Raw genomic sequence first — 56,011 nt, 5'->3', positions numbered from 1 at the left:
TCGCGATGACCGCGACGCCGACCAGCGTGATCGCGACGCCGATCCCCTGCATCCGGGAGATCGGCGTGCGAAACGCCACGAACGCCCCCATCAGCACGAAGATCGGGGTCGAGCCCTGCAGGATGCCGATATTGATCGCGCTGGTCGAATGGGCCGCGAGATACATCAGCACGGTGAAGCCGGAGAGGCCGCCCATGCCGAGCAGGCAGGCGAGCCGCCACCGGGCCCGCAGAACCGGCCAGTGCCGGCGCAGTTCTCCCCGCACCAGCGGGAGCATGACGGCGCAGGCCCCGGCCCAGCGCAGCGCGGTCAGTGCGATCGGCGAGATCTGGTCCACGGCGAGCCGGCTCGCTACCGCATTGGCACCCCAGACCAGCGTGGTCAGCACCATCAGGAGATAGGCATTCGCCCAGGCGCGCTGCAGCCAGGTCTGGGAAGGGTCCACGTATCCGTCCTGTCGCGTGAAAGGGCTCATGCCATACCCTCGCCGGGACCCGATCTCATATGAGACCGGGCGCAAGCCTGCCCGTCGCCAGGCGCATCTCCCGCGAACGCAGGACGCTCTGCCCACCGGCCTGCGCCTATCCGCATTCCGGCCCAATTCCGCCTTGGGCACGCCGGATTCAGGCGTGCCTATCACGCTTCCGTGATTGCGATTGGAGGGAATGATCTCGATGCGAAGCCATATTGCCGCTGCCCTGATCCTGGCGCCCGGCCTCGCCGCCGCCGCCGAGACGGAGCTGACGAGCCGGATCGACCGCGTCACGGTCTTTCCCGACGGGGCGGTGGTGACGCGGCTCGGCCGGGCCGAGCTGATGCAGGGCATCTCGCAGATCGTGCTGCGCGGCCTACCGGCGACGATCGACCCCGCCTCGATCCGCGTCGAGGGCAAGGGAGAGAGCACGTTCTCGGTCGGCGCCGTCGATGTCCGCGTCACGCCGGGCGAGGCCAGGCCCGTGCTCGACGCGGTGCTGGAGGAGAAACTCAGGACCCTGCGCGACGAGAAGGAGACGCTCGCCGGCCGGATCGCAGCGATCGAGGCCAAGCGCGCCACGATCGAGCGCTTCGCCCAGGTCGGCCCCGACAAGCTCGGTCCCGACGGCAAGGCCCTGCCCGTCGGCGACTGGCCGGCGGTGTTCGAGGCGATCGGCACCGCGCTGGTCAAGGTCCAGGACGAGCTGCGCGGCACCCGCAACCGCCTTACCGACGTCGAGGCCGAGATCGCCGCGCTGGAGCGCGCCCGCCCGCAGGCCGGCAGGCCCGGCGCCCCGAAGCGCGACGTCGCGATCGCGGTCGAGGCGCCGCGCGCCGTGGCGGCCGAGTTCACTGTCAGCTACCGCGTCACCGGCGCGAACTGGACACCGACCTACGAGGCCCGGCTGACCACGACCGGCGAGACGCCCGAGATCGCCCTGACGCGCCGCGCCGAGATCCGCCAGCGCAGCGGCGAGGCGTGGGACGACGTGGCGCTGACGCTCTCGACCACGCGCTCGGCTGCGGGCACGCGCGCGCCCGAGCTCACGCCGATGCAGGTCGCCTTCTTCGAGCCGCAGATCGTGGCCGAAGCTCGCGCGCGGGCGCTCGCCCTGGCGCAGAAGACGGAAGCCGAGCGGGCGGCTCCCGCCCCGGCCCCCGAGCGTCTGTCGAAATTCCGCTTCGGCAGCGGAACGCCGCAGGAGGATTCCGGCGTCGCCGCCAAGACCCAGGTCGCGACGATCGAGGCCGGCGCCTATCAGGCGAATTTCCAGGTCCCCGGCCGCGCCTCGATCCCGCAGGACGGCGGCGCGAAGACGGTGACGCTGACCGAGCGCAAAGCGGAGGCGACGCTTTCCGCCCGCGCCGTGCCGGAGCTGGAGCAGAAGGCCTATCTCGAAGCCGGCTTCGTCCATGACGAGGAGGCGCCGCTGCTGGCGGGCCGCGTCGCGCTGCACCGCGACGGCAGCTATGTCGGCACGGGCCGCTTCGGGCTTGTGGCGCCGGGCGACAAGGTCGAGCTCGGCTTCGGCGCCGACGACCGCATCAAGGTCGTCTTCGCGCCGGTGAGACGCCGCGAGAACGAGCCGGGCTGGCTCGGCCAGAGCCGCACCGACCTGCGCGAGTTCCGCACGGTGGTGAAGAGCCTGCACGTCAGGCCGGTCAAGGTCACGGTTCTGGAGCGCATCCCTTTCTCGGAGAGCTCCGCGATCACGGTCGAGACCATCGCCGCCCAGACCACCCCGCCGACCGAGAAGCAGGCCGGCGACCGGCGCGGCGTCCTGGCCTGGACCTTCGAGCTTCCGCCCGGCGCCGAGAAGGAGGTCAGGCTCGCCTACCGGATCAAATGGCCGGGAGACCGCGAGCTTTCCTACGAGGAGCAGCCGCTGCCGGGGCAGTGAGCGGAGGCGGCTGCCTCAAAGCGCCATCTCGATCTCGCGCTTGCGGCCGAGATCGCTCATCCAGGTGCGGAATCGCGGCTGCACCGCGATCTGGTGGGCGTAATGGCGCCTGAGCGCCTCCGTCAGCCGGCCCTTGCGCCCGAGCTGCTCGTCGGCGAAGCCGATCATCACGGAGTTCGGCCAGGCCTGCGGCCTGATCTCGCGCAGCCGCGCGAACAGGCCGTCCTCGTGCTCGTCCGGATCGGCCTGCGCCATCAGCGCCGTCATCGCCGCCGTCGAGCGCGAGATGCCCATATGGCAGTGCACCAGGAGATGCCCCGCCGCCCGCGCGGCCGCGGTCTCGCGCAGCCCCTCGCCGAAGCGCAGCACCGCCCCGACATGCTCCGGCGCCGGCATGATCTGGCCGGGGCGCGGGTCGATGATGTCGTGGAAGCGCAGCGTCACGCGATGATGCTCGCCATAGCTCCCGAACGCCTCGAGTTCGGCACGGTCGGGATCGAGCACCGAGAGCACATGCGTCACCTCGCGGGCGCTGTTGCCGGGCAATTCGTCGATGCCGCAGATCGTCAGGGTCGAGATGGCGAGCGTCTTCATGGGCGACACCTTCATAAAAAATGGCGCAGGTCATCCCGGGCGACCGGAGGGAGACCCGGGATGACCCGGATTGCTGAACTATGCCGCGGCCCTGGCCGGCCCGAGCTCCTGCTCGACGACGCCGACCCAGTAGCGCACGCCATCCGGGATGATCGCGTCGTTGAAGTCGTAGAGCGGGGTGTGCAGGCCGACGAACGAACCGTCCGGGTTGACGCCGTTGCCGATGCGCATGAAGGCGCCGGGCCTGACCAGCATCATCTCGGCGAAATCCTCCCCGCCGGTGCCGGGCCTGAGCTTGCCGTCGACCTTTCCGGCGCCCACCGCCGCCGTCGCCGCTGCGACCGCGACCCTGACCTGCTCGGCCTCGTTCACCAGCGGGCTGGTGCCGCGCTCGTAGACGGCGTCCGCCTTGCAGCCCCAGGCCTGGGCCGTCGCCGCCGCGAGCTCGCCGATGCGCCGCTCGACCAGGTCGCGCACCTCCTGCGAATAGGTGCGCGCCGTGCCGCCGATGACGAGTTCCGAGGGAATCACGTTCGAGGCGGCGACGTCGCCGCCATGGATGTAGCCGACGCTGATCACGGCGGTATCGAGCGGGGCGACGTTGCGGCCGACGATACCCTGCAGGCCGAGCACGAAATGCGCCTGCGCATAGGTGATGTCGGTCGAGCGGTGCGGCTGCGAGCCGCCATGGCCGCCGACGCCGTGGAAGGTGACCTTCCACGTATCCGCCGCCGCCAGGAACGGGCCGACGGTGGTGCCGAAGCTGCCGGTCGCCATGCCCGGCGTGTTGTGCAGCCCGTAGATCGCGTCGCAGGGGAAGCGCTCGAACAGCCTGTCGGCCAGCATGGCCTCGGCACCGCCGCGGCCTTCCTCGGCCGGCTGGAAGATCAGGTTGACGGTGCCGGCGAAATCACGGTTCTCGGCGAGATAGCGCGCGGCGGCGAGCAGCATGGTGGTATGCCCGTCATGGCCGCAGGCATGCATCCGGCCCGGATGCTTCGAGGAGTAGGGCAGGTTCGTCGTCTCGTCGAGCGCCAGGCAATCCATGTCGGCGCGCAGACCGACCGCGCGGCCGGGCCTGTTGCCGCGAACCACCCCGACGACGCCGGTCCGGCCGACATTCTCGGTGACCTCGATGCCCCATTCGCGCAATTTGTCGGCGACGAGCCTGGCCGTGCGCACCTCTTCCAGGCCGAGCTCGGGATGGGCGTGGATGTCGCGGCGGATCGCGGTGAAGGCGGCGTGATGCTGATCGAGCCAGGCGTCGAGCTTGGTCATGGTCTGTCGGATCCCTCTCCTGCGCCGGCGGGCATGGTCGCCGCCTGCGTCCCTTCTTAAGCCCTTACGCCCGATTGTGGCAGCATCACTGCGCGGATGCCGCAGGGCGGTCATGCTCGGGCGGCCGATGGCAGCCGGGATCGACACGCATCCTTGACCTTCGCCCCGCATTAGCCCATGAGGGGTTGCAAGGATCTGCCCCGAAACCCCGGCCTTGCGCCGGGGTTTTGCGTTTGCGCGGGCGCTTGCGCGTGAAGGCGGACAAGCAGGGAAACCGCTCATGGCGAATGTTGTGGTGGTCGGCGCCCAGTGGGGCGACGAGGGCAAGGGCAAGATCGTCGACTGGCTCTCCAGCCAGGCCGATGTGGTCGTGCGGTTCCAGGGCGGCCACAACGCCGGCCATACGCTCGTCATCGACGGCGTCACCTACAAGCTCTCGCTTTTGCCCTCCGGCATCGTGCGGCCGGGCAAGCTCTCGGTCATCGGCAACGGCGTCGTCGTCGATCCCTGGCACCTCGTCGAGGAGATCGGCAAGCTGCGCGCGCAAGGCGTCGCGATCACGCCCGACAATCTGCGCATCGCCGACAACGCCACGCTGATCCTGCCGCTGCATCGCGAGCTCGATCATTTCCGCGAGACCGCCAATGTCGGCATGAAGATCGGCACGACCAAGCGCGGCATCGGCCCGGCCTATGAGGACAAGGTCGGCCGCCGCGCCATCCGCGTCGTCGACCTGAAGGACGACGCGCTGCTCAAGGCCAAGATCGAGCGGCTGCTCGCCCATCACAACGCCCTGCGCCGCGGCCTCGGCATCGGCGAGGTCGACGGCGGGGAGCTCCTCGCCCAGCTCAAGGCGATCGCGCCCGAGGTCCTGCCGTTCGCCGAAACGGTCTGGGCGCTGCTCGATGCCGAGCGCCGCGCGGGCAGGCGCATCCTGTTCGAGGGCGCGCAGGGCGCGCTGCTCGACGTCGACCACGGCACCTATCCCTTCGTCACCTCCTCGAACATCGTCGCCGGCCAGGCCGCGACCGGCTCCGGCTTGGGCCCCTCCGCGGTCGGCTATGTGCTCGGCATCGCCAAGGCCTACACCACCCGCGTCGGCGAAGGCCCCTTCCCGACCGAGCTCTTCGACGAGACCGGCGAGCTGATCGGCCAGAAGGGCAAGGAGTTCGGTGTCGTCACCGGGCGCAAGCGCCGCTGCGGCTGGTTCGACGCCTGCCTCGTGCGCCAGACGGTGAAGACCTCCGGCATCGACGGCATCGCGCTGACCAAGCTCGACATCCTCGACGGCTTCAAGGAGATCAAGGTCTGCGTCGGCTACCGGCTCGACGGCGAGGTGATCGAGCATCTGCCCGCCGGCCAGAACGACCAGGCCCGCGTCGAGCCGGTCTACGAGACGATCGAAGGCTGGGACGGCTCGACCGCCAATGCCCGCTCCTGGGCCGATCTGCCGGCGCAGGCAATCAAATATGTCCGCCGCATCGAGGAGCTGATCGGCGCCACCGTCGCCGTGCTCTCGACCAGCCCCGAACGCGACGACACCATCCTCGTCCATAATCCTTTCGAGGGTTGACGCAGGCCCTCATCAGCGACAAGTGAGGCCAATGGCCGACTTCTATCCGATCCTGGCGCGTGCCGTCGCCGGGCTGCCCGACCCCTCACCCGAGGCCCGGCGCGCCATCTATGAGCGGGCGCGGACGGCTCTCGTCGCGCAGCTGCGCGGCCTCGACCCGCCGCTGAGCGAGGCCGAGATCATGCGCGAGCGCCTGGCGCTCGACGAGGCCGTCGCCCGGATCGAGGCCGATCACGACGAGGCGCCCGCCCCGGCCCCGGCGGCGGAAGGCCCGGTGATCCGCACCGTCGAAGCCCCGCTGCTGCCGATTCGCCCGCCGGCGCCGAAGAAGCCGCCGGAATTCGCCCCGCTGCCCGCCGCCGCGGGGCAGGAGGAAGGCGAGCCGCTGCCCGAGCCGGCCGAGCCGCAGGCCGCCCGGCCGCGGCTCCAGCCGCCGCGCGAGCCGCGGGTGAAGCCCGGCCATGTCCGCTCGGCGATCGTCGGCGGCGTCGTGGCGGTCGCGGTCGCGGCGATCGCGGCCACCGCGATCTACGTCCACAAGCTCAGGCCGCAGGACACGCCGCGCCCGAACGGCGAAACCGCCTCGCAGCAGCAGCCTCAGGCCCCCCAGCCCGACAATGGCGGCAAGATCGCAGAGCGGGTCGGCGAGCCCGGCGCCCCGCCGCAGAACCGCCCCGCCGGCAACCAGCCCGGCGGCGCCCCCGGCATCCCGGTGCCGCAGCCCGGCGGCGAGATCGCCGTCGCCCAGCGCGCGGTACTGTTCGTCGAGGTCCCCGAGACCCCGCAGCAGCCGCAGACCGCGAACGGCCGGGTATTCTGGCGTCTCGACAGCGAGAGCGCCGGCCAGGGCCGCCCGATCGAGACCATCGTGCGGGCGACGGTGGAGATCCCGGATCTGGGCCTGAGCCTCGATTTCACCATCCGCCGCAACACCGACCCGGCCTTGCCGGCCTCGCACATCATCGGCCTGCGCTTCAGCAGCACGGGCGACCCCGCCACCCAGACGGTCAAGGAAGTCGGCGTTCCCCAGTTCAAGACCGAGGAAGGCGAGCGCGGCGCGCCCCTTTCGGCAATCAATTCGGCCCTGGGCGACAATCTCTTCGTGGCGGCGCTGTCGAATGTGCCGGTCGAGGTCGAGCGCAATGTCGACCTGATCCTCAACCGCAGCTGGATCGACGTGCCGGTGCGCTTCGCCTCCGGCCGGCGCGGCATCATCACCTTCGAGAAGGGCGTCTCCGGCAGCCAGACGCTGGCCGACGCCTTCGGCCGCTGGCAGTAGGGCATCGGACCGAAAAATTTTCGGAAAAAATCCGATGCTAAAACAAAGAGCTTCTCAGCTCTTCCGCTGCGCCGCGAACCGCGCCGCCGCCCTGAGCACATCCGCCGCCGGGCCGAAGCCCGAAAGCGCCGCGACCGCCTCGGCGCTCAGCCTGTCGCGCTCGCGCTTGGCGCCGGCAAGGCCGAGCGCGCCCACCAGCGTCGCCTTGCCCTTGCCCTCGTCCTTGGCCGTCGCCTTGCCCATCTGGCCGGCATCCGATTCGACGTCGAGGATGTCGTCGGCGATCTGGAAGGTCGCGCCGAGCGCCCGGCCGTAGCGGCCGAGCGCGACGAGCGCCGCAGCGTCGGCGCCGCCGAGCCGGGCGCCGATCTCGACCGCCGCCGCCAGCAGCGCCCCGGTCTTCATCGCCTGGAGCCGGCGGATCTCGGCCTCCGGAAGCGCCTCCCGCCGTGCCTCGAATCGGCCTTCGGCGGCAAGGTCGAGCATCTGGCCCCCGACCATGCCGCCACAGCCGGAAGCGCGCGCGAGCGCGCCGACCAGCGCCGCCCTCACCGCCCCGGATTCATGCGTCGCCTGCTCCGCCAGCACCGCGAAGGCGAGCGTCAGGAGCGCGTCGCCGGCGAGGATGGCGGTCGCCTCGTCGAAGGCCTTGTGCACGGTCGGCCGGCCGCGGCGCAGATCGTCGTCGTCCATCGCCGGCAGATCGTCATGCACCAGCGAATAGCAATGCAGGAGCTCGACCGCGGCGCCCGCCCGCCGCGCCTGCGCGGCCGGAACGCTGAAGAGGCCGGCGGTCTCGACCGTCAGGAAGGGCCGCAGCCGCTTGCCGCCGCCGAGCGCGCCGTGGCGCATCGCGGCGACGAGCCGCGCCGGCCGGGTAAGCTCGCCGGCGGCGGGCTCGGCCGAAAGCAGGGTCTCGAGCAGCGCCTCGATCGCTTCGGCGTTCTGCGCCAGCCGGGCATCGAGATCGCCGGGACGGGCCGGAGACGGAGGGGAACTCATGAGCTGGATCTCGCGTTCGCTGCCGAAAGGGGGCCTTGCCGGACGATCGCCGCATCGTCAAGCTCAGCCGCCGGATCGACCGGCGAGGAGGATGAGGCAAGGTGCTGGGTCGGATTCTGCGCCTGTGCTTCCGGATTGCGCTGTGGCTTTCTCTCGCGCTTGCGGCGGCGATCCTGATCTACCGCTTCGTGCCGGTGCCCTCGACGCTGATGCTCGGCCGCTGGCTGACGCTGAGGCCCGTCGAGCGCGAATGGGTGCCTCTCGAACAGATCTCGCCGCATCTGATCCGGGCCGTCATCGCCTCGGAGGATCAGCGCTTCTGCAGCCATCGCGGCGTCGACTGGGTCGAGCTCGGCAAGGTTCTGGCGAACGAGGACGGGCCGGGCCGCGGCGCCTCGACCTTGACCATGCAGACCGCCAAGAACGTCTTCCTCTGGCCCGGCCGCTCCTATCTGCGCAAGGGGCTGGAGCTCCCGCTCGCGATCGTGATCGATCTCGCCTGGGGCAAGCGGCGCGTCATCGAGGTCTATCTCAACCTCGCCGAATGGGGCGATGGCCTGTTCGGCGCGGAAGCCGCGGCGCAACGCTATTTCCGCAAACCGGCGGCAAGGCTTACCCCCGCGGAGGCCGCCCGCCTCGCCGGCGCCCTGCCGAACCCGCTGCTGCGCAACCCGGGCAAGCCGAATCGGGCGCTGCAATCCGCCGCCGGCCGCAGCCTGCGCCGGCTCGGTGGGCTCGGCCCGCTCGGCGACTGCGCCCTGCCCGGCTGATCGCTTCGCGTCCCACGAAGAAATCCGGATTCGGCACTAGCCAGCACCCCCCCGAACGTGTATGGCCAACGCCTCACGAGATTGATCCGTCGCCGTGGCGGAGGCGTGGCCTTGAGCCCGCGTCCGGGCGGTGGCACGATTGGAGAGTACAATGGCCGTTCCGAAGAGAAAGACGTCGCCGTCGAAGCGTGGCATGCGCCGCTCGGCCGACGCCCTGAAGCAGCCCGCCTATGTCGAGGACAAGAACTCCGGCGAGCTGCGCCGTCCGCATCACGTCGACCTGAAGACCGGCATGTATCGCGGCCGCCAGGTGCTGAAGGTCAAGACCGACGCCTGAGGCGGTCGCTCTACGGCCTGCCTGCAAGATCCAAACCGGCCGCGAGGCCGGTTTTTCTTTGGCTTCAGCCCCGCCCCGCCTGCAAACGCCCATGCCCGGCCGCGACCGTAAGCCGCGCCGCCGCCCGGTATGAGCCCGCCGCCGCTTGCGGGCTCGCCCGCCCGCACCGGGCAAAGGAGCCGATCTCGGCCCGCGCCGCTGCCGCCTGCAGGAGCACGAGCAGCGAGGCGTCGGGAGAGCCCGTCGTCCGTTCGGTCCGGCTTGCGGCCTCAGCCATGTCCTGCTCCGGCACAGATGCGTTGCGACGAAGCGGTCGGTGCAAGAGTTCGGCCAGACTTAACGCAGCGTTAAGCAGGCAGGCTGCATCGTTTCGAAGCACTTCCCATCCGATGGACAGGGCGCCGAAGCACCGGAACGGCGCCGCGCATCCGTCCGACCGAGGCTCCGCGATGCCCTCCCCGTCGACCTTCAGCCTCCAGAACGGCAATCCGGTGGATCCCCGCAGCGTCCTGTCCTCGATCGGGGAGGTGGTCTATGGCTGGGATATCCGCGCCGACACGCTGAGCTGGGGGCCGAACGCCGGCGAGGTCCTCGGCCCGCTTCCCGAGCAGGCGATGACGCGCGGCCTCGCCTTCGCCGGGCTGGTCGAGCCCGGCAGCGGGCCGAGCCGCTACGACGCGATCTTCTGCGCGAGCGAGCACGATACCGGTGAAGGCGTGATCTACCGCACCCGCTACGCCATCGATCTCGCCGGCCGCAAGATGTGGGCGGAGGACACCGGCCGCTGGTTCGCCGGCAGCGACGGCTATCCCGCGAGCGCGCGCGGGGTGCTCAGGCTCGAGCGCGCCGCACGGCCCGACGAGCTCGAGCAGTTCGGCAACGAGCTCTGCGACCGCCCGGCCCTGATCGAGCGCATCGGCGCCGCCCTGCAGGAACATCTTCCGGCGGAACGGCCGGTCGTCGTCCTCGTCGCGGCCATCGACGAGCTCGCCCGCCTCAACGACGATTTCGGCCACGAGGCGACCGACGAGATCATCGCCACCGTCCACGAGCGCCTGCGCTCGGTGACGCGCCGGCGCGACCATCTCGTCCGCTATGCCGGCAACAGCTTCGCCATCCTGCTCGTCGGCTGCCCGCCGGACCAGATCGAGCAGGCATCCCGCCGCTTCATCAAGATCGTCGCGCAGGCTGCGATCGAGACCAGCCACGGCATCGCGCTCGTCAGGCTGCGCGTCGGCGCGGCGAGCGCGCCCGAGCTCGGCAGCCATGGCGGCACGCTGCTCGCCGCCGCCGAGAGCGCGCTCGCCAGCGCCCGCACCGGCGCGAGCGATGCCGCCATCATGGCCAGGCCCCAGCCGCGGCACGACCCCGTCGCCGAGCAGCCCAGCTTCGACGTGCAGGCGATCTCGGCGCTGAACGAGCGCCGCGTGCGCCTGGCGCTGCAGCCGATCGTCAGGACCGCGTCCCGCCAGATTGCCTTCCACGAGGCGCTTCTGCGCGTCGGCCAGGGCGATTCCGGCCTTTATTTCGCCTCGGCGGAGCTGATACCGATGCTGGAGCGGCGCGGCCTCGTGCGGCTGTTCGACCAGCGCGTGCTCGAACTCGCGATCGGGCTGCTCGGCGCCGATCCGGATATCACGCTCTCGATCAACGTCTCGCCGCGTTCCCTCCACGATCCTGAATGGTTCGACGCCTTCATTGCCTGCACCGGCGCCGCCGAAGGCAAGGCCGCGCGGCTGATCGTCGAGGTCACCGAAACGGCGACGATCGAGGATCCCGGCCGCATCGCGAAGCTGCTCGGACGCATCAAGGAACGGGGTGCCCGCATCGCCATCGACGATTTCGGCGCCGGCCACACCTCGCTCAAGCATCTGCGCGCCTTCCCGATCGACATCCTGAAGATCGACGGCGCCTTCACCCAGAACCTGCGCCGCTCCACCGACGACCGCTTCTATGTTCGCACGCTGGTGGAGCTCGCCGGCCATCTCGGCGTCGAGACGGTGGCCGAATGGGTCGACGACGAGATGCAGGCGAGCATGCTGCGCGACTGGGGCGTCACCTATCTGCAAGGCCATCTCGTCGGCCGCGCCGAGCTCGCCGAGCCGTCGCAGCTCACGCCGCGCCGCTCCGCGGTCGGGTAGGCCGCGCCCGAACCCGCCCGAAAGACGCCGCCTCAGCGCGAGCGCGACAGCTTGTCCAGGCGCTCGCGCATCTCGTTGAGCTCGCGCTTGAGATCGCCGAGTTCGCCGCCTCCCGCCTCCGCCGCGGGCTTGGCGCCGGCGGAGGCGTCCTGCCGGGCCTGCGCCGCAGCGGTGAACGGGTTGAACAGCCGGAAGGCTTCGGTGAACATCTGCATGTTCGCCCGCGTCTGGGCCTGGATGGCGTCCATCGCATTGCCGCCGAAGGTCGTTCCGCCGAAGGCCTTGGCCATCTGCTCGCGGAACTTGCTCTGCTCCTGGGTGAAGTTCTCCATCGAGAACTCCAGATAGCGCGGCACCAGCGCCTGCATGCTGTCGCCGTAGAAGCGGATGAGCTGGCGCAGGAACGCGATCGGTAGGAGGTTCTGCCCGTCCTTGGCCTCCTCGTCGAAGATGATCTGCGCCAGGACCGAGCGCGTGATGTCTTCCCCGGACTTGGCGTCGTAGACGACGAAATCCTCGCCCGCGCGCACGAGCCCGGCGAGATCCTCCAGCGTCACATAGGAACTGGTGCCCGTATGGTAGAGACGCCGGTTGGCGTATTTCTTGATGACGGTCGGTTCTTTGTCGCTGGCCATCACTTCCCGCTTGACGTTGATCCACGGCCACCGGTTCGGCCCGGCGTGCTCGGCGAAACGATCTCCCTCGCCCGACGATAGCCTGTCGGTGCTGCACCGCAAGCTCTTTGAGCGAGCGCGGCAAAAAACCCTCGCGGCCGCCCTCGCCCGTCTTGACGCCGCCGCAGCGGACTTCGAAGGTGGGGCGAACGGCTGAGGCCGGCGGGAGAGGCCGGGCCGTGACAACAAAGCAAGGAACCCTCTCATGGCAGATTCGGATATCGTGATCGTCGCTGCGGCCCGCACGGCGGTCGGCGCCTTCAGCGGCGCTTTTGCCAACACTCCCGCCCATGAGCTCGGAGCGGTCGCGATCAAGGAGGCGCTGCGGCGCGCCAAGGTCGAGGCCGCCGAGGTCGACGAGGTCGTGCTCGGCCAGGTGCTCGCCGCCGGCCAGGGCCAGAACCCGGCCCGCCAGGCGGCGATGGCAGCCGGCATCCCGCAGGAGAAGACCGCCTGGGGCCTCAACCAGCTCTGCGGCTCGGGCCTGCGCAGCGTCGCCATCGGCCTGCAGCAGATCGCCAACGGCGATGCCAACGTCATCGTCGCCGGCGGCATGGAATCGATGTCGCTCGCCCCGCACGCCGCCTATATGCGCTCGGGCACCAAGATGGGCGACATCAAGTTCACCGACACCATGATCAAGGACGGCCTCTGGGACGCCTTCCACGGCTATCATATGGGCACGACCGCCGAGAACGTCGCGACCAAGTACCAGATCAGCCGCGAGGAGCAGGACCGCTTCGCCGTCGCCTCGCAGAACAAGGCCGAGGCCGCACAGAAGGCCGGCAGGCTCAGCGACGAGATCGCCCCGGTCACCGTCAAGACCCGCAAGGGCGACATCGTCGTCGACAGCGACGAATACCCGCGTCACGGCGCGACGCTGGAAGCGATGGCCAAGCTCAAACCGGCCTTCTCGAAGGACGGCACGGTGACCGCCGGCAACGCCTCGGGCATCAATGACGGCGCCGCCGCGCTCGTCGTGATGAGCGCGAAGGAAGCGGCCCGCCGCGGCTTGACTCCGCTTGCCCGCATCGCCTCCTGGGCGACGGCCGGCGTCGACCCGGCGATCATGGGCACCGGCCCGATCCCCTCGACCCGCAAGGCGCTGGAGAAGGCCGGCTGGAAGATCGGCGACCTCGATCTCGTCGAGGCCAACGAGGCTTTCGCGGCACAGGCGATCGCGGTCAACAAGGACCTCGGCTGGAACCCGGACATCGTCAACGTCAATGGCGGGGCGATCGCGATCGGCCATCCGATCGGCGCCTCCGGCGCGCGCGTGCTGGTGACGCTGCTGCACGAGATGGCCAAGCGCGACGCCAAGAAGGGCCTCGCCACGCTCTGCATCGGCGGCGGCATGGGCGTTGCCCTGGCCGTGGAGCGCTGAGGCAGGCGTGGCGTTTGCGACGTCCAACCGCTCCCCGGTTCGCCCCGGGGGCGTTTTCATCCCCAGCGGGAAAAAAGTGAAAAGGGGGAAACGGCCATGGCGAAGGTGGCACTGGTTACAGGCGGCTCGCGCGGCATCGGCGCCGCGATCTCGAAAGGCTTGAAGGCGGCCGGCTACACTGTGGCGGCGAGCTATGCCGGCAATGACGAGGCGGCGGGGAAGTTCACCGCCGAGACCGGGATCAAGACCTATAAATGGGACGTCTCGGACTATGATTCCTGCGTCGCCGGCATCGCCAAGGTCGAAGCCGATCTCGGGCCGGTCGACGTGCTCGTCAACAATGCCGGCATCACCCGCGACGGCATGTTCCACAAGATGACCAGGGACCAGTGGAGCGCGGTCATCAACACCAACCTGAACTCGCTGTTCAACATGACCCGCCCGGTCTGGGAGGGCATGCGCGCGCGCAAATTCGGCCGCGTCATCTGCATCTCCTCGATCAACGGCCAGAAGGGCCAGATGGGCCAGGTCAACTACTCCGCCGCCAAGGCCGGCGACATCGGCTTCGTCAAGGCGCTGGCGCAGGAGGGCGCGCGCGCCGGCATCACGGTCAACGCGATCTGCCCCGGCTACATCGCGACCGAGATGGTCAAGGCGATCGACCCGGCCGTGATCGAGAAGTCGATCCTGCCGCATATCCCGGTCGGGCGCCTCGGCGAGCCTGAGGAGATCGCGCGCGCGGTCGTGTTCCTGGCGAGCGACGATGCCGGCTTCATCACCGGCTCGACCCTCTCGGCCAATGGCGGCCAGTACATGGCCTGACCGGCCCCGGCAGACGCGTTGAAAAGAGACGCCCCGGAAACAGCCAGTGGTTGTTTCCGGGGTTATTTATCTGCCCTGCTGCCTGCTCTTCGGCAGCAGGAAGGCCAGCAGGCCGAGCGCCGGCAGCCAGGCGCAGATCTTGAAGACCTGGATGATGCCGATCTGGTCGGCGAGCAGGCCGATGGCCGCCGCCGCGACGCCGCCGAGCCCGAAGGCCAGCCCGTAGAACAACCCGCCGACGAGCCCGATCCGGTGCGGCACGAGATCGATCGCATAGATCAGGATCGCCGAGAAGGCGCTCGACATGATGAAGCTGACGGCGATGCTGAGCACGCCGGTCCAGAACAGGTCGGCATGGGGCAGCATCAGCGCGAAGGGCAGCGAGCCGAGGATCGACAGCCAGATCACCCGGTCGCGGCCGATCCGGTCGCCGATCATGCCGCCGACGATCACCCCGACGGCGCCGACGACGAGATAGATGAACAGCATGACCTGTGAGAGCTGGATCTCGACGCCGAAGCGCGTGATCAGATAGAAGGTGTAATAGGAGGTGAAGGCGGCGGTATAGCCGTTCTTCGAGATCAGCAGCACGATCAGCACGGCCATCGCCAGCACGATGCGGCTACGCGGCAGGCCATGGCGCGCCACCTCCTCGACATGGTCGCGGGACGCCTTCTGGTCGCGCCGCAGCGCCGTATAGCGCGCACCGAGCCAGCCCATCACCAGCATCGCCACAAGCACCACGCCGGAGAACCAGGACAGGCTCTCCTGCCCGCGCGGCATCACCACCGCAGCCGCCAGCAGCGGCCCGATGGAATAGCCCATATGGCCGCCGACCTGGAACACGCCCTGCGCCAGCCCCTGCCGGCCGGCGGCGGCATGGCGCGCCATCCGCGTCGCTTCGGGATGGAACACCGCCGAGCCGAGCCCGATCAGCCCCGCGGCGAACAGGACCACGCCATAGCTATCGGCGAAGGAGAGCATCAGCAGCCCGGCCAGCGTCGCGCACATGCCGGCGACCATGGCGTAGGCCCATGGCCTGCGGTCGGTGAGGAAGCCGAGCAGGGGCTGCAGCAGCGACGACGTCACCTGGAAGGCGAGCGTGATCAGGCCGATCTGCACGAAATCGAGCTGATAGTTCTCCTTGAACAACGGATAGAGCGCCGGGATCATCGACTGGACGAGATCGTTCAGCAGATGGGCGAGGCTGAGCGCCGCCAGGACCGGCATCAGCGGGCGGCTCGCGGCCGATTGCAGCGGAAGGGAGGTCATGGCGCATGGCAATGAGCCGGCGCGCGCGCAGGGTCAACGCCGCCGGAAGCATGGCGCCCATGGCCGCCATGCCGGGTGGCGGCGCAAAATAGCTCATGAATTGCCGAAAAAGGCGCAGGAACCCCTCTCCCGGAGGGAGAGGTTTCCCGCGCTATCCGAGCCTAGTTTGGCACATCTGAGCCACCCCCATCGGCAAGCCCGGCGAAAGCTGCTATCGCCGCACGGTCTTCCACCCCGGCTCGTCCATGACCTCCCGCACCGCGACCCTCATCGGCTTCTGCGCCATCCTGCTCTGGTCGACGCTCGCGCTGTTTGCGGCGATGTCGGGCCGGGTTCCGCCCTTCCAGCTCGTCGCCATGACCTTCGTCATCGGCGGGCTCCTGATCCTGGCGATCACGGCGGTGCGCGGGCGGCTCTCCCGCATCCGCCCGACGCCGGCCTCCTTCGCGCTGGGCCTCTACGGCCCGTTCGGCGATACCGCCCTCTACTACGCCGCGGTGAAGACGGCCCCGCCCGCCGAGGCGAACCTGATCCATTATCTCTGGCCGCTGCTGATCGTGCTCTTCGCCGCGCTGCTGCCGGGCGGCGGCCTCAAGGCCCGCCACCTGATCGGCGCGCTGATCGGCCTTGCGGCGACGGGCCTCCTGGTCTCGGGCAACCTCGGGACCGGCGGCGGGCTTTCGCTCGGGCATGGGCTGGCGGCGCTCGGCGCCTTCGTGTGGGCGAGCTATTCGGTGATCTCGCGCCGCTTCGCCGAGGTCCCTTCCGAAAGCCTGAGCCTGACCATGCTGGGCTGCGCCGTCCCTGCGCTCGCCTGTCACCTCGCCTTCGAGAGCACGCTCTGGTCGCTGACCGCGACCGAATGGGCGGGCGTGCTCGGCCTCGGCCTCGGCTCGACCGGGCTTGCCTTCATCGTCTGGGATATCGGCATGAAACAGGGCGACGTCGCCCTGCTCGGCGTCGCCTCCTATGCCGCGCCGGTGCTCTCGACGCTGATCCTGGTGCTGTTCGGCTACGCCCCGGCGAGCTGGCTGCTCGCCGCCTCCTGCGCCTTGATCGTGGCCGGGGCGCTGGTCGCGAGCGGCGGCGGCCGCAAGGGCTGAAGCGCCTGTTCAGTTCCGCCTGAGCAGCCGCTCGAGATAGTCCAGCTCCTCGGTCGGGCGCAGCGGATCGCCGAGCCGCTTGCGCAGCTCCTCGAGGATGCGCCGTGCCCGCTGGGTCGCGCTCTCGTCGGCGCCGGGCACCTTGACCCCGCCATCGGCCCAGTCGCGCTGGCGCTGCGGCCGGCCGAGCGGGTCCTCGCTGCCGCGCTGCTGCGCGGACGGCCGGCCCTGCTGGCGCCCGTCCGGCTCGCCATAGGCCTGCCCCTCGCCTTCGCCCTCGCCGGGCTCGCCCTGCATCTGCTGGGCGAGGTTCTGGCCGCCCTTGCGCAGCGCCTCGAGCGCGCGGCCCTGCGAATCGAGCGCCTCGCCGCCCTGCCCCTGCCCGAGCTGCCCCTCGGCCTCGCGCATCGCGTCCTCGGCCTCGTCGAGCTCGCCGTTCTGCGGAGCGCCCATGCCGCGCATCCGCCGCTGCAGCTCCTGCAACCGCTCGCGCAGGGCCTGCTGGCGCTGCGACAGGCCCTGTCCCTGCCCGTCCTGGCCCTGCATGCCCTCGCCGTCTTCGCCGTCCTCGCCCTGCTCGCCGGGCTGCTGCTGGCCCTGCTGGCCGCGCTGCCCCTGCTGGCCCGGCTGGCGCTGGCCAGGCCTCGCCTGCTGCTGGCCGGGGCGCTGGCCGCGCCGGGTCTGCCGGCGCTGCTCGTTCTGATAGGTCTCGTCGCGCAGGTTCTGCTGGTCGCGCGTCATCCGGTCGAGATCGCCGAGCGCCTGGTTCATCTCGCGCTGGCGCTGGTCCTGCTGGCCGGGGCGCGCCATCTGGAGGTTGTTGAGCATCCGGTTGAGCTCCTCCATCAGGCGCTGCGCCTCGGCCATGTCGCCGCGCTTCGACAGTTCCTCGATGCGGTCGAGCATGTTCTGGAGGTCGCGCGGCGTCACCGTGCGGAAGTTCTCGGGTAGCCGGGCCTGATTCTGGGCGCCGTCGCGCTGTTGCTGGCGCATCATCTGCTCGGCGAGCTGGCGCATGTAATTGTCCAGCGCCCGGCGCATCTCGTCGGTGAGCTTCCTGATCTCCTCCTCGGAGGCGCCGCGCTCCAGCGCCTGCTGCAAATTCTCCTGCGCCTGCCGGAGCGCCCGCTCGGCATCGGACATGTCGCCGTCCTCGAGCTGGAGCGCCATCGCCCACATCAGCTCGGCGACCTCGCGCAAAGCGTCATCGCCGCCGGCCCGGCGCAGCCGCTCGGTCAGCATGCGCATGCCGAGATAGATCCCGGGCTCCTTCATGAACAGGCCGGGCTCGATCATCAGCGCGTCCATGGCGAGCTGCACCCTGGAGCGGTCGTCGACGTCCATCGCGAGCTTGCGCCGCTGCTCGACCAGCGCCTTGGCCAGCGGCTTGGTGAAGGTGCGCTGCGGCAGCGTGACCTCGATCGGCTCGCTGCGGCCTTCCTGCCCGGCCTCGTCCCGGGCGACCAGCACCATGCGCACCCGGGCGCCGGCCCAGGGATGGGCCGAGAAATCGACCGTGCCGCGATTTTCCTCCTCGCCCGAGACGGAAGACGGCACGGCGAGGTTCTGCTTCGGCGGCTCGACCAGCGAGCGCCCGCCCTTGGCCGCGTCCGGACGCGAGACGTCCACCTCGATCGAAGCGATGCCGTAATCGTCACCGGCCCGGTAGGTGATGCTCAAGCCGCCCGACTGCGCGCCGGTGACGGGCTTGGGCGGATCGGTGAAGGCGATGGTCGGGGGCTGGTCGGGGATCGCCGTGATCGTCAGCACCGTGCCGGGCGCCCCGCTGCCGGTGAGCTTCAGCGTGCCGTTGCCGGCAAGCGTGAAGCGTTTCTCCAGCACCGCCTGCTGCGGCGGGGTGGCGGCGTCCTTCTCGCCTTGCGCCTCCGGCGCGATCGGCGCGAGCCGCCCGGTGGTGGCGACGTCCATGGCGCTCTTGCCGGCGACGCGCACGACGATGACGGATTTCTCCGGCGCGCTGAAATGCGGGCTCGCGAGCTTGGCGAAGTCGATCAGGATCGGCGGCAGGCGGGTATAGGCGGGCGGGTCGATCCAGGCGTCGATCCGGGTCGAGGCGGCAACGGCCGAAGGCCCCTTCCAGTCGAAGGCGGCGGAGAGGCGCTGCGTCGCCTCGGGGCCGGCGACGAAGAAGCCGGTGACGGCGGCGAGCAGCGGCACGGCGCGCAGCGCCCGCCGGTCGCGCACTGCCATCAGGGGTCGTGGCGGCGCGACGCTGAGGCCCGAGACCTGCCGGCTCTGGCGCTCGACATGCAGCTTCCACAGCGCCTGCGAGACCGGATCGGCGGCGCCGACGGCCAGGCTGTCCTCCAGCGCCGAGGCCGGGCGGTGCCCGCCGGGCAAGGAGCGGTCGAGCCGCGCCAGCGCCTCGCGATGGGTCGGCCGGACAAGGCGGGCGATCGGCCAGAGGCTTGCGACGAAAGCTGCGGCGAAGGCCAGCACGCCGGTGATCCGCCCCTGCCAGGGCAGATAGGTCCACAAGCCGAACCAGGACGCTGCGAGGAAGGCGAGAACGAGCCCGAGCGGCAGCCACAGCCGCGGCCAGAGCCGCTCCCAGCCGAGCGAGAAGCGCGAGGCCAGCGCGAGACGGCCGAGCCGCTGGCGGATGCCCTCGATCGTATCGGGCGCCTTGCGGCGCTCTGCCTCGCTCATGCCATCGCTCCGGGCGGCCCCCGTTCCTGTCCGACTCCGATCAGGCTAGCACGCGAATGTGGCATTGCCAGTGCGAAGAGGCGCCGACGCACAGCGCTCCGCCTTTCGTGAACGGAGACGGCGGCGGGTCGCCTCAGCCGAACCACTCCGGCACCCGGTCCGTGCCGATCAGCGCCTCGTAGCTCTGGCGCGGCCGCGTCACCGCATAAGTCTCGCCCTTGACCATGACCTCCGCGACGAGCAGGCGCTGGTTGTAGGTCGAGGACATCGAGGCGCCATAGGCGCCCGCCGTCATGAAGGCGATGAGGTCGTCCTGCTTCATGACCGGCAGCACCCGCCCGGTCGTGAAGGTGTCGCCCGTCTCGCAGATCGGCCCGACCACGTCATAGGCGACCTCGGCCGCGTCGGGCGCCGGCTCCTTGACCGGCCAGATCTCGTGATAGGCCTCGTACATCGCCGGCCGGACGAGGTCGTTCATCGCCGCGTCGACGACGAGGAACCGCTTCATCGGGCGCTGGTTGAGATGCAGCACCCGCGTCAGCAGGATGCCGGCATTGCCGACGATCAGGCGGCCCGGCTCGAAGCCGAGCTCGACGTCGAGCCCCTTCGTCACCTTGGCCACCATCGCGGCATAGGCTTCGATCAGCCCCGGCCCGTAGTCGAAGGTCTTCGGGATATCGTAGGGGATGCCGAGCCCGCCGCCGAGATCGAGCCGGTCGACGCGATGGCCCTCCCCCCGCAGCGCGCCGGTGAGCGCCACGATCTTGGCATAGGCCGCCTCGAAGGCGTCGATCTCGTGGATCTGGCTGCCGATATGGAGGGCGAGCCCCATGATCCTGACGCCCGGCATGTTCGCCGCCCGCGCGTAAAGCCGCCCGACCTCCTCGAAGGAGACGCCGAACTTGTTCTCCGACGAGCCGGTCGTGATCTTGGCATGGCCGCCGGCGCCGATATCCGGGTTGACCCGGAACACTGCCTCCTGCCGCTTGCCCAGCGCAGCACCGACCTTCGAGAGCAGGTCAAGCTCGCTCTCGCTCTCGATATTGACCTGGTAGATGCCGGCCTCGACCGCGAAGCGCAGCTCCTCAGCGCTCTTGCCAACGCCGGAGAAGACGATCCGCCCGGCCGGGATGCCGGCGGCGAGCGCCTTGCGCACCTCGCCTTCCGAGACGGTGTCGATGCCGGCGCCGAGCGCCCCCAGCGTCTTGAGCACGCCGAGATTGCCGTTCGCCTTCATGGCGTAGAAGACATGCGTCCTGCCGGCCGGCGCGACCGTCTTCATCGCCGCCGCGAACAGCTTGTAATGCCGCTCGATCGTGGCGCTGGAATAGACGTAAACGGGCGTGCCGACCTCGGCCGCGATGCGTTCGAGATCGACGCCCTCGGCATGGAGCGAGCCGTCGCGATAGGCGAAATGGTGCATGGGATTGAGCCGTCACATCAGCGGATCGAGGATGAACGGCTTGTCCGGCACGGTGATCGCCTTGTTGGCCTTGGCGGGCTTGGCCAGCACCGAGCCCGAGCCGAAGGAGGACGGATCGTTCTCCTGCGCCCCGATCTGGTTGTCGGGCAGGTCGATGGCGCCGGTCGCGTTAGGCGGCGGCTCCAGCGGCCCCTTGCGCCCGCAGGCGCCAAGCGCGACGGCCAGAACGCCGGCGACCAGCAGGGCGCGGCCGAGTTTCAGACGGGAATCAAGCACGAAAACCAACCCTCGGACGAGACGTGGCGGGACCTTAGCGGAGGATGCGGCTAAGCGCGAGCGGTTGTGACGGCCCCTACCCCCTCGCAAGCTGCTTCAGCCAGCGCCGCGCCTGCTTTCGGACATTGGCGGGCGCCGTGCCGCCATAGCTGACGCGGCTCCTCACCGACTGGTCGACGCCGAGCACGGCGAAGACGGCCTCGGTGATCCTCGGCTCGACGCCCTGCATCTCGGCAAGCGAGAGCTTCTCCAGCCCGACCTTCTTCTGCGAAGCGATCGCGACCAGCCGGCCGGTGACGTGATGCGCGTCGCGGAACGGCATCTTCAGCACGCGCACCAGCCAGTCGGCGAGGTCCGTCGCGGTGGCGTAGCCGAGGCCGGCGGCCTTCTTCATCGCCTTGAGGTCGGGCTGCATGTCGCGGACCATGCCGGCGGTGGCGGCGAGGCACAAAGACAGCGTCTGCAGCGCGTCGAAGGTGCCCTCCTTGTCCTCCTGCATGTCCTTCGAATAGGTCAGCGGCAGCCCCTTCATCATCGTCAGCAGGCCCTGCAAGGCGCCAAAGACGCGCCCCGCCTTGCCGCGCACCAGCTCGGCCGCGTCGGGGTTGCGCTTCTGCGGCATGATCGAGGAGCCGGTCGAGAAGGCGTCGGAGAGCCGGACGAAGCCGAATTGCGGCGTCGACCACAGCACGATCTCCTCGGCGAGGCGCGACAGATGCATCGCGCAGATCGAGGCCGCCGAGAGCGTCTCCAGCACGAAGTCGCGGTCCGAGACCGAATCGAGCGAGTTCGCCGTCGGCCGGTCGAAGCCGAGCGCGGTGGCCGTCATATGCCGGTCGATCGGGAAGGAGGTGCCGGCAAGCGCAGCCGCCCCCAGCGGGCATTCGTTGAGGCGGGCGCGCGCATCGCGGATGCGGCCGCGGTCGCGCGCCAGCATCTCGACATAGGCGATGAGGTGATGGCCGAAGGTGACCGGCTGCGCCGATTGCAGATGGGTGAAGCCCGGCATCACCGCGCCGGCATGGGCCTCGGCCTTTTCGGCGAGCGCGCGCTGGAGATCGGCCATCTGGCCGTCGAGCTCGTCGAGCGTGTCGCGCACCCACAGCCGCATGTCGGTCGCGACCTGGTCGTTGCGCGAGCGGGCGGTGTGCAGCCGGCCGGCCGCGGCGCCGATCTTGTCCTTGAGACTGGACTCGACGTTCATATGGACGTCCTCGAGCGCGCGCGAGAACGTGAAGGCGCCGCTCTCGATCTCGCCTTCGACCTGCTTCAGCCCGGCGATGATCGCCGCGACGTCCGCCTTCGTCAGGATGCCGGTCTGCCCCAGCATGGCGGCATGCGCCAGCGAGCCGCGGATATCCTGGCGCCAGAGCTTGCGGTCGAAATCGATGGAGGCGTTGATCTCCTCCATGATGGCATCGGGACCTGTGGCGAAACGCCCACCCCACATGCGATTGCTCACGACGGTCTTTCCTGCTTTTGAGGACGTGCGATGACGTCTGGAAAAAAGATCGGACTGGCCCTCGGGGTCGTGGCGGCGCTCGGCCTCGCTGGCATGGGCGCCTTCTACTCCCTCACGGGCGACGCCGGCAACGGATCATGCGCGGCCGCCGGCGCGGCCACCCGGCGCATGGAGCCGCTGGTGCGGGGCGAGGTCGCGGCGGTCACGCTGCACGCCCGCCCGCAAGCCGCGCCGCCGCTCGCCTTCACCGGGCCGGACGGAAAGCCCGCGACGCTCGCGGCGATGAAGGGCAGGACGCTCTTGGTCAATCTCTGGGCGACCTGGTGCGCGCCCTGCCTGAAGGAGATGCCCGCTCTCGACGCACTCCAGAAGGAGATGGGCGGGCCTGATTTCGCCGTCGTCGCGATCAACATCGACACGCGCAACCTCGACAAGCCGAAGGCCTGGCTCGCCGAGAACAGGATCGCCGCCCTGCCCTTCCACGCCGATCCGCAGGCCGCGACCTTCCAGCTGCTGCGCACCGCCCACAAGGTCGAGGGCATGCCGGTCAGCCTCATCGTCGACAAGGCCGGCTGCGAGCTCGGCCTCATCCAGGGCCCGGCCGATTGGGCGAGCGCCGACGCCAAGGCGCTGATCGGCGCGGCGATCGGGCGACCCTGACCGCGGGCGCCTGACGAGGGTTAGAATCTCCCATGCGCTATACGATCGGCCTCGCCACCACCTTCCACGACCCCGCGCTTGCGATCATCGGCCCCGATGGCGAGGTGCTCTTCGCCGAGGCGACCGAGCGCTACCTGCAATACAAGCGCGCGCCGAATTGCGAGCCGGATTCGGCGCCGCGCATGGAAGGGCTGCTGAAGCGCTACATTCCCGCCGGCGCCGAGGTCGCGATCGCCACGAGCTGGGGCGAGGACTTCACCGGCTTCCTCGACCAGATGGGCCGCGCCGGCTCCTTCACGCTCGACGCGCTGCTCAAGCTCTCGCCCGCGCTCAACCGCTCGCTGGTACCCGAGCGTACAGAGCGCGCGCTCATCGCCTCGCTCCATCTCGCCCAGCAGCGCGCCGGCATGGGCGTGCTCATCGGCCTCGACCGCGCCCATGGCCGCGCCAACGTCACGGGCCTGAAGCGCTACGGCCACCATCTCAGCCACGCGGCCTTCGCCTCATGGTCCTCGCCCTTCGCGGACGCCGCCTGCCTCGTCGTCGACGGCATGGGCGAGACCGGGGCCTCGGCCATCTTCGCGCTGGAGAACGGCAAGATCCGCGAGGTGAAGCGCCATCGCGGCCGGGAATCGATCGGCTTCTATTTCGGCCTCGTCACCGATCTCGCCGGCTTCGACCAGGCCAAGGGCGAGGAATGGAAGATCATGGGGCTCGCCCCCTATGGCCGGACCGACCCCGCGCTGATGGCGCTGCTGCGGCGGCTCTATACGATCGAGGGCCACAAGCTTTCCTTCGCCAGGGCCGATATCGTGCAGGCGGTCGCCGCCGAGATCCTGGCCAGGCGCCCGGCCGACGCGCTCGACCGGGGCTGGGCCGATCTCGCCCGCTGCGGGCAGGACGTCTTCGCCGAGATGATGGAGGCCCTGCTCACGGAAACCGCCGCGCTGGTCCCGAGCGAAAACCTCGTCCTCGCCGGCGGCTGCGCGCTGAACTCCTCCTTCAACGGCAAGATCGCCGGCCGCCACGGCTTCAAGAACGTGTTCGTGCCCTCCGCCCCGGCCGACGACGGCAACGCGATCGGCGCAGCATGGCTAGCCCACGCCGAAGCGAATCCGGGCTGGCGCGCACCGAAGGGGCCGCTCACACCCTATCTCGGCTCGCGCGTCTCGACCGAGCCCTTCGAGCGCATGCAAGCCTGGGAGAAGCGGCTGCGCAAGCTCGCTCCCGGCGAGATCGCGCCGGTCACGGCCAAGCTCCTGACCGAAGGCAAGCTGATCGGCTGGGTGCAGGGCCGCGCCGAATTCGGGCCGCGCGCGCTCGGCAACCGCTCGATCCTCGCCGATCCGCGCCCGGCCGACGCCAAGGACATCCTCAACGCCAAGGTGAAGTATCGCGAGGCGTTCCGCCCCTTCGCCCCCTCGATCCTGGCCGAGCATGCCGCCGACTGGTTCGAGGACTATCAGGACGCGCCCTATATGGAGCGCACGCTGACCTGGACGGAGGCGGTGCGCCGGCGCGTTCCAGCCGTGGTGCATGAGGATGGGACGGGCCGGCTGCAGAGCGTCACGGCCGAGCGCAACCCGCGCTACCATGCGCTGATCACGGCTTTCCATGAGCTGACCGGGGTGCCGGTGATCCTCAACACCTCCTTCAACATCATGGGCAAGCCGATCCTGCACACGGCCGAGGACGCGATCCTGATGTTCTACACCAGCGGGCTCGACGCGCTGGTGGTCGAGGACTGGCTCCTGGTGAAATAGAAAGGGCCGGCTTGCGCCGGCCCTTTCGAAAGATCTGTCAGGCCAAGCGCTCAGCCCGCCTGCTTCACCGCGATGCCCTTGCCCTCGAACAGCGCCTGCAATTCGCCGGCCTGGAACATCTCGCGGGTGATGTCGCAGCCGCCGACGAACTCGCCCTTGACGTAGAGCTGCGGGATCGTCGGCCAGTTCGAATAGGCCTTGATGCCCTCGCGGATCTCCTGGTCCTCGAGCACGTTGACGCCGGTGAACGGCACGCCGACATAGTTGAGGATCTGCACGACCTGGCCGGAGAAGCCGCACATCGGGAATTGCGGCGTGCCCTTCATGAAGAGCACCACGTCGTTGTTCTTCACTTCCGCTTCGATGCGGGCGTTGACGTCGGTCATGGTCTCGTCTCCTGGAGCGGGTTCAAGGCCCGCCGGATGGTTTCGTTCTAATCTTGGGGAAGCGCCGTCGTCAGCGCAAGGGCGTGCAGCACGCCGCCCATATTCCCCTTAAGCGCGGCATAGACCATCTGGTGCTGCTGCACCCGGCTCTTGCCCCTGAAGGCGGCCGAGGTGACGGTCGCGGCATAATGGTCGCCGTCGCCGGCGAGGTCGCGGATCTCGACCGTCGCATCCGGCAGCGCCGCCTTGATCATCCGCTCGATCTCATGGGCGTCCATCGCCATGGTCCTGTCTCCTCAGGCCGCCTTGCCGGCCATATAGGCCGGCAGCCAGTCTTCATGAACCTTGCGCAGCTCGGCAACCGCGAGCGCCGGCTCGCCCGGAAGCTCGAGCTGAGCCCCCCCGGTGCGGCCGATGGCGAGCGCCGGCACGCCGGCCGCCTTCGCCTCCGCCACGAGCGCATCGGCCTGGGCCCCCGCCACCGTGACGATATAGCGCGCCTGATCCTCGCCGAAGAGCGCGGCATGGGCGGGGCCCGCCGGCAGCGTCTCGACGGTGGCACCCATGCCCCCGGCCATCGCCATCTCGGCCAGCGCGACCGCCAAACCGCCATCCGACAGGTCGTGGCAGGCCGTGACCCTGCCGGCGGTGATCAGCCCGCGCACGAAATCGCCGTTGCGGCGCTCGACGGCAAGATCGACCGGCGGCGGCGCCCCTTCCTCGCGGCCGCAGACGGTGGCGAGATAGGCGCTCTGCCCGAGCCAGCCCTGCGTTTCGCCGATCAGGACGATCGCCTCGCCCTGCGCCTTGAAGGCGATGGTGGCGTGCTTCGTCACATCGGCCATGACGCCGACGCCGCCGATCGTCGGGGTCGGCAGGATCGAGACGCCGTTGGTCTCGTTGTAGAGCGAGACGTTGCCGGAGACGACAGGGAAGTCTAGCGCCTTGCAGGCCTCACCGATGCCGCGGATGCAGCCGACGAGCTGGCCCATCACCTCGGGCTTCTCCGGATTGCCGAAATTGAGGTTGTCGGTGATCGCGAGCGGGGTCGCGCCCACCGCCGTCAGGTTGCGCCAGGCTTCGGCGACCGCCTGCTTGCCGCCCTCGAAGGGATCGGCCTCGCAATAGCGCGGCGTCACGTCGGCGGTCATGGCGAGCCCCTTCGGCCCGTCCTCGATGCGGATCAGGCCGGCATCGCCGCCGGGCGTCACCGCCGAATTGCCGAGGATCAGCGTGTCGTACTGCTCCCAGATCCAGCGCTTGGAGGAAAGGTCCGGCGAGCCGACGAGCCGCTTCAGCGCCTCGGCATTGCCGCAGGGCGGCGTCACGGCCTCGGCCGCCACGGCCTGCTGCGGCGCGGTCTCGATCCAGGGCCGGTCGTATTCGGGCGCCTCGTCGCCGAGCTCCTTGATCGGCAGGTCGGCCATGACCTCGCCCTGGTGCCTGACGACGAAGCGCAAGCTGTCGGTGGTGTGGCCGATCACCGCGAAATCGAGCCCCCATCTGCGGAAGATCGCCTCGGCCGCCGCCTCATGGCCCGGCTTGATCACCATGAGCATGCGCTCCTGGCTCTCCGACAGCATCATCTCATAGGCGCTCATGCCCTCCTCGCGGCAGGGCACCTTGTCGAGGTCGAGCTCGACGCCGAGATCGCCCTTGGCGCCCATCTCGACGGCCGAGCAGGTCAGCCCGGCCGCGCCCATGTCCTGGATCGCGTCGACATGGCCGGCGGCCATGATCTCGAGGCATGCCTCGAGCAGGAGCTTTTCGGCGAAGGGGTCGCCGACCTGCACGGTCGGGCGCTTCTCCTGCGACTTGTCGTCGAACTCGGCCGAGGCCATGGTCGCGCCGTGGATGCCGTCGCGGCCGGTCTTGGAGCCGAGATAGACGATCGCCTTACCGACGCCCGACGCCTTGGCGTAGAAGATCTCGTCGGCCTTCGCGATGCCGACCGCCATGGCGTTGACCAGGATGTTGCCATCATAGCGTGAGTGGAAGCCGGTGGCACCGCCGACATTCGGCACGCCGAAGGAATTGCCGTAGCCGCCGATGCCGGCGACGACGCCGGAAACGAGATGGCGGGTCCTGGGATGCTCGGGCGCGCCGAAGCGCAGCGCGTCGAGCACCGCGATCGGCCGCGCGCCCATGGTGAAGACGTCGCGCAGGATGCCGCCCACCCCCGTCGTCGCGCCCTGATAGGGCTCGATGAAGGAGGGGTGATTGTGGCTCTCCATCTTGAAGACGATCGCCGTGCCGTCGCCGATATCGATCACGCCGGCATTCTCGCCCGGCCCCTGGATCACCCAAGGAGCGCGGGTCGGCAGGGTCTTGAGGTGGATCTTCGAGGATTTGTAGGAGCAGTGCTCGTTCCACATCGCCGAGACGATGCCGAGCTCGGTGATCGTCGGCTCGCGTCCGATCAGATGCAGGAAGCGCTGGTACTCGTCCGGCTTCAGGCCGTGCTCGGCGACGAGCTGCGGGGTGATCTTGATGTCGTTCGGAATCACGTGCTCAGGGTTCCTGGCGGTCCGGCAAGGGGCTGGCTGGGGCATAGCCTGCCTTAGCGCGTGAGACAACGGCATGCGACGCAGGCAGCCCTCCCGTATCGTCAGCCTACCGGCTTCTCGCCGGCCCTGATCTCCGGCACGCCGAGCGCATCCGCCAGCCGCGCCTTGGCCGAGCCCGGCCGCAAGGGCTTCTGCTGGCTCTCATGCGGGGCCCAGCCGGAGAGCCAGACGAACTCGAAGGTCGCCGGCAGCCGCCCGTCGGGATCGGCGAAGCGCTCGGCATAGAGCGCGGCTGCCCGCAGCAGCGTCTCGCGCCTGAGCGGTGCCTTGCGCCGCGCGACGAGCGCATTGGCCCAGCCCATCGCCCTGAGGTCGCCGAGCAGCCCGAAGGCGTCAGGGTAGCGCACCGTCACAATTTCGCTGTCGACGACCGGCAAGGCGAAGCCCGCCCGCTGCAGGAGACCGCCGAGGTCGCGCAGATCCGCGAACGGCGCGACGCGCGGGCTGACGCCGCCCATCGTCTCGCTCTCGGCCTCGAGCAGAGCCTGCCTGAGTTCCTGCAAGCTCCGCCCGCCGAGCAGGCAGCCCATGAACAGCCCATCCGGCCGCAAGGCCCGCCTGATCTGGACGAGCGCGCCCGGCAGGTCGTTGATGCCGTGCAGCGCCAGCAGCGAGACGGCGAGATCAAGCGTTTCCGCCGCGAAGGGCAGGCCTTCGAGATCGCCGACGAGATCGGCCGGCGCCCCTTCCGCCTCGGCCATCCGCCAGAGCCGGCCGGCCCTGCCCGCGAGGATGGGCGCGACGACAGGCAGGGGCGTGCCGAGATCGGCCGCGACGGCAAACTGCCGCAGCACGGCGCCAAGCCGCTCCGCGAGGTCGCCTGCCGCGCGTTGCAGCAGGAAATCCGGATAGCCGCCGGCCAGCGCGCGCTTCAGCCGCAGACGGCCCAGCGCGCGATCGAAGACGAGGCCCTGATCGCTCAACCCGCCTCCCCCCTGTCGCGGCGACCCTCAGCGCTCCAGGAGCCTCTCGATCTCGGCGCGCAGTTGCGGGCCGAGATCGGAGCGGTCGAGCGCATAGGCGAGGTTCGCGGTGAGGAAGCCGATCTTCGAGCCGGCGTCGTAGATCTCGCCATCGAAGCGCACCGCGAAGAACGCCTCCTGGCGCGACAGCGCGATCATCGAATCGGTGAGCTGGATCTCCCCGCCGGCGCCCTTTTCCTGATTGGCGAGCAGGTTGAAGATGGTCGGCTGCAGGATGTAGCGGCCGGAGATGTGCAGGTTCGACGGGGCCGTTCCCTTCGACGGCTTCTCGACCATGCCGGTGATCTTCGAGACCTTCGCCTTCACGTCCTCGACGCCGACGATGCCGTATTGATGGGTCTGGTCGTCCGGCACCGGGGCGACGGCGATATGGTTGCCGCCATGCCGGTCGTAAGCCTCGATCATCTCGGCGAGGCAGCCCTTGCCCTGGCTGTAATGCAGCATGTCCGGCAGCAGGAGCGCGAAGGGCTCGTCGCCGACGATCTCGCGCGCGCACCAGACCGCGTGGCCGAGGCCGAGCGGCGCCTGCTGGCGGGTGAAGCTGGTCGCGCCGGCCGCCGGCAGGTCGTGCTTCAGCGCCTCGAGCTCCTTGACCTTGTTGCGCTTGGTGAGCGTGTCGTCGAGCTCGTAGGCCATGTCGAAATGGTCCTCGATCACCGCCTTGTTGCGGCCGGTGACGAAGATGAAATGCTCGATGCCGGCGGCGCGCGCTTCGTCCACGACATGCTGCACGACCGGGCGGTCGACGATGGTGAGCATCTCCTTCGGCACCGCCTTGGTGGCGGGCAGGAAGCGGGTGCCGAGGCCGGCGACGGGAAGAACGGCCTTGCGGATGCGTTTCGTCATGAAGAACCCATTAGGCGTGGTAGCCTTTGCCGAAGCCAGGCGGTGGTGGGAACGGCCGTACACCTGCCATGGTTGCGGGCCATCGAACGGTATTAGCCGACAGCCCTTGAGAAGCCGTCAACGGTTTTTCGATAGAGCCTGTTCCCGACGAAGATGAGGCGAGAGCAACGATGACGGTATTGGTCTCCGGCGGCGCCGGCTACATCGGCAGCCACATGGTCCTGGAATTGCTCGACCGTGGCGAGAAGGTCGTCGTCCTCGACGATCTGTCCACCGGCTTCTGGTGGGCGGTGCCGTCCGAAGCGGTCTTCATCCAGGGCGACATCGGCAACCAGGAGCTGGTGGAAGGGCTGATCGGCGAATACGGGATAACCGAGATCGCGCATTTCGCCGCCAGGATCGTGGTTCCGGACTCCGTTTCCGACCCGCTCGGCTATTATCTCGCCAACACCGTGAAGACCCGCGCGCTGATCGAAAGCGCGGCGCGCAGGGGCGTGAAGCACGTCATCTTCTCCTCGACGGCGGCGGTCTACGGCGAGCCGCCGGTCTCGCCCGTGCCGGAGGAGATCGCGCTCGATCCGATCAACCCCTATGGCCGCTCGAAGCTGATGAGCGAATGGATGCTGCAGGATGCGGCAAAAGCGCACGGCTTTACCTATATCGCGCTGCGCTACTTCAACGTCTCCGGCGCCGATCCGAAGGGCCGCTCCGGCCAGTCCTCGCCGAACGCCACCCATCTGATCAAGGTCGCGAGCCAGGCGGCGCTCGGCCAGCGCGAGGGCTTGACCATCTTCGGCACCGACTATGCGACGCCCGACGGCACCTGCGTGCGCGACTACATCCACGTCACCGATCTCGCCCGCGCGCATCTCTCCGCCCTCGACCATCTGCGCGCCGGGGGGGCGAGCCTGACGCTCAACTGCGGCTATGGCCGCGGCTATTCGGTGAAAGAGGTCGTCGCGGTGGTGAAGAAGGTCTCTGGCGTCGATTTCCCGGTGACGCTGGCGCCGCGGCGCGCGGGCGACCCCGCCTCGCTGATCGCGCGGGCCGACCGCATCCGCGCCGAGCTCGGCTGGCGGCCTGAGCACGACGACCTGGAAGAGATCGTCGGGCAGGCGCTCGCCTGGGAGGAAAAGCTCAGGACGCGCAACACCTCGGCCTGAGCCGCAGCCGAGCCTTCAGGACTGCGCATCCTCCTCGGCCGGCTCGCGCACTTCGAGCACGGTCAGGCGCTTGACGTCGCCGGAGCGCGTCGTCCAGTCGATCGAGCGGTCGGCGGCCATGCCGATCAGCGCGACGCCGATCGGCGTCATCACCGAGATGCGGTTCTTCTCGATATCGGCATCCTGCGGCCAGACCAGCGTGATCATGCTCTCGCGCTTGGTGCTCTCGTCGCGATAGACGATGCGGCTGCCGATGCGGGCGTGGTCGTGCGAGACGCGGCCCTCCGGCAGGATGCGGGCGCGGTCGAGCTCATCGGTCAGCTCGGCGGCGAGCTCAGGCATGGTGTGGGCCGCGCCGGCCGCGATGCGGCTGAGCATGGCATGGTCCGCGGCCGTGACGGTGATGGCGGGACGCTTGGTGGACATCGGCTCAGGTCTTTCATCGAAAAGGCGAGTACCCGCCGGCGGAGGACGGCCACGCGGCATCAAAGGTCGAACTCGCATGAAACGCAGGAGAGTTAGCGCCCCCCGAACCGGAGGCGCCTAGCGCGACAGGCCCGGGGCTAGAAGCCCGCGATAAGATTGCCCGAGCGGTGCAGGCCGCGGCGGAAGGGAGACGCGCTATTCATCCTTTGAAAATCCGCCAATCGCCGAAGCTTGTCAAATCACGAATGTCTCAAGGCAAATCCTGCCGATCACGGCGCGGATTAACCCGCGGTTAACCTTGTTCGGGCGCTGTGATCATGGTTCCATCCAGCTCTCCCGGGGGGTCTCCATGCGCCTGTCCGTCATCGCAGCTTCGGCCCTGATCAGCCTGGCACCGGCGCTGGCCCAGACCACCGGCTCGATCGCCGTATCCGGCGCCCAGGCGAGGGCAACCCCGGCGAGCGCCTCCTTCGACGTCTTCCTGCAACGGCTGTGGCCGCTGGCGCAGGCGCGCGGCATCTCGCGCGCGACCTTCGACCTCGCCTTCCGCGGCGTGACGCCGGATGCCTCGATCGTCGCGCTGACGAAGAAGCAGTCGGAGTTCAGCGCCCCGATCTGGAGCTATCTGGAGAATGCCGTCGGCGGCGCGCGCATCCAGCGCGGGCGCGAGGCGGCGGCCGAGAATGCCGGCGTGCTTTCCCAGGTCGAGGCGCGCTACGGCGTGCCGAAGGAGATCGTCCTCGGCGTCTGGGGCATGGAGACCAATTACGGCTCCTTCAAGGGCGGCAAGGATGTGATCCGCTCGCTAGCGACGCTGGCCTCGGTCCGCTATCGCGGCGACTTCTTCCGCGACGAGCTCTTGACCGCGCTCGAGCTGATCGAGAAAGGCCATGTCGAGCGCAGCGAATTGCGCGGTTCCTGGGCCGGCGCCATGGGCCACACCCAGTTCATGCCGTCGAGCTACCTGAAATACGCGGTCGACTGGACCGGCGACGGCCATGCCGACATCTGGACCTCCTCGAGCGACGCCATCGCCTCCACCGCCAACTACCTCAAGGGCTATGGCTGGGTGGCGGGGCTGCCCTGGGGCATGGAAGTGACGCTGCCGCAAGGCTTCGACCACCGCCTCGGCAAGGGAAGCTTCTCCGCCTTCGCCTCGGCCGGCATCCGCCGGGCGGACGGGAAAGCCCTGCCCGCCTCCGGCGAGGGCCGGCTGTTCTACCCGGCAGGCCATACCGGCCCGGTGATGCTGCTGACGGCCAATTTCGACGTCATCAAGAAATACAACTCCTCGGACGCCTATGCGCTCGCCGTCGGGCATCTCGGCGACCGGATCGCCGGCCGTGCCGCCCTCCAGGCGAGTTGGCCGACCAAGGCGCCGCGCCTCGACATGGCCGCGACCCGCGACCTCCAGCACCGGCTCAAGGCGCTCGGCCTCTACGAGCACGACGCCGACGGGCGCATCGGCACCGGTACGCGCGAGGCGGTCAGGCGCTACCAGATCGGCGCCGGCGAGATCGCCGACGGCTACCCGACGCCCGCTTTGCTGGCGAGGCTGCGCGCCAAGCGCTGACTCCGGGCCGCGACCGGCCTATAATCAACCGATGCGCCTGCGTTCGCTCGTTATCGTTCTGTGCGCCGCCTGCCTGCTCCTGCTGACGGGCGGGCCGGTCTCGCTCGCCCAGCAGCAGCCACGGCAGCAGCGCAGCCTGTTCCAGCTGTTCTGGCAGCTGCCGGCGCAGCCGCAGCAGGCCCAGCCGCAGCAGCGCCCGCGCAGCGCACCCGTCCGCCGTCGCGAGGCGCCCGTCGTCGTCCGCGACGATCCCGTCATTCCCAAGGTCGATGTCGCGCATCACGTCGTGGTCATGGGCGATTCGCTGGCCAACCTCCTGGCGAACGGGCTGGACGACGCCCTCAACAACCGGCCGGACGTCGCGGTCCTCCACAAGGCCAAGCCCGATTCCGGCCTGGTGCGGACCGATTTCTACGACTGGCCGAAGACGGCCGCCGAGATCCTCGCCGGCGAGCAGAAGCTCAGCATCGGCGTCATGCTGGTCGGCCTCAACGACCGCCAGCCTATCCGCGAGGGCGAGACCGTCCACGAGCCGATGAGCCCGCGCTGGCTCGAGCTCTACCGCGACCGGATCGACATGATCGCGGGCGCCTTCGCGGAGAAGCGCGTCCCGCTGATCTGGGTCGGCGCGCCGCCGGTGCAGAACGGGCGGCTCTCGGCCGATTTCGTCACCTTCAACGAGCTCTACCGCCAGCGCGTCGAGAAGGCGGGCGGGCATTACGTCGATCTCTGGGGCGGCTTCGTCGATGCCGAGAACCGCTATGCCGCGACCGGCCCCGACGTCTCCGGCCAGCCGGTCCGCCTGCGCCTCGGCGACGGCATCCATTTCACCGCCGCCGGCGCCCGCAAGGCCGCCCATTTCGTCGATCTGGTGATCCGCCGCATCATCGAGGCGGCCCCGCAGAACGGCATCGTCGCCCTGCCCGTCTCGCCCGAGACCGGCGCGCCGACGGACCTCGAGCTTCAGCCCGGCGGCGTCGAGCGCCTGATCGACCAGATGGTCGCCGGCCTGCCGACGCTGGGCCTGCCGCCCGCGCTCCAGGCCCGGCCGCTGGCCGGGCCGATCCAGCCGCTCACCGGCCAGAGCGCCGCCGCCGGCCAGCCGCTCATCGCCTCGATCGCGGAGGCGCGCGGCGGCGGCGACGCCGCGCTCAGGCTCGAGCGCGTCTTCGGCCAGGGCATCGCGCCCGACCCGGTGCCGGGGCGCATCGACGATCATCGCTGGCCGCGCTGAGGCAGGCCGTCCGGCCTCACATCGGCAGGATCGTCGCGCCCATCAGCTCCTTGTCGATGGCGTGGGCCGCCTGCCGGCCCTCGCGGATCGCCCAGACCACGAGCGACTGGCCGCGGCGCATGTCGCCCGCCACGAAGACCTTGCCGACGCTCGTCTTGTAGTCGCGGTCGTTGGCGACGACGTTGGCGCGCCGGTCCATCGCCACGCCCGACTGCGCCAGCATGCCCTCGATCACCGAGCCGGAAAAGCCGATGGCGAGGAAGCACAGATCCGCGGGAAGCATGAATTCGGTGCCGGCAATCGGCTTCCTCTTCTCGTCGACGCGGGCGCATTTCACCCTGCTCAGCCGGCCGTTGCGGCCTTCCAGCCCCAGCGTCGCCGCCTGGAACTCGCGCTCGGCCCCTTCGGCCTGCGAGGAGGAGGTGCGGAACTTGGTCGGCCAATAGGGCCAGACGGTGAGCTTGTCCTCGATCTCGGGCGCCATCGGCCGGATGTCGAGCTGCGTCACCGAGAGCGCGCCCTGGCGGAAGGCGGTGCCGACGCAATCCGACGCCGTATCGCCGCCGCCGACCACGACGACATGCTTGCCGGCGGCATTGATCGGCTCGAGGCCGGAGACGTCCTCGCCGCCGCTGCGCTTGTTCTGCTGGACGAGGTAGGGCATCGCGTAATGCACCCCGGCGAGGTTGGTCTCCGGCAGGCCGGGATCGCGCGGCGCCTCCGCCCCGCCCGCCAGCAGCAAGGCGTCGTGCTCGGCCATCAGCGTCGCGAAGGGCAGGTTCACGCCGACATGGGCGCCGTAGTGGAAGGTCACGCCCTCCGCCTCCATCTGCTGCACGCGGCGGTCGATATGCCGCTTCTCCATCTTGAAGTCGGGGATGCCGTAGCGCAGCAGGCCGCCGGCCCTGGCCTCGCGCTCATAGACATGCACGTCGTGGCCGACGCGGGCGAGCTGCTGCGCGGCGGCAAGTCCCGCCGGGCCTGAGCCGACGACGGCGATGCGCTTGCCCGTGCGCTTGCCCGGAATTTCCGGGGCGATCCAGCCTTCCTGCCAGCCCTTGTCGGCGATCGCCTGCTCGATCGTCTTGATCGTCACCGGCATGTTCTCGAGGTTGAGCGTGCAGGCTTCCTCGCAAGGAGCGGGGCAGATGCGGCCGGTGAACTCCGGGAAGTTGTTGGTGGAGTGGAGGTTGCGCAGCGCGTCCTGCCAGCCGCCGGACCAGACCAGCTCGTTCCAGTCCGGGATCTGGTTGTGCACCGGGCAGCCTGTCGGCCCGTGGCAATAGGGCACGCCGCAATCCATGCAGCGCGCCGCCTGCTTGCGGATGTCGCGCTCCTCCAGCGGCAGCGTGAACTCGCGGAAATGCCGGATGCGGTCGCCGGCGAGCTGGTACTTCTGCTCCTGCCGGTCGAATTCGAGAAAACCAGTGACCTTGCCCATGTCGTTTCTCCCGCCCCGCCTTATTCCGCGGCCTGCAGGCTGCGGGCCTCATCCATCTCGCGCAGCGCGCGGCGGTATTCGACCGGCATCACCTTGACGAATTTCGTGCGGTAATCCGCCCAGTTGTCGAGGATGGCGCGGGCGCGCGCCGAGCCGGTGTAGTCGGCATGGTTCGTCAGCATCTGCATCAGGCGCTCCTCGTCATGGCCCGACATGTTGGTCATGTCGATGCGGCCCTTGTGCTCGAGATCGCCGCCGTGATGGTGCAGCCGCTCCATCAGGTCTTCCTCCTCCTCGACCGGTTCGAGATCGACCATCGAGAGGTTGCAGCGCGACTTGAAGCTGCCGTCCTCGTCGAGCACATAGGCGATGCCGCCCGACATGCCGGCCGCGAAGTTGCGGCCCGTCGGCCCGATCACCGCGACGACGCCGCCGGTCATGTATTCGCAGCCATGGTCGCCGGTGCCTTCCACCACCGCGATGGCGCCGGAATTGCGCACCGCGAAGCGCTCGCCGGCGATGCCGCGGAAATAGGCCTCGCCGGCGATCGCGCCGTAGAGCACGGTGTTGCCGACGATGATCGAGCGCTCCGGCACCGCCCTGGTCGCCGGATCGGGCTTCACCACGATCTTGCCGCCCGACAGGCCCTTGCCGACATAGTCGTTGGCCTGGCCGGTGAGCTCCATGGTCACCCCCGCCGCGAGAAAGGCCGCGAAGCTCTGGCCGCAGGTGCCGGTGAGCTTCACCGTGATCGTATCCTCGGGCAGGCCGGCATGGCCGTACTTCTTGGCGACGGCGCCGGAAAGCATCGCCCCCGTCGAGCGGTCGACATTGCTCACCGGCTTCTCGATCACGACCGGCTTGCCGGTCTCGATCGCATCAGCCGCCTCGGCCAGGAACTGGCGGTCGAGGACCTTGTCGATCGGGTGCTTCTGCGCCTCGACATGGCGGATCGCCACGCCCGGCAGGTCGACCTTGTGGAAGAGGCGGCTGAAGTCGAGCCCCCGCGCCTTCCAGTGGGCGATGGCGTCGCGCTTGTCGAGCAGGTCGGAGCGGCCGACGATCTCCTCGATCTTCGTGAAGCCCAGCCGCGCCAGCATCCGGCGAACGTCCTCGGCGACGAAGAAGAAGTAGTTCACCACATGCTCGGGCAGGCCCTTGAAGCGCTTGCGCAGGACGGGATCCTGCGTCGCGACGCCGACCGGGCAGGTGTTGAGATGGCATTTGCGCATCATGATGCAGCCGGCCGCGATCAGGGGCGCGGTCGAGAAACCGAACTCGTCGGCGCCGAGCAGCGCGCCGATGATCACGTCCCGCCCCGTCCGCAACCCGCCGTCGACCTGTAGCGCGACGCGCCCGCGCAGCCGGTTCAGCACCAGCGTCTGCTGCGTCTCGGCCAAGCCGATCTCCCACGGAGAACCCGCATGCTTCAGCGAGGTGAGCGGGCTTGCGCCCGTGCCGCCCTCGAAGCCGGAGATGGTGATGTGGTCGGCGCGCGACTTGGCGACGCCGGCCGCGACCGTGCCGACCCCGATCTCGGAGACGAGCTTCACCGAGACGTCGGCCGCCGGGTTGACGTTCTTCAAATCGAAGATCAGCTGCGCCAGATCCTCGATCGAATAGATGTCGTGATGCGGCGGCGGCGAGATCAGGCCCACGCCCGGCGTCGAATGCCGGGTGCGGGCGATCTTGGCGTCGACCTTGTGGCCGGGAAGCTGGCCGCCCTCGCCGGGCTTGGCGCCTTGAGCCACCTTGATCTGCATCACGTCGGAATTGACGAGGTACTCGGTGGTGACGCCGAAGCGGCCGGACGCGACCTGCTTGATCGCCGAGCGCTTCGAGCGCCCGTCCGGCAGCGGCCTGAAGCGGACCGCCTCCTCGCCGCCCTCGCCGGTGTTGGACTTGCCGCCGATCCGGTTCATCGCGATGGCGAGCGTCTCATGCGCCTCGCGCGAGATCGAGCCGAAGGACATCGCCCCCGTGGCGAAGCGCCTGACGATCTCGGCGGCGGGCTCGACGCTCTCCAGCGGCACGGGCGCGCGCCCGCTGTCCACCGCCATCCTGACCTTGAACAGGCCGCGGATGGTGCTGAGCCGCTCGGCGTCGTCGTTGACCTGCCGGGCGAAGTCCTCGTAGCGGTCCTGCGCGTTGAGGCGCACGGCATGCTGGAGCGCGGCGACCACGTCCGGCTTCCAGACATGGTCCTCGCCGCGGACGCGGTACATGTACTCGCCGCCGATATCGAGGCTGTCGCGGAAGAGCGGCGAGTCGCCGAAGGCGTCGCGATGGCGGCGCAGGCTCTCCTCGGCGATCTCGTCGAGGCCGACGCCCTCGATCGCCGTGCCGGTGCCGAAGAAGAACCGGTCGACGAAGGCGCTCCTCAGGCCGACCGCGTCGAAGATCTGCGCGCCGCAATAGGACTGGTAGGTCGAGATGCCCATCTTGGACATCACCTTGAGCACGCCCTTGCCGACCGACTTGATGTAGCGCTTGACCACCTCCCCGGCATCGACCTCCTCGGGGAAGGCGCCCTCGGCATGCTGGTCGAGCAGGGTGTCGAAGGCGAGATAGGGGTTGATCGCCTCGGCGCCGTAGCCGGCGAGGCAGCAGAAATGATGGATCTCGCGCGGCTCGCCGGATTCGACCACGAGGCCGACCGAGGTGCGAAGCCCCTTGCGGATCAGGTGATGATGCACCGCCGCCGTCGCCAGCAGCGCCGGGATCGGGATGCGGTCCGGCCCGACCTGGCGGTCGGAGAGGATGATGATGTTGTAGCCGCCGTGGACCGCAGCCTCCGCGCGCTCGCACAGCCGCTCCACCGCGCCTTCCATGCCGGCCGCACCCTCGCGCGCCGGATAGGTGAAGTCGATCGTCTTGGTGTCGAAGCGATCCTCGTAATGGCCGATGCAGCGGATCTTCTCGAGATCGTCATTGGTCAGGATCGGGGTGCGCACCTCGAGCCGCTTGCGCCGCGAGGTGCCTTCGAGGTCGAGGATGTTCGGGCGCGGCCCGATGAAGGAGAGCAGGCTCATCACCAGCTCCTCGCGGATCGGATCGATCGGCGGGTTCGTCACCTGCGCGAAATTCTGCTTGAAATAGGTGTAGAGCAGCTTCGACTTCGACGAGAGGGCCGAGATCGGCGTGTCGGTGCCCATTGAGCCGACGGCTTCCTGCCCGGTCACCGCCATCGGCGCCATCAGGAGGCGGACATCCTCGGTGGTGTAGCCGAAAGCCTGCTGGCGATCGATCAGCGGCACGTCGGTGCGCGAGGCGCGCGCCTCGACCGGCGGCAGCTCCTCCAGCACGATCTGCGTCCGCTTCAGCCAGTCCCTGTAGGGATTGGCGAGGCAAAGCGACGTCTTGATCTCGTCGTCGCCGATGATGCGGCCCTGATCGAGGTCGATCAGCAGCATCTTGCCGGGCTGGAGCCGCCACTTCTCGACGATCTTCTCCTCCGGGATCGGCAGCACGCCGAATTCGGAGGCGAGCACGACGAGCCCGTCATCGGTGACGAGATAGCGCGCCGGTCTCAGGCCGTTGCGGTCGAGGGTCGCGCCGATCTGGCGCCCGTCGGTGAAGGCGATCGCGGCCGGCCCGTCCCAGGGCTCCATCAGCGCGGCGTGGTACTCGTAGAAGGCGCGCCGCTCCTCGTTCATCAGCGGGTTGCCGGCCCAGGCCTCGGGCACCAGCATCATCATCGCATGCGCCAGCGAATAGCCGCCCTGCACCAGGAATTCGAGTGCGTTGTCGAAGCAGGCGGTGTCCGACTGGCCCTCGTAGGAGATCGGCCAGAGCTTCGAGATGTCCGAGCCGAACAGGTCGGAATCGACGCTCGCCTGCCGCGCCGCCATCCAGTTGACGTTGCCGCGCAGCGTGTTGATCTCGCCGTTATGCGCGACCATCCGATAAGGGTGGGCGAGCCGCCAGGACGGGAAGGTGTTGGTGGCGAAGCGCTGGTGGACCAGCGCGATCGCGCTCTCGAAGCGCTCGTCCTGGAGATCCTTGAAGTAGGAGCCGAGCTGGTTCACCAGCACCATGCCCTTGTAGACGATGGTGCGGCAGGACATCGAGACGGGGTAGTATTCCGCCGTCTTGCGCTCCTGATGCCTGTAGACCTTGTTCGAGACCGACTTGCGCAGGACATAGACCTGGCGCTCGAACTCGTCCTCGCTCGCGATGTCGTCGGGGCGGCCGACGAAGAGCTGGCGATGCACCGGCTCGGTCGCCAGCACCGCCTGGCCGAGGTCGCCGTTGTCGACCGGCACGTCGCGCCAGCCGAGGAAGACAAGCCCCTCCTCGGCCACGGTCTGGGCGATGATCTCCTCGCACATCGCGCGTGCGGCGGGATCGCGCGGCATGAAGAACTGGCCGATGGCGTAGAAGCCGGGCCGCGGCAGGGCGATGCCGAGCTTGCCCGCCTCTTCCTCGAAGAAGCGGCGCGGAATCTGCACCAGGATGCCGCAGCCGTCGCCGAGCTTCGGATCGGCGCCGACCGCGCCGCGGTGGTCGAGATTGTGCAGGATCTGCAAGCCCTGCTGCACGATGGCGTGGCTCTTGCGGTTCTTCATGTCGGCGATGAAGCCGACGCCGCAGGAATCCTTCTCGTTGACGGGATCGTAGAGGCCCTGGCGCAGCGGCAGAGCCGGATCGCGCACGGCGGGAAAACCCTCGAAACCTTCTGCCCCGTTGACTCGGCTGGTCGCGCTCATCGTCAAACCTCACCCTAAGAACCCCGCTGGCTCCTCACCGGCGGACAAACCCGTCAGTCACGGTTCCCGTCCCGCGGCCACCCCGGCGCGGCCATCGCAGGCGGCGGCAGGGCTGAAGGCCGGGGCGGGCCGTCATCGTCTCGTCGGAGGCTTACTTGCGCTTCGTTTCCACCGCGCCCGCGTCCTCCGCAGGCGTCTCGGGCGTCTCGCCCGCTCGCTCCTGCTCAGGCCGTCGTTTTACGGACGCGCGTACGTGTGGCTTCGGCGGTATTGGCCCGGCCCCTCGTCATGCTCCGCTCCATCGCGACGGCGCGACCCAAGGCTGGAACAGCTTCGGTCAGCGCGGTGAAAAATGGGACAGCAACACTGTCCTATTACGGTGAACTTGCCAGAATTCCAATCTGCGCACAAGCGCCGATTTCGCGCCGCAGCGAAATTTTATTGCAAAATCGAATCCACACCCGACATTTCCGGCAAGAAAGCCCGACTGCGACAGACCGGTTCTTGTTTCACGCACCGAAACGTCCGCTCCGTCATTGCGAGCGCAAAAAGCAATCCAGGGGGACCGGGTGAGGCACTCAACCCCGTCCTCCCCTGGATTGCTGCGTCGCGTCGCTCCCCGCCATGACGATGCCGGCCAGCGCCGCACGCAAAGCCGCTCTCCGCCCTCGCCGCTTGGCAGGAGCGCGTCGTCCGCCTAACCCTCGCTGATGGATTTCTTCAGCGACAATTCCGTCGGCGCCAGCCCCCGCGTCATGGCCGCGCTCGCCGCCGCCAATGCCGGTTCCTCCACCTCCTACGGCAAGGACGCATGGACAACCCGCGTCGAGGCGCGTTTCGCCACGCTCTTCGAGCGCAAGGTCTCGGCCTTCCTCGTTCTCACCGGCACGGCGGCGAACGCGCTGGCGCTCGCCAGCATCGTCCGGCCCTGGGGCGCGATCCTCGCCCATGAGGAGGCGCATGTCGTCGAGGACGAATGCGGCGCGCCCGAATTCTTCAGCGACGGCGCCAAGCTCGTCGACCTGCCCGGCACCGGCGCCAAGCTGACGCCGCAGGCGGTGACGAAGACGCTCTCGCACTTACGCGCCGGCGATGTCCATCACGTCCAGGCCCAGGCGCTGACGATCACCCAGGCCACCGAATGCGGCACGGTCTATACGCCCGCCGAGGTACGCGCCCTGAAGGAAGCCATCACGCCGCGCGGCCTCAAGCTGCATATGGACGGCGCCCGCTTCGCCAATGCGCTCGTCACGCTCGGCTGCACCGCGGCCGAGATCACCTGGAAGGCCGGCGTCGACGTCCTCTCCTTCGGCGGCACCAAGAACGGCGCGCTCGCCGCCGAGGCCGTGATCTTCTTCGACCCGGCCGATGCGGAAGAGATGACATGGCGGCGCAAGCGCGCCGGGCAGACGCTGTCGAAGGGCCGCTTCCTCGGCGCCCAGTTCGACGCCCTGCTGGCGCAGGATCACTGGCTCGACCTCGCCCGCCACGCCAACGCCTGCGCAAGGCGGCTGGCCGAAGCGGTCGCCAAGGGCGGCGCGGCGCGCCTGGCCTGGCCCTGCGAGGCGAACGAGGTCTTCCTCGTCCTGCCGCCCGCCGTCCGGCAGCGCCTGAAGGCCGCCGGCATCGGCTATCACGACTGGTCGGCCCGCTCGCTGGCGCCGGAGGCAGCCCTGAAGGATGGCGAGATCGTCGGGCGCTTCGTCATGTCGTTTGCGACCGAACCGGCGCATGTCGAGCGCCTGATCGCCGCGATCGCGGGCTGAACGGGCGTATTTCCAGCCCGTTTCCAGCCCCATGCCCGCCGCATTCCTTAACAAGATTATGCGCTGGACAGTCAGTCGCTAAGGGAACAGGCATGGCCAATCGTTCGACCGCACGGGCGCACATCGCGCTGATGGGCCTGGTCGTGGCCGGCGCCGTCGCCGGCACGGCGGGCACCGCTGCCGCCCAGTATTACTATTACTACGACGTTCCATACCCGATCTATGGCTACGGCTATCGCTATGATTACGGCTACGCGCCGCCCGTGCCGGCTCCGGTCTCGCCCCGAGCGGTCAGCCGCATCGCGGCACGCGACTACGGCCTCGTCCGGATCGAGCGCTCGATCCGGCGCGACGACACCTATATCCTCGACGGCGTCACGGCCGGCGGGCAGCGCCAGCGCCTGATCCTCGACGCCTATGCCGGCGAGTTGATCCGCCGCATCCCCCTGCGGCGCCAGCCCGCCCCGGGCATCGCCCGCGCCGACCCGCGCGAGGAGCATGGAGCCCCGCGCCAGCGCCTCACGCCCCGGCCGCCCGAGCGGCCAACCGCGCTGAAGCCGCCGGGAGAGGCCAACGCGCCGGCGACGGTTACACCGCCCGCGCCCGCCATGCCGCCGGCGCCCGAACCGGTGAAACCGGCCGAAACGCCACCCGCCGAAGCCAGCGCGCCGGCGACGACCTCGCCGCCTCCACCCGCAGCACTACCCGCGCCCGAGCCGGCGAAGCCAGCCGAAACCGCCCCCGCCGAGGCCAGTGCGCCTGCGACGGTGGTGCCGCCCCCCGAGGCGCCGTCCCTCCCGCCCGTGCAGCATATCGACCCGGCCCCGTCCACACCCCGGCCCGAGACGCCGATCGCCCCGGTCGCTCCGCTGGATTAGCCGGGAGCGCAACGACGAAAAAAGGCTCCCGTTTCCGGGAGCCTTCCGCCTTCGTCGAAAGCGTCGCGTTGCTTACGCGGCCTTGGCTTCGAGGATCTTGGCCGCGCTGCCGGCGCCGATCGGGATCTGGCGCGGCTTCTTGGCCTCGGGGATCTCGCGCACGAGGTCGATATGGAGCAGGCCGTTCTCGAGGCTAGCCCCCGTCACCTGGACGTAGTCGGCGAGCTGGAAGCGGCGCTCGAAGGCGCGCGCGGCGATGCCCTGATGCAGGACCTCGCGCTTCTCGGCCCCCTCGGCGGACTGCTTCTCGCCCTTGACGGTGAGCGCGTTTTCCTTGGATTCGATGGAGAGGTCACCTTCGCCGAAGCCCGCGACCGCGATGGTGATGCGGTAGGCGTTCTCGGCGGTCCGCTCGATATTGTAGGGCGGGTAGCTCGGCGCGGCGTCGTTGCTGGTCGCCTGGTCGAGGAGATTGAACAGACGGTCGAAGCCGACGGTCGAGCGATAGAGCGGGGAAAGATCGAAATGACGCATGATATGTCCTCCGAAGAAGCGACAATGGGGCGATCCGCCTCGTCTGAGCGCGGACCTGGGTCGGGTTTCGCGCAGCCGGTTCTAAGCCTGCGCAGAGTTGATCTGGGGAGCCGTCCCGGCTTTTCAAGAGCCGGTTTCGCCAGGCGTCGATAAGTTCGGCGCCGATAGGTTTTGGCAGGATATCGCGTGCAGGATGGCGAGGATTCGCCGGCCCACGCGGCCGCGACGCGGAGCGCATGATGGCCGAGGCCAGTTTTTTCGCCGATCCGGATTATCCCGTTCCCGGGCACGGCAAGGTCTGGCTCGCCACGACGCAGGACGGCGCCGCCTTGCGCTTCGCCAGCTGGCGCCCGACCAGAAGGCCGGTGCGCGGCACGGTCGTCCTCGTCCAGGGCCGGGCCGAGTTCATCGAGCGCTACAGCGAGACGATCGCGGAGCTGCGCCGCCGCGGCTTCCATGTGCTCGCCTTCGACTGGCGCGGCCAGGGCGGCTCGCAGCGCTTCGTCCGGCGCCGGCGCAAGGGCCATGTCGGGCGGCTCAAGCATTACCAGGCCGATCTGGCGCTGGCGATGAACGAGATGCGGTCCAGGCTCCCCGCGCCCTATTTCGTCCTCGCCCATTCGATGGGCGCGGCGCTGTGCCTCGACGCAGCCCGCTTCGGGCGCCTGCCGGTCTCGCGCATGGTCGCGCTCGCACCAATGCTCGGCATCGCGATGATCCCGCATCCGGGCCGGGCGAAGGTCCTGGCGGGCCTGTTCTACTGGCTCGGCCTCGGCCGGGCCTTCGTGCCGGGCGGCGGCGACACCGCGATCGCGACGAGGCCCTTCGAGGGCAACCGGCTGACGGCCGACCCGGCCCGCTATGCCCGCAACAGCGCGCTTTCGGCGGCGGCGCGCGAGCTCAGCATCGGCGACCCCACTGTCGCCTGGGTCAGGACCGCCTTCCGCCTGATGGCGAGGCTCGCCGCGCCCTCGGCCGCGCTGGAGGTGAAGGTGCCGACGCTCGTCATCGCCGCCGGGCGCGATCCGGTCGTCTCGACGCCGGCGATCGAGCGCTTCGCGGCGCGGCTCAAGACCGGCCCGGCGCTGGTCCTGCCGGAGGCGCGCCATGAGATCCTGATGGAGAGCGACGAAATCCGCGCCCGGTTCTGGGCCGCCTTCGACGCCTTCATCCCCGGCGAGGACCAGCCCCTGCCCGACTCAGCCGGCCAGCAGCGCGAGGGCGGCCTCATGCAGCGCCTTGCTGCCGGCCGCGACGATCCGGCCGCCGCCGGCGGCGCTGCCGCCGTCCCATGAGGTGACGACGCCGCCCGCCCCCTCGATGATCGGGATCAGCGCCACGATGTCGTAGGGCTTGAGGCCGCTCTCGATCACGAGGTCGACATGGCCGGCGGCGAGCATGCAATAGGCGTAGCAGTCGCAGCCATAGCGCGAGAGCCTGACCTTGCCTTCGACGCGGGCGAAGGCTTGCGCCTCCGCGCCCTTGAACATCCCCGGCGAGGTCGTCATCAGCGTCGCCGCGCCAAGATCGGCGACCGGACGCGTGCGCAGCTTCCTCGGCCCGCCCGGCCCCTCGTAGCGTGCTTCGTGGCCGTCGCCGCAGAAGCGCTCGCCCGAGAAGGGCTGGTGCATCATTCCGTAGACCGGCTGGCCCTTGCGCGTCAGCCCGATCAGCGTCCCCCAGACCGGGATGCCCGAGATGAAGGCGCGCGTCCCGTCGATCGGATCGAGCACCCAGACATATTCCGCATCGGTGTTCTCACTGCCGAACTCCTCGCCGAGCACGCCATGCGCGGGGAACTGCCGCCGGATCAGGTGGCGCATCACCGATTCGCCGGCTCGGTCCGCCTCGGTCACGGGATCGAACACCCCGCCCCGCGACTTGTCCTCCGTCGCATGATGCGCCCGGAAAAAGGGCAGGATCGCGCGCCCCGACTGCGTCGCCAGATCCGCGACGAAAGCGCCGAAATCGACTGCGCTCATGAATGGCCTCTCCCGTTTGCTGCTTTGCAGCATCGACTCCGCAGAATGCCCACCGATCCGGGCCCGGAAGCGGAAATATCCGAAAAACCCCAGTGTTTCATGCCAACACCATGCACCTGATGCATGGCGCCCCCGATTCCTTCCGATTCCGCTTGCGTTTTGCGACGCACTCTCATATTGTGCACTGCGAAGGGGAGATGACCTCAAACCTTCGTTGCCCTCCTTGGGCGTTTCCTCCCTAGACTTGGGCCGCCACGTCAGTGTGCGGCCCTTTTTTCTTGGATGTCGCCGCCGCTATTCGGCGGCCTCGCGTCCTTCGTCGAGCCAGCCGCTCCAGCGCGCGAAGCAATCCGCCATCGCCTTCGCCATCGCCCGCTCGATCGCCTCGAAGCCGCCATGCGGTTCCAGCGTCGCCTCGTTCATGTAGAGCGCCCGGTTCACCTCGATCTGGAGCGCGTGCACGCCCGCCGCCGGCGCGCCGTAATGCTCGGTGATGAAGCCGCCTGCATAGGGCCGGTTGCGCGTGACGCTGAGGCCGAGCCGCGCGAAGGCCTGTTCGGCGATGTCGCAGACGTAAGCCGCCGCGCTGGTGCCGAAGCGGTCGCCCAGGATGATGTCGGATTTCGCCGGTCCGTCGCGGTCGAGCCCGGCCGAGGGCATCGAATGCGCATCGACCAGGATGCAGGTGCCGAACAGCCCTTGCGTGCGCTGGACGAGGCCGCGCAAGGCCGCATGATAGGGGCGGTAGAGCCCGTCGATGCGCGAAAGCCCCTCCTGGATCGGGATCCGCCCGGGATAGATCTCCTGCCCGTCGCCGACGATGCGCGGGATGGTCCCGAGCCCGCCGGCGACGCGCATCGAGCGCGTATTGGCGAAGGGCGGCACCCGGCCCTCGAACATGCGCGGATCGAGCTCGTAGGGCTCGCGGTTGACGTCGAGATAGGCGCGCGGGAACTGCGCCACCAGAAGCGGCGCGCCAAGCGCCACGCTGTGCGCGAACAGCCGGTCGACATAGGCATCCTCGGAGCGCCTGAGGCCGCGCAGCGGCAGCCGCGCGCCGGCGACGAAGCCGCTCGGATAGCGCCGCCCGGCATGGGGCACGTCGACCACCACCGGCACGAGCTGGAGCGCCGGCTGGTACAGGCTGAAGGGCCGCTCGATCTCGGCGACGACATCGTCGGGAGCGGGCGGAAGCGGGGCGCAGGGCGGGTTCATCGCCTGCGAGAGAAGCACACAAACCGCAGCGGTTGAAGCGCTCTCGCGAGGCCCGAAAATCCACCATCGGATTCACGGGTTGTTTACCATGATGCGGCGTTATGGAAAGACATGGTTCCAACTGAGCGGAGGGGTGATTACCCAGCCGTTCCAGGTCCGGCCTCGAGTCGGGCGCCAGACGTTATTGAAACACACAGGTCTCCGGGACGGACAGATCAGCCCCATGACGAAGATACTGCTCGCGGAAGACGACAACGACATGCGTCGCTTCCTGGTCAAGGCCCTGCAGAACGCGGGCTACGATGTCGCTTCCTTCGACAACGGCCTTTCGGCCTACAACCGCCTGCGCGAGGAGCCCTTCGAGCTCCTGCTGACGGACATCGTCATGCCGGAGATGGACGGCATCGAGCTGGCGCGCCGGGCGACCGAGCTCGATCCGGACATCAAGGTGATGTTCATCACGGGCTTCGCCGCCGTGGCGCTGAACCCCGATTCGCAAACGCCGAAGGATGCCAAGGTCTTGTCCAAGCCCTTCCACCTGCGTGAGCTGGTCAACGAGGTCGAGAAGCTGCTGGCGGCCTGAGGGGCCGGCGGCCGCCGCGAATTTCTGCGGCGGGTGCCTTGCAACCGGCGAGGCGAGCCGCTATAGCCGCCTCACCTCGCAGCGTGACCGCGGCCCGCACGGCCCGGCCACGTTTCCGTAAAGTCGCCTCGGGCGGCGATAAGGGCGCGTAGCTCAGCGGGAGAGCACTACGTTGACATCGTAGGGGTCACAGGTTCGATCCCTGTCGCGCCCACCATTTTCGAGAGGCCCTGCAAGTCGTCGGACTTGTGGGGCCTTTCGCCTTTGCGCCCTCGATCCTTTAAAATCGGGAGCGGCGATTGCAGCCGGTGGCGCAGCCACCCCCAGTAACCACTCAGTGAATGCCTTACGAGGATTGCCGATCCCGCTGCGCGCCGTGGAGCCGACCGAGCCGATCAGCATGATGCTTCACAAATTCTGACGAAGCACTCTCGCGGGCCGCAGCCCGTCGACATAGTGTGATATCGTTTCGACGCAGCCGGGAATGCTCCTGGCTGCGTCTTCCATATCGACGAGAGTGACGATGCAATCTCTGGCAAGTGAACGAGCTGAAGCACCTCCCTTTATTCCCTCGCTCCGGGATCCTTCGCTGCTGCGCGGGACGAACTACATCGATGGTCAGTGGGTCGGTGCCGACGACGGGGCTGTGACGGCCGTCGTGAACCCCGCCACGGGCCGGCAGATCGGCACCGTCCCGGCGATGGGCGTGGCCGAAACCCGACGGGCGATCGAGGCCGCCCAGGCTGCCTTCCCCAAATGGCGGGCCTTGCTCGCGAGCGAGCGAGGCAAGATCATCCGAAAGCTCGCCGAGCTGATGGTGGCGAACGCCGACGATCTGGCGGCAATCCTGACAGCCGAGCAAGGCAAGCCGCTCGCGGAAGCGAAGGGCGAGATCGTTTATGCCGCGGCCTTCTTCGAATGGTTCGCGGAGGAGGCCCGTCGCGTCTATGGCGAGACCATACCGCCTCATACCCAGAACCGGCGGGTTCTGGTGACGAAGGAGCCCATCGGCGTTTTCGCCGCGATCACGCCCTGGAATTTCCCGTCCGCCATGATCACCCGCAAGGCCGGGCCGGCATGGGCCGCCGGTTGCACGGGCATTGTCCGGCCCGCGAGCCAGACACCCTATTCGGCTCTGGCGATCGCGGTATTGGCGGAACAGGCGGGAATGCCGCCGGGCGTCTGCAACGTCATCACCGGCCCTGCCAGCGTCACGGGCGGGGAGCTCACGGGCAACCCGATCGTCAGGAAGCTCTCGTTCACCGGCTCGACGGAAGTCGGCCGCACGCTGCTGCAGCAATGCGCGGCCACGGTCAAGAAGACGTCGATGGAGCTTGGCGGCAACGCGCCCTTCATCGTCTTCGACGATGCGGATCTCGATGAGGCCGTCAAAGGCGTGATGATGTCGAAATACCGCAATTCGGGGCAGACCTGCGTTTGCGCCAATCGGATCTTCGTCCAGGACGGCGTCTTCGACGCCTTCGTCGCGAAGCTGAAGGTGGCTGTCGCCGGGCTGCAGGTCGGGGACGGCACTTCGCCCGGCGTGACGCAGGGCCCGCTCATCAACGAGGCGGCGGTCCGGAAGGTCGAGGAGCACATCAAGGACGCCGTGGCGAAGGGCGCGACCGTCGTTCTGGGCGGCGCTCGCCATGCCCTGGGCGGCGGCTTCTTTCAGCCCACGATCCTGGCCGACGTTTCCCGCGATGCCATCGTGTTTCAGGAAGAAACCTTCGGACCGATCGCTCCGCTGTTCCGCTTCCATAACGAAGAGGAAGCGATCAAGCTCGCCAACGACACGCCCTTCGGCCTCGCCAGCTACTTCTATGCGCGTGATGTCGGGCGCATTTTCCGCGTCGCCGAGCAGCTCGAGTTCGGCATCATCGGCATCAACGAGGGGCTGATCTCGACGGCCGAGGTGCCGTTCGGCGGCGTCAAGGAAAGCGGGCTGGGGCGCGAAGGCAGCCGGCACGGGATCGACGAGTATCTGGAGCTGAAATACATGGCCGTCGGCGGTCTCGGCGCACGGTAGCACGTCGACCGGAAAGAACCGGCGGCTCGCCTTGACGATATCGGTTCAAAAGACAGCCCGGCGGTGCACTGGCGCCGCCGGGCCTTTTCGTTTCCGGCAACCTGCCGGCGTGCCCCGCCTCGGTCGATATGAAGCGCTATTATATAGTCTTGCGCTGACGGCTGTGCGGACGCTGCGGCCGAAGTTAAATTCTTTAACGTTTTGACGGAAGCGTATCCTGCGTTTGCGCGATAGTTCTGGCATTCGGTAATGTAGACGGTTTCGACGAGGGTGCCGATGTGACACCAGGTGTCACCTCGCGCTCGCCCGCGTATCGTGATGTATGGAATTCGCGCCGGGCTCACGCCGTGAGCTCGCTGAGCCACAAGGAATACGATCGTGGAGAGATGCGCGTTGGAGGGGATTTGGCGCCTTGTCGCGAGCAAGGCCTGGGATGAAGCCGGTCATGAACTTCCGGCCCCCTACGGCCGGCATCCCGTCGGACAGCTCTGCTTTGCGCATGGGCGCCTGCTTGCGGCGCTGTGCAACGGTGATGTCAGCCTCTCCGAAGGCGCCAGCCGGGCCTACTCGTCCTATGGCGGGGTCTACGAGATAAAGGGAGATCGATTGGAGACCCTGGTCGATATGGCTTCCGATCCAGCCCGGATCGGCGGCCGCCAGGTGCGGGAATTCCGACTATCGAACGACACCCTCGTTCTGAGACCACCGCTGCGGCTCTACGGCTCCCGCCAGGAGCAACGAGAGCTGCAATGGGTATGCATCTGGCGGCTGGGGCCCGCGAACCCATAACTGGCAATGCGCGCGCATTTCCGCTCCACGCCACGCGAGGCGCTAGAGCATCGAACCGAAAACGGGAATCCCCTTCTCGTAAAAATCCGGACCGCAGCCGCAGCGATCACGTGTTGGCGTAGAAATTCTCGGAGCGCTCGCTGTCGTCGATCGCCATTCGATGGCCCGCCGCGGGATGGGCCCGTTGCGCGCACCCGGCGCGGGGGCAAATGCGGCAGCCCACGCCGATCGCGACGGCGAGCTCCATATTGGAGACATCGACGCCATCCGAATAGACCAGCTCTCCGGCGAAGGAGACATGGCAGCCCAGGCCGATCGAAAGATGGCGCTTCGGCTCGTTGTGGCGATATCCCCCTTTCGTCACCGCCTTTGCGATGCAGAAAAACCGCTGGCCGTCCGGCATCTGGCTGACCTGGGCATTGATGCGATCGGGGTTGAGGAAGGCGCCATAGACGTTCCAGCGAGGGCATGCCCCCGAATGCCGTGGAATGTGAATTCCGGACAGCGAAAAGCGCTTGGAGATATTGCCGGCGATATCGGTCCGAACCAGATGAAGCGGAACGCCGCTGCGCCCGGGGCGCTGCAGCGTCGTCATCCTGTGGCAGACCTGCTCGAAGCTCGCGCGAAAGCGCCGGCCGATCCGCTCGATGTCGTAACGCGTTTCCTTGCACGCCTGCAGGAACGGTTCATAGGGCATCATCAGCGCCGCCGCGAAATAGGCGGTCAAGGCATTGCGCGCCACCGGCTGCGCCTCTTCGGGAAGTGAAGCAGCGACGATCAGCTGTTGGATCGCGCTGCCCGCCGAGATCCGGCCAAGGTGCTGGGCAACGGTGAACGCCGCCGTTTCGGCGGGCAGGAGATCGGCCGTCAGGATCTCTCCGCGATCGGCGTCCACCTTTCGTGTCTTCCCGGGCGGGAGCGCGGCGAGACGCCACTGCAAGCCGAAGACATTGTGCAGATAGGTTCGCAAGCCATGCTCGAATGAATCCGAGGCATGGTCGATGTCGGCGCGAATCCGCTCGGCGGCGGCCTCGAGGACCGCGAAGTAGTTGGCGTTCTGCTGCAGGAAATCCGAAACCGCGTCGGTGGTCACGGAATCGCCGGCCTCGATCTGCGCGCTGACCGGATTGGCCACGGTGTTGAGCGAGCGATATCGATCGTAGAGGCGCATCACGGCGCGGCCGACCGCGGGGTTGGAGGTGGCGAGGTCGCTGATGTCCTGGTTGGTCAGATCGCAATCGACGAAAAGATCGTCGCCGAAGAGCTCCATCAGGTCGCCGGCCAGGCGCGGCTCCTCGCTCTCGGCGAACTCCCCCGGCTCGACCCCGAAATAGCTCGCCGCCTTGAACAGCAGCGGCACGGTCATCCGCCGCCGGTTGTGCTCGATCAGGTTGAGATAGCTCGGCGAAATCCCGAGCGCCTCCGCCAGGGCCGCCTGGCTGATCTTTCGCTGCCTTCTCAGCCGCTTGATCCGGCCGCCGATCTGGACGTTCGATTGCTGCACGTCGAACCTTTACAACATTGACTCGATCAACGCCAGGATTGACAAGAATTTTCATATTAACACGTTGATTTACAAGTAATTCTTGTCTTGCTGAAGCGCTCTGTCAACATGGCTTCGACGCCGCGACGAGCGGAGAGGCAGGCCACCGGGAAGCGGCGGCCTGCATCGTGAATCGGAACGCTTCACCCACACCAAGAGGCTATTCGCCATGAATGCGATCGTGCAGAACCCGACCGTCGCCGCACCGAACGACCGCAGGCGCCGCAGCTACGCCGAACTGAATGCCGAGCTCCAGGCGCGCTATCCGTCGGGCTTCGCTCCCGGCGGCGTTTCGGTCGACGATATCGTCCAGCTCCGCCTTCAGAACTCGTTCGACACGCATCTCGACATCGCGCGGGAGATGGCCACCGTCATGCGCCGCGACATGGCGGCCTACGATGCGGATTCGTCGAGGTTCACCCAATCGCTGGGCTGCTGGTCGGGCTTCCACGCGCAGCAGATGATCAAGTCGGTGAAGCGCCTGCGCGGCACGGCGAAGGGCGCCTATGTCTATCTCTCCGGCTGGATGGTGGCTGGCCTGCGCAACCGCTTCGGCCATCTTCCGGACCAGTCGATGCACGAGAAGACCGCCGTCGCCGATCTGATCGAGGAAATCTACGTCTCGCTTCGTCAAGCGGACGAGGTCGCGATGAACGACCTCTTCAAAGCGCTGAAGCAGGCGCGTGCCGCCGGCGATGTCGCGGCCGAGATCAAGGCTGTCGCCGCGATCGACAATTTCGAAACCCATGTCGTGCCGATCATCGCGGACATCGATGCCGGCTTCGGCAACGAGCACGCGACCTACCTGCTGGCGAAGGAGCTGATCCGGGCCGGGGCCTGCTGCCTGCAGATCGAAAACCAGGTGTCCGACGCGAAGCAGTGCGGCCACCAGGACGGCAAGGTGACCGTTCCGCGCGAGGATTTCATCGAGAAGCTGCGCGCCTGCCGGCTGGCCTTCGAGGAGCTCGGCGTCACCGACGGCGTCGTCGTCGCCCGCACGGACAGCCTCGGCGCCGGCCTCACCCAGAAGATCCCGGTCAGCCAGAAGCCGGGCGATCTGGCCTCGCAATACACCAAATGGCTCAAGACCGAGGCTGTCACGGCCGCGTCGCCGCTCGGCGAGGGCGAGGTCGCGATCTGGCTGGACGGCAAGCTGGTTCGGCCGAGCCGGATCGCCAACGGCCTGTTCCAGTTCCGCGAGGGCACGGGGCGGGCGCGCGTCATCGAAGACTGCATCGCCTTCATCAACGAGGGCGGCGCCGATCTTCTCTGGATCGAGACGGATACGCCCAACGTCAACGAGATCGCCTCGATGGTGGCCGAGATCCGCAGGGCCGCGCCATCGGCCAAGCTCGCCTACAACAATTCGCCCTCGTTCAACTGGACGCTCAACATCCGCAAGCAGGTTCGCTCGGAGTGGCTGGCCGAGGGGCGCATCGCCGCCGACACCTATCCCGACGGGACGGCGCTGATGGCGGCCGCGCTGGACGACAGCGAGCTCGGACGGGAAGCGGATGAGCGCCTTGCCCGCTTCCAGGTCGAGATCGCGGCGAAGGCCGGCGTCTTCCACAATCTGATCACGCTGCCGACCTTCCACCTCACGGCGAAAAGCGTGGACGAGCTGGCGGCCGGCTATTTCGGCCCGGATCGGATGAAGGCCTATGTCAACACCGTTCAGCGCGAAGAGATCCGGCGCGGCATCTCGGCGGTCAGGCACCAGCACGAGGTGGGCTCGGACCTTGGCGACAGCTTCAAGGAAATGGTCGGCGGCGAACGGGCGCTTAAGGCGGGCGGTCACGCCAACACCATGAACCAGTTCGCCGCCGCCTGATTGCGGGAGCCGACGGGGAGGGACGATCCCTCCCCGCTGTCACCGGCACACTCCATCGAAGGACCAGACCATGACCCAGTATGAACGTCCGCAGCAGATCATCGAGTATTGCCTGAAGCCCCTCGTCCTGGACGAGAATTCTCCGCAGGCGCAGGAATCCGTGAAGCGCCTGCTGCACGTCATCAAGACGCTCCAGCTCGCGATCGGGCCAAAGGGGCCCCGGGCGGTCGATTTCTCGAACATGCCCGCCATCGTGATCAACGAGGCGGCGCACGGCGACGACGCCTAGATCTCATTATGGCGCGCGCCGGGATCCCTGAATGCCGGCGCGCCGCGTCAGGGCGCAAGCTCCACGCGCACAGGCTCGGCCAGATCGACGAGCTCGAAATTGTCCGGCCCCTTTCGACCGACCATGACGAAATCGGTCCGCATATCGAGCGCGATCAGCGGATGATGCCAGAGGGCGCGGCGATAGTTCACGCCCTGCGCGCCATTGGTGCGAAAGGCGCGCAGGGAAGACGGGTCGGGACGCTCCGCGCCGCCGCCGGCAACCACCACGATGAAGGGATAGGGCTGCAACGCGACGAACATCTGCGTCGACAAAGGGTGCCGTTCCATCACCCGGCAGAGGAGAGGGGTCGCCGTGGGCTCGGACCTGAAGATCGACACGCAGGCAGAAGCGGCTTCCGCCGTCAGGTCGAGCGTGCCGACATCGTCGAAGCGCAGCGCCGTTCCCGAATTCGCGGAGACGCCGCCGGTGACGGGCGCCTCGATGACGTCGCCGAACGGAGCGAAAGCCTCGACGGTCAGGGGCTCCAGTTGAATGCAGCGCATGGCCGGCGCCTCACCGGCCCGTGAGGACGGCGGCGAAGAGGCGGTCCGGCACCACCCACCGCAGCTTCATCGCGTTCATTTCCGTCCCTCTTTGCGACGCCGCATACGGTCGCAGCGCGTGATGCCGACAGAACGGACACCCACCCGCATGCCCCGGCGTGGGCCATGAGCCAGCCCCCGTCGAAGCCGCGACCATAATCGATGAGTCGGTTCAAAAGCACCATGCGCAACAGTCCCGGGGAATGAGGATATCCAACAGCGGGACAAGCTGTTGCGCGGCGTGCATGCCCGTAAGATGACCATCCGGCGCCGGGGCGCCAGATCCGAGAGGCTTCGGAGCCCCGCCTGCAGGCCTCCGGCCGCCTCGCCCGGCGGTCATCCTGGCGGGCTCGCCGGCGCGGCGCATGCCCCCCCGGCGCAATCCTCGGAAACCGCCGGCTCGGTAGCGAAAGCCCTAGGCGGCGTCGCCGCCAGCGCCCCCACCATGACGCCGAGCGAAAGGTCGTCGGCCTGCCCGAAGGCGTGCTCGCGGATCACACCGTCCCGGTCAATCACGATCGTGGTCGGCGTGCCGCGCATGTCGTAGCGCCCCATCGTCTCGGGGATCGGCCCACGCGCGGCCGGGCGGTCGATCCCGATCGGCATCGTCAGCCGGTATTCGTGGATGAAGGCTTCAAGCGCGACCTCCGTCATCGCCGCGTGATGCTCGAACACCGTGTGCAGGCCGATCACCACGACATCGCCCCGGCCCGCGAGCAGCCGGTGCAGCTTCTGCGCCTGCGGGATGCCGTGCGAGACGCATCCCGGGCACAGCATCTGGAAGGCGTGCAGAACGACGACCTTGCCGCGAAGCCCGGACAGGCTGGGCGGCGGCGCGCCCGCCAGGTTGAGCCAGCGCGATACCGAAAGCTCGGGCGCCAGGGCGTTCATGCCGATCTCCTTCCAGTTCCACCGATGCTAAAACAAAAAGCTGGATCGCCACTTCGCCTCCGGTGGGGCGGAACGGCGATCCAGAGCCTCACGCCGCGCGCGAAAGCGCGACGACCGGAAAGTCGACCGGCACGGCGAAGGCGACGTTCACATAGTTGGTGAACAGGTTGAGCGCGACATGGGCCATGATCTCGACCACCGCCTCGTCGTCGAATCCGGCGGCTCGCAGCGCCTCGACATCCGCCGCACCGACAGCGGCGCGGTTCTCCACGACCTTCAGCGCGAAGGCGAGCGCGGCCGCCGTCTTCGGATCGGCGGCGCGCCCGAGCTGCGCCTCGGCCATCTCAGCTGCCGTCGCGCCGGCCTTCTGCCCGAGCACGGTATGAGCCGCGAGGCAGTAATCGCAGCGATTGCGGTCGGCGATGGCCACGGCGATCGTCTCGCCGAGCTTCGCGCCGATGCGTCCCTTCCCGAGCGCGCCGAACGCGCCCCACATGCTGGCCAAGGCGGCGGGCGAGTTCGCCACCGCCTTGAACATGTTGGGAACGGTGCCGAACGCCGCCGCGATCTGCCTGAGCGTGGCCCTTGAGGCTTCCGGTGCCGATGCTTGGTCGACGAGGTTCACATGTGGCATGATGTCCTGACCTTCTCTGTTGCCTGGAGGGGGTTATCGGGGCGGTCCGGCGATGGCAGTCGCCGGGCCGCCTTTGCGTTCCGCGTCTCACGACGGCGGAACGGCACGGCCGGGCGCTTCGAATGCCGCCCAGTTCGCGGACTGGACGGCCGGCTCGGCCGCTTCGTGTTCGCCGCAATCGAGACGGAGATCCCGCTCGCCGATCGCGGCGTCGACGAAGGCGCAATGATGGGGACGGCTCGCGCCCGGATGGGCGTTCGGCCGAAAATGGCGGCAG

The 56,011-nt window shown here is 68.6% G+C and carries 50 protein-coding genes and 1 tRNA gene (2 of these 51 running past the window's edge); 24 read left to right on the top strand and 27 right to left on the bottom strand.

The features are described 5' to 3' along the window. Nucleotides 1–445, bottom strand: partial view of a DMT family transporter gene (locus M9917_RS10455; protein ID WP_297253423.1) — the start only. The gene continues 485 nt to the left of window position 1, outside the view; the window shows 445 of its 930 coding nt (coding positions 1–445); the start codon lies at nt 443–445; the stop codon falls past the left edge of the window. 220 nt (nt 446–665) lie between these two features. On the opposite strand from M9917_RS10455, the gene M9917_RS10450 reads away from it, so the two are divergent. After that, nucleotides 666–2,375, top strand: coding sequence for a mucoidy inhibitor MuiA family protein (locus tag M9917_RS10450; protein ID WP_297253421.1), 1,710 nt, complete (start codon nt 666–668; stop codon nt 2,373–2,375). 15 nt (nt 2,376–2,390) lie between these two features. Here M9917_RS10450 and M9917_RS10445 read toward each other — a convergent pair whose 3' ends face one another. Together M9917_RS10445 and M9917_RS10440 are read right to left on the bottom strand one after the other, a co-directional pair. Further along, nucleotides 2,391–2,969: a tyrosine phosphatase family protein gene (locus tag M9917_RS10445; RefSeq protein ID WP_297253419.1), complete on the bottom strand. Its 579-nt coding sequence runs from the start codon at nt 2,967–2,969 to the stop codon at nt 2,391–2,393. Between the two features lie 78 nt (nt 2,970–3,047). Continuing rightward, nucleotides 3,048–4,247, bottom strand: a complete 1,200-nt coding sequence (locus M9917_RS10440; RefSeq protein ID WP_297253417.1) for an amidohydrolase — start codon at nt 4,245–4,247, stop codon at nt 3,048–3,050. Between the two features lie 280 nt (nt 4,248–4,527). Between M9917_RS10440 and M9917_RS10435 the strand changes: the two genes are divergently transcribed. Together M9917_RS10435 and M9917_RS10430 are read left to right on the top strand one after the other, a co-directional pair. Next, complete coding sequence (locus tag M9917_RS10435) at nt 4,528–5,820, top strand: adenylosuccinate synthase (RefSeq protein ID WP_297253414.1); 1,293 nt, start codon at nt 4,528–4,530, stop codon at nt 5,818–5,820. Nucleotides 5,821–5,851: 31 nt separating this feature from the next. Next, on the top strand, nt 5,852–7,099 hold the full coding sequence (locus M9917_RS10430) for a histidine kinase (protein WP_297253412.1): 1,248 nt from the start codon (nt 5,852–5,854) through the stop codon (nt 7,097–7,099). A 54-nt stretch (nt 7,100–7,153) separates the two neighbouring features. On the opposite strand, the gene M9917_RS10425 is transcribed toward M9917_RS10430, so the two are convergent. Then, complete coding sequence (locus tag M9917_RS10425; protein ID WP_297253410.1) at nt 7,154–8,101, bottom strand: polyprenyl synthetase family protein; 948 nt, start codon at nt 8,099–8,101, stop codon at nt 7,154–7,156. Nucleotides 8,102–8,202: 101 nt separating this feature from the next. Between M9917_RS10425 and mtgA the strand changes: the two genes are divergently transcribed. Continuing rightward, complete coding sequence (gene mtgA / locus M9917_RS10420) at nt 8,203–8,871, top strand: monofunctional biosynthetic peptidoglycan transglycosylase (RefSeq protein WP_465246347.1); 669 nt, start codon at nt 8,203–8,205, stop codon at nt 8,869–8,871. 151 nt (nt 8,872–9,022) lie between these two features. Continuing rightward, nucleotides 9,023–9,208, top strand: a complete 186-nt coding sequence (rpmF, locus tag M9917_RS10415; RefSeq protein WP_297253408.1) for a 50S ribosomal protein L32 — start codon at nt 9,023–9,025, stop codon at nt 9,206–9,208. Nucleotides 9,209–9,272: 64 nt separating this feature from the next. On the opposite strand, the gene M9917_RS10410 is transcribed toward rpmF, so the two are convergent. Continuing rightward, the gene (locus M9917_RS10410) at nt 9,273–9,485 is read right to left on the bottom strand and encodes a hypothetical protein (protein ID WP_297253406.1); all 213 of its coding nucleotides are present in this window, start codon (nt 9,483–9,485) and stop codon (nt 9,273–9,275) included. A 172-nt stretch (nt 9,486–9,657) separates the two neighbouring features. On the opposite strand from M9917_RS10410, the gene M9917_RS10405 reads away from it, so the two are divergent. After that, a complete protein-coding gene (locus M9917_RS10405; protein WP_297253404.1) occupies nt 9,658–11,349 on the top strand; it encodes an EAL domain-containing protein in 1,692 nt (563 codons plus the stop codon). Between the two features lie 32 nt (nt 11,350–11,381). Here M9917_RS10405 and phaR read toward each other — a convergent pair whose 3' ends face one another. Further along, on the bottom strand, nt 11,382–11,984 hold the full coding sequence (gene phaR, locus M9917_RS10400) for a polyhydroxyalkanoate synthesis repressor PhaR (RefSeq protein WP_297253401.1): 603 nt from the start codon (nt 11,982–11,984) through the stop codon (nt 11,382–11,384). Here phaR and M9917_RS10395 point away from each other — a divergent pair. From M9917_RS10395 to phbB, 3 genes are all read left to right on the top strand, one after another. Further along, a complete protein-coding gene (locus tag M9917_RS10395) occupies nt 11,956–12,180 on the top strand; it encodes a hypothetical protein (protein WP_297253399.1) in 225 nt (74 codons plus the stop codon). The two genes, phaR and M9917_RS10395, sit on opposite strands and share 29 nt — an antisense overlap. A 48-nt stretch (nt 12,181–12,228) precedes the next feature. Then, nucleotides 12,229–13,407 carry an acetyl-CoA C-acetyltransferase gene (locus M9917_RS10390; RefSeq protein ID WP_297253397.1) on the top strand — a complete coding sequence of 393 codons (1,179 nt, stop codon included), beginning with the start codon at nt 12,229–12,231 and terminating at the stop codon, nt 13,405–13,407. 96 nt (nt 13,408–13,503) lie between these two features. Then, a complete protein-coding gene (gene phbB, locus M9917_RS10385; protein ID WP_297253395.1) occupies nt 13,504–14,229 on the top strand; it encodes an acetoacetyl-CoA reductase in 726 nt (241 codons plus the stop codon). 66 nt (nt 14,230–14,295) lie between these two features. Here phbB and M9917_RS10380 read toward each other — a convergent pair whose 3' ends face one another. Next, nucleotides 14,296–15,501, bottom strand: a complete 1,206-nt coding sequence (locus tag M9917_RS10380) for an MFS transporter (RefSeq protein ID WP_297253393.1) — start codon at nt 15,499–15,501, stop codon at nt 14,296–14,298. Between the two features lie 245 nt (nt 15,502–15,746). Here M9917_RS10380 and yddG point away from each other — a divergent pair, with 245 nt between their 5' ends. Next, the gene (yddG, locus tag M9917_RS10375; RefSeq protein WP_297253391.1) at nt 15,747–16,604 is read left to right on the top strand and encodes an aromatic amino acid exporter YddG; all 858 of its coding nucleotides are present in this window, start codon (nt 15,747–15,749) and stop codon (nt 16,602–16,604) included. 9 nt (nt 16,605–16,613) lie between these two features. On the opposite strand, the gene M9917_RS10370 is transcribed toward yddG, so the two are convergent. The 4 genes from M9917_RS10370 to argH form a co-directional block, all read right to left on the bottom strand. Further along, nucleotides 16,614–19,274 carry a TIGR02302 family protein gene (locus M9917_RS10370; protein WP_297253389.1) on the bottom strand — a complete coding sequence of 887 codons (2,661 nt, stop codon included), beginning with the start codon at nt 19,272–19,274 and terminating at the stop codon, nt 16,614–16,616. A 133-nt stretch (nt 19,275–19,407) separates the two neighbouring features. After that, nucleotides 19,408–20,697 (bottom strand): diaminopimelate decarboxylase, encoded by a 1,290-nt coding sequence (gene lysA / locus M9917_RS10365; protein WP_297253387.1) that lies wholly within the window; start codon nt 20,695–20,697, stop codon nt 19,408–19,410. Between the two features lie 12 nt (nt 20,698–20,709). Then, the gene (lptM, locus tag M9917_RS10360; protein WP_297253385.1) at nt 20,710–20,973 is read right to left on the bottom strand and encodes an LPS translocon maturation chaperone LptM; all 264 of its coding nucleotides are present in this window, start codon (nt 20,971–20,973) and stop codon (nt 20,710–20,712) included. A gap of 76 nt (nt 20,974–21,049) precedes the next feature. Continuing rightward, a complete protein-coding gene (gene argH, locus M9917_RS10355; protein WP_297253383.1) occupies nt 21,050–22,435 on the bottom strand; it encodes an argininosuccinate lyase in 1,386 nt (461 codons plus the stop codon). A 30-nt stretch (nt 22,436–22,465) separates the two neighbouring features. Here argH and tlpA point away from each other — a divergent pair, with 30 nt between their 5' ends. Both tlpA and M9917_RS10345 read left to right on the top strand, forming a co-directional pair. Further along, complete coding sequence (gene tlpA / locus M9917_RS10350; protein ID WP_297253381.1) at nt 22,466–23,095, top strand: thiol:disulfide interchange protein TlpA; 630 nt, start codon at nt 22,466–22,468, stop codon at nt 23,093–23,095. Nucleotides 23,096–23,127: 32 nt separating this feature from the next. Then, nucleotides 23,128–24,858, top strand: coding sequence for a carbamoyltransferase family protein (locus M9917_RS10345; protein ID WP_297253379.1), 1,731 nt, complete (start codon nt 23,128–23,130; stop codon nt 24,856–24,858). A 50-nt stretch (nt 24,859–24,908) separates the two neighbouring features. Here the strand turns inward: M9917_RS10345 and grxD are convergent, their stop codons facing one another. From grxD to galU, 5 genes are read right to left on the bottom strand one after another with little or no spacing between them, the layout of a single operon-like run. Beyond that, complete coding sequence (gene grxD / locus M9917_RS10340) at nt 24,909–25,244, bottom strand: Grx4 family monothiol glutaredoxin (protein ID WP_297253377.1); 336 nt, start codon at nt 25,242–25,244, stop codon at nt 24,909–24,911. 47 nt (nt 25,245–25,291) lie between these two features. After that, nucleotides 25,292–25,528, bottom strand: coding sequence for a BolA family protein (locus M9917_RS10335; protein WP_297253375.1), 237 nt, complete (start codon nt 25,526–25,528; stop codon nt 25,292–25,294). 12 nt (nt 25,529–25,540) lie between these two features. Next, complete coding sequence (purL, locus tag M9917_RS10330) at nt 25,541–27,796, bottom strand: phosphoribosylformylglycinamidine synthase subunit PurL (RefSeq protein WP_465246346.1); 2,256 nt, start codon at nt 27,794–27,796, stop codon at nt 25,541–25,543. 56 nt (nt 27,797–27,852) lie between these two features. Next, nucleotides 27,853–28,734 carry a class I SAM-dependent methyltransferase gene (locus tag M9917_RS10325; RefSeq protein WP_297253371.1) on the bottom strand — a complete coding sequence of 294 codons (882 nt, stop codon included), beginning with the start codon at nt 28,732–28,734 and terminating at the stop codon, nt 27,853–27,855. 27 nt (nt 28,735–28,761) lie between these two features. Further along, nucleotides 28,762–29,640: a UTP--glucose-1-phosphate uridylyltransferase GalU gene (gene galU, locus M9917_RS10320; protein WP_297253369.1), complete on the bottom strand. Its 879-nt coding sequence runs from the start codon at nt 29,638–29,640 to the stop codon at nt 28,762–28,764. A gap of 170 nt (nt 29,641–29,810) precedes the next feature. Between galU and galE the strand changes: the two genes are divergently transcribed. Continuing rightward, nucleotides 29,811–30,803, top strand: a complete 993-nt coding sequence (gene galE, locus M9917_RS10315; RefSeq protein WP_297253368.1) for a UDP-glucose 4-epimerase GalE — start codon at nt 29,811–29,813, stop codon at nt 30,801–30,803. 15 nt (nt 30,804–30,818) lie between these two features. On the opposite strand, the gene rnk is transcribed toward galE, so the two are convergent. Continuing rightward, entirely contained in the window at nt 30,819–31,229 is a 411-nt protein-coding gene (gene rnk / locus M9917_RS10310) for a nucleoside diphosphate kinase regulator (protein ID WP_297253366.1), read from the bottom strand. Between the two features lie 349 nt (nt 31,230–31,578). Here rnk and M9917_RS10305 point away from each other — a divergent pair, with 349 nt between their 5' ends. Together M9917_RS10305 and M9917_RS10300 are read left to right on the top strand one after the other, a co-directional pair. Next, nucleotides 31,579–32,802: a lytic murein transglycosylase gene (locus tag M9917_RS10305; RefSeq protein ID WP_297253364.1), complete on the top strand. Its 1,224-nt coding sequence runs from the start codon at nt 31,579–31,581 to the stop codon at nt 32,800–32,802. 31 nt (nt 32,803–32,833) lie between these two features. Continuing rightward, nucleotides 32,834–34,036, top strand: a complete 1,203-nt coding sequence (locus tag M9917_RS10300; RefSeq protein ID WP_297253362.1) for an SGNH/GDSL hydrolase family protein — start codon at nt 32,834–32,836, stop codon at nt 34,034–34,036. A gap of 16 nt (nt 34,037–34,052) precedes the next feature. Here M9917_RS10300 and M9917_RS10295 read toward each other — a convergent pair whose 3' ends face one another. Then, on the bottom strand, nt 34,053–35,477 hold the full coding sequence (locus M9917_RS10295; protein ID WP_297253360.1) for a glutamate synthase subunit beta: 1,425 nt from the start codon (nt 35,475–35,477) through the stop codon (nt 34,053–34,055). A 20-nt stretch (nt 35,478–35,497) separates the two neighbouring features. Then, nucleotides 35,498–40,186 carry a glutamate synthase large subunit gene (gene gltB / locus M9917_RS10290; protein ID WP_297253358.1) on the bottom strand — a complete coding sequence of 1,563 codons (4,689 nt, stop codon included), beginning with the start codon at nt 40,184–40,186 and terminating at the stop codon, nt 35,498–35,500. Between the two features lie 710 nt (nt 40,187–40,896). Between gltB and M9917_RS10285 the strand changes: the two genes are divergently transcribed. Continuing rightward, the gene (locus tag M9917_RS10285) at nt 40,897–41,952 is read left to right on the top strand and encodes a threonine aldolase family protein (RefSeq protein ID WP_297253356.1); all 1,056 of its coding nucleotides are present in this window, start codon (nt 40,897–40,899) and stop codon (nt 41,950–41,952) included. A gap of 92 nt (nt 41,953–42,044) precedes the next feature. Next, the gene (locus M9917_RS10280; RefSeq protein ID WP_297253354.1) at nt 42,045–42,830 is read left to right on the top strand and encodes a hypothetical protein; all 786 of its coding nucleotides are present in this window, start codon (nt 42,045–42,047) and stop codon (nt 42,828–42,830) included. 72 nt (nt 42,831–42,902) lie between these two features. Here the strand turns inward: M9917_RS10280 and M9917_RS10275 are convergent, their stop codons facing one another. Further along, on the bottom strand, nt 42,903–43,364 hold the full coding sequence (locus M9917_RS10275; protein ID WP_297253352.1) for an Hsp20 family protein: 462 nt from the start codon (nt 43,362–43,364) through the stop codon (nt 42,903–42,905). A gap of 239 nt (nt 43,365–43,603) precedes the next feature. Here M9917_RS10275 and M9917_RS10270 point away from each other — a divergent pair, with 239 nt between their 5' ends. Beyond that, on the top strand, nt 43,604–44,659 hold the full coding sequence (locus M9917_RS10270) for an alpha/beta fold hydrolase (RefSeq protein ID WP_297253350.1): 1,056 nt from the start codon (nt 43,604–43,606) through the stop codon (nt 44,657–44,659). On the opposite strand, the gene hisN is transcribed toward M9917_RS10270, so the two are convergent. Together hisN and M9917_RS10260 are read right to left on the bottom strand one after the other, a co-directional pair. Further along, entirely contained in the window at nt 44,564–45,346 is a 783-nt protein-coding gene (hisN, locus tag M9917_RS10265; protein WP_297253348.1) for a histidinol-phosphatase, read from the bottom strand. The genes M9917_RS10270 and hisN overlap by 96 nt on opposite strands. Before the next feature lie 294 nt (nt 45,347–45,640). Then, nucleotides 45,641–46,561 carry an N-formylglutamate amidohydrolase gene (locus M9917_RS10260; protein ID WP_297253346.1) on the bottom strand — a complete coding sequence of 307 codons (921 nt, stop codon included), beginning with the start codon at nt 46,559–46,561 and terminating at the stop codon, nt 45,641–45,643. 223 nt (nt 46,562–46,784) lie between these two features. On the opposite strand from M9917_RS10260, the gene cpdR reads away from it, so the two are divergent. From cpdR to M9917_RS10235, 4 genes are all read left to right on the top strand, one after another. Further along, nucleotides 46,785–47,144 (top strand): cell cycle two-component system response regulator CpdR, encoded by a 360-nt coding sequence (cpdR, locus tag M9917_RS10255; protein WP_038363805.1) that lies wholly within the window; start codon nt 46,785–46,787, stop codon nt 47,142–47,144. A gap of 142 nt (nt 47,145–47,286) precedes the next feature. After that, nucleotides 47,287–47,361: transfer RNA gene (locus M9917_RS10250), tRNA-Val, on the top strand. Nucleotides 47,362–47,667: 306 nt separating this feature from the next. Continuing rightward, nucleotides 47,668–49,173, top strand: a complete 1,506-nt coding sequence (locus M9917_RS10245; RefSeq protein WP_297253336.1) for an NAD-dependent succinate-semialdehyde dehydrogenase — start codon at nt 47,668–47,670, stop codon at nt 49,171–49,173. Between the two features lie 393 nt (nt 49,174–49,566). Beyond that, nucleotides 49,567–49,962: a lipocalin-like domain-containing protein gene (locus tag M9917_RS10235; RefSeq protein ID WP_297253334.1), complete on the top strand. Its 396-nt coding sequence runs from the start codon at nt 49,567–49,569 to the stop codon at nt 49,960–49,962. 106 nt (nt 49,963–50,068) lie between these two features. Here M9917_RS10235 and M9917_RS10230 read toward each other — a convergent pair whose 3' ends face one another. After that, entirely contained in the window at nt 50,069–51,466 is a 1,398-nt protein-coding gene (locus M9917_RS10230; RefSeq protein ID WP_297253332.1) for a helix-turn-helix domain-containing protein, read from the bottom strand. Nucleotides 51,467–51,674: 208 nt separating this feature from the next. On the opposite strand from M9917_RS10230, the gene M9917_RS10225 reads away from it, so the two are divergent. Continuing rightward, nucleotides 51,675–53,336, top strand: a complete 1,662-nt coding sequence (locus M9917_RS10225) for an isocitrate lyase (RefSeq protein WP_297253331.1) — start codon at nt 51,675–51,677, stop codon at nt 53,334–53,336. 70 nt (nt 53,337–53,406) lie between these two features. Next, complete coding sequence (locus M9917_RS10220; RefSeq protein ID WP_297253329.1) at nt 53,407–53,625, top strand: hypothetical protein; 219 nt, start codon at nt 53,407–53,409, stop codon at nt 53,623–53,625. Between the two features lie 47 nt (nt 53,626–53,672). On the opposite strand, the gene M9917_RS10215 is transcribed toward M9917_RS10220, so the two are convergent. From M9917_RS10215 to M9917_RS10200, 4 genes are all read right to left on the bottom strand, one after another. Continuing rightward, nucleotides 53,673–54,170 carry an ureidoglycolate lyase gene (locus M9917_RS10215; protein WP_297253327.1) on the bottom strand — a complete coding sequence of 166 codons (498 nt, stop codon included), beginning with the start codon at nt 54,168–54,170 and terminating at the stop codon, nt 53,673–53,675. 375 nt (nt 54,171–54,545) lie between these two features. Then, the gene (locus tag M9917_RS10210) at nt 54,546–55,100 is read right to left on the bottom strand and encodes a peroxiredoxin family protein (protein WP_297253325.1); all 555 of its coding nucleotides are present in this window, start codon (nt 55,098–55,100) and stop codon (nt 54,546–54,548) included. 88 nt (nt 55,101–55,188) lie between these two features. Next, nucleotides 55,189–55,734 carry a carboxymuconolactone decarboxylase family protein gene (locus M9917_RS10205; RefSeq protein ID WP_297253323.1) on the bottom strand — a complete coding sequence of 182 codons (546 nt, stop codon included), beginning with the start codon at nt 55,732–55,734 and terminating at the stop codon, nt 55,189–55,191. Nucleotides 55,735–55,821: 87 nt separating this feature from the next. Continuing rightward, nucleotides 55,822–56,011, bottom strand: the 3' end of a protein-coding gene (locus M9917_RS10200) for a MarR family winged helix-turn-helix transcriptional regulator (RefSeq protein ID WP_297254817.1). It continues 404 nt past the right edge of the window; 190 of the gene's 594 nt are visible here — the last part of the coding sequence; the start codon falls outside the window, past its right edge; its stop codon occupies nt 55,822–55,824.

The organism is Bosea sp. (in: a-proteobacteria) (genome assembly GCF_023953965.1).
Lineage (GTDB): Bacteria > Pseudomonadota > Alphaproteobacteria > Rhizobiales > Beijerinckiaceae > Allobosea.
Note: the sequence above shows the minus strand (reverse complement) of the source record. Positions and strands in the feature narration are given on the sequence as shown.

Bases quoted from the DNA above. Each gene is read 5' to 3' on its own strand.
- M9917_RS10440 (WP_297253417.1), bottom strand. From the start codon at position 4,247: ATGACCAAGCTCGACGCCTGGCTCGATCAGCATCACGCCGCCTTCACC.
- M9917_RS10270 (WP_297253350.1), top strand. From the start codon at position 43,604: ATGGCCGAGGCCAGTTTTTTCGCCGATCCGGATTATCCCGTTCCCGGG.
- M9917_RS10300 (WP_297253362.1), top strand. From the start codon at position 32,834: ATGCGCCTGCGTTCGCTCGTTATCGTTCTGTGCGCCGCCTGCCTGCTC.
- hisN (WP_297253348.1), bottom strand. From the start codon at position 45,346: ATGAGCGCAGTCGATTTCGGCGCTTTCGTCGCGGATCTGGCGACGCAG.
- M9917_RS10390 (WP_297253397.1), top strand. From the start codon at position 12,229: ATGGCAGATTCGGATATCGTGATCGTCGCTGCGGCCCGCACGGCGGTC.
- M9917_RS10280 (WP_297253354.1), top strand. From the start codon at position 42,045: ATGGCCAATCGTTCGACCGCACGGGCGCACATCGCGCTGATGGGCCTG.
- galU (WP_297253369.1), bottom strand. From the start codon at position 29,640: ATGACGAAACGCATCCGCAAGGCCGTTCTTCCCGTCGCCGGCCTCGGC.
- M9917_RS10435 (WP_297253414.1), top strand. From the start codon at position 4,528: ATGGCGAATGTTGTGGTGGTCGGCGCCCAGTGGGGCGACGAGGGCAAG.
- M9917_RS10275 (WP_297253352.1), bottom strand. From the start codon at position 43,364: ATGCGTCATTTCGATCTTTCCCCGCTCTATCGCTCGACCGTCGGCTTC.
- M9917_RS10225 (WP_297253331.1), top strand. From the start codon at position 51,675: ATGAATGCGATCGTGCAGAACCCGACCGTCGCCGCACCGAACGACCGC.
- M9917_RS10260 (WP_297253346.1), bottom strand. From the start codon at position 46,561: ATGAACCCGCCCTGCGCCCCGCTTCCGCCCGCTCCCGACGATGTCGTC.
- galE (WP_297253368.1), top strand. From the start codon at position 29,811: ATGACGGTATTGGTCTCCGGCGGCGCCGGCTACATCGGCAGCCACATG.
- lysA (WP_297253387.1), bottom strand. From the start codon at position 20,697: ATGCACCATTTCGCCTATCGCGACGGCTCGCTCCATGCCGAGGGCGTC.
- M9917_RS10425 (WP_297253410.1), bottom strand. From the start codon at position 8,101: ATGAGTTCCCCTCCGTCTCCGGCCCGTCCCGGCGATCTCGATGCCCGG.
- M9917_RS10430 (WP_297253412.1), top strand. From the start codon at position 5,852: ATGGCCGACTTCTATCCGATCCTGGCGCGTGCCGTCGCCGGGCTGCCC.
- M9917_RS10405 (WP_297253404.1), top strand. From the start codon at position 9,658: ATGCCCTCCCCGTCGACCTTCAGCCTCCAGAACGGCAATCCGGTGGAT.
- M9917_RS10285 (WP_297253356.1), top strand. From the start codon at position 40,897: ATGGATTTCTTCAGCGACAATTCCGTCGGCGCCAGCCCCCGCGTCATG.
- tlpA (WP_297253381.1), top strand. From the start codon at position 22,466: ATGACGTCTGGAAAAAAGATCGGACTGGCCCTCGGGGTCGTGGCGGCG.
- M9917_RS10445 (WP_297253419.1), bottom strand. From the start codon at position 2,969: ATGAAGACGCTCGCCATCTCGACCCTGACGATCTGCGGCATCGACGAA.
- rnk (WP_297253366.1), bottom strand. From the start codon at position 31,229: ATGTCCACCAAGCGTCCCGCCATCACCGTCACGGCCGCGGACCATGCC.
- M9917_RS10245 (WP_297253336.1), top strand. From the start codon at position 47,668: ATGCAATCTCTGGCAAGTGAACGAGCTGAAGCACCTCCCTTTATTCCC.
- M9917_RS10335 (WP_297253375.1), bottom strand. From the start codon at position 25,528: ATGGCGATGGACGCCCATGAGATCGAGCGGATGATCAAGGCGGCGCTG.
- phaR (WP_297253401.1), bottom strand. From the start codon at position 11,984: ATGGCCAGCGACAAAGAACCGACCGTCATCAAGAAATACGCCAACCGG.
- M9917_RS10295 (WP_297253360.1), bottom strand. From the start codon at position 35,477: ATGGGCAAGGTCACTGGTTTTCTCGAATTCGACCGGCAGGAGCAGAAG.
- M9917_RS10450 (WP_297253421.1), top strand. From the start codon at position 666: ATGATCTCGATGCGAAGCCATATTGCCGCTGCCCTGATCCTGGCGCCC.
- gltB (WP_297253358.1), bottom strand. From the start codon at position 40,186: ATGAGCGCGACCAGCCGAGTCAACGGGGCAGAAGGTTTCGAGGGTTTT.
- M9917_RS10210 (WP_297253325.1), bottom strand. From the start codon at position 55,100: ATGAACGCCCTGGCGCCCGAGCTTTCGGTATCGCGCTGGCTCAACCTG.
- M9917_RS10395 (WP_297253399.1), top strand. From the start codon at position 11,956: ATGACGGTCGGTTCTTTGTCGCTGGCCATCACTTCCCGCTTGACGTTG.
- M9917_RS10305 (WP_297253364.1), top strand. From the start codon at position 31,579: ATGCGCCTGTCCGTCATCGCAGCTTCGGCCCTGATCAGCCTGGCACCG.
- purL (WP_465246346.1), bottom strand. From the start codon at position 27,796: ATGCCCCAGCCAGCCCCTTGCCGGACCGCCAGGAACCCTGAGCACGTG.
- M9917_RS10215 (WP_297253327.1), bottom strand. From the start codon at position 54,170: ATGCGCTGCATTCAACTGGAGCCCCTGACCGTCGAGGCTTTCGCTCCG.
- phbB (WP_297253395.1), top strand. From the start codon at position 13,504: ATGGCGAAGGTGGCACTGGTTACAGGCGGCTCGCGCGGCATCGGCGCC.
- yddG (WP_297253391.1), top strand. From the start codon at position 15,747: ATGACCTCCCGCACCGCGACCCTCATCGGCTTCTGCGCCATCCTGCTC.
- rpmF (WP_297253408.1), top strand. From the start codon at position 9,023: ATGGCCGTTCCGAAGAGAAAGACGTCGCCGTCGAAGCGTGGCATGCGC.
- M9917_RS10410 (WP_297253406.1), bottom strand. From the start codon at position 9,485: ATGGCTGAGGCCGCAAGCCGGACCGAACGGACGACGGGCTCTCCCGAC.
- grxD (WP_297253377.1), bottom strand. From the start codon at position 25,244: ATGACCGACGTCAACGCCCGCATCGAAGCGGAAGTGAAGAACAACGAC.
- M9917_RS10345 (WP_297253379.1), top strand. From the start codon at position 23,128: ATGCGCTATACGATCGGCCTCGCCACCACCTTCCACGACCCCGCGCTT.
- cpdR (WP_038363805.1), top strand. From the start codon at position 46,785: ATGACGAAGATACTGCTCGCGGAAGACGACAACGACATGCGTCGCTTC.
- M9917_RS10370 (WP_297253389.1), bottom strand. From the start codon at position 19,274: ATGAGCGAGGCAGAGCGCCGCAAGGCGCCCGATACGATCGAGGGCATC.
- M9917_RS10205 (WP_297253323.1), bottom strand. From the start codon at position 55,734: ATGCCACATGTGAACCTCGTCGACCAAGCATCGGCACCGGAAGCCTCA.
- M9917_RS10380 (WP_297253393.1), bottom strand. From the start codon at position 15,501: ATGACCTCCCTTCCGCTGCAATCGGCCGCGAGCCGCCCGCTGATGCCG.
- M9917_RS10220 (WP_297253329.1), top strand. From the start codon at position 53,407: ATGACCCAGTATGAACGTCCGCAGCAGATCATCGAGTATTGCCTGAAG.